This is a genomic window from Actinoplanes sp. NPDC051388, from assembly GCF_055586225.1.
Genome location: NZ_JBVJIP010000017.1, coordinates 113085 through 169340 on the forward strand (window position 1 = coordinate 113085; position 56256 = coordinate 169340).

Sequence of the window (56256 nt, forward strand, 5' to 3'; positions counted from 1 at the left end):
CGGCAGCTTTGCCGAAGGCGCCGGTCCGGCGCTCCGGTCGCGGTGCAGGTCGCCGACCGGCGGCATCTGTGGAAGAACCTGGCCGAGCATGCCGAGAAGACTGTGGCCCGGCACCTGCGCTGCCTGCTGGCGGCACCCGCCGAATCACCCATCGAAATCTCAGCTCCCGAACCGGCCGCCCTCCCGGCTACCGTCTACCGCTCTGCGCAGGGCCTGTTGGCTCGCCGCACCCGGCAGCGCTATCAGCAGGTCCAGGAACTGCTCGCGCAAGGAGACACCATCCGGGCGATCACCCGCGAACTCGGCCTGGCCCGCGGAACCGTGCGCCGCTTCGCCCGCGCAAACACCGTCCACGAACTCCTGGCGAGGACGACAGTGATATCACCTCGAGCACGTGCAATGCCCGAAATGCGGACCCGCGGTTCCGGCGATCGCCCGGCTCCGGCAGGACCTGCAAGCGACCGTCCACACAGGGGACTGCCCTCACAGGGGACTGCCCTCACCGCTGACGGCTGGCCGGCGTCGATGGGGACAACCGGCAGCGCGCCTCGGGCCACACCCATCACCGACGGAACCCCTGGCGGCAGGTCGCTGACCTGCGATTGTGATTCGGTGTGCGTCGGTGTGCTCACGTGTGCGCGCCCATTTTCTGCTCCCGACTCTTGCCAGGATCTAGCGTCGGTTCACCGCATCCGCCCGATCGCTGCGTCCGTGTCGCACAGCGGCAGTCGACGTTTCCGCGGCCGGGCAGACCCTCTCGCTGGAGGCCACACCATGATCCGTCTGCTGGCGGCGACCCGCACGATTCTTGTCGCAGCTGCTGGGCTCTTCGGTGTTCCGGCGATGCTTCTCGTCGTGGGTGGCCGGCCGTTGCCGCGGCGGCACCCCACCGGCGCTCAGGTGCACGCTTGGCTGGAAGATCCACTGAATCCGATCTACCAGGAAGAAACCGCTCGCACGGTGGCGTGGATCATCTGGGTCGTGGCCGCGGCCGCCTTCTGCACGATGCTCCTGCGCCGCTCCCGCCTGCACACCGTGCGGTGGGCCACGATAGTCGCCCGACTTCCGCCGCCCATGCAAACGTTCGCCGCTGCGATCCTCGGCAGCGTGGCCGTGACCGGGTCGGCCTCTCCCCTAGTGACGCCCGCTCTGGCGTCGGCTGCCACAACCCACCAGACGCATGATCGCCTGCACCTTTCGGCGTCGCCCGCACCCGCGAGCTCCCACAACGGCGCGGACGTCACCACGCCGGCCGTCGTCTCCGCGCAACCCATCAAAACCCACCACGGGCACCCCGATACGCCGAGCCATTCCCGCAACGCACCAGTTGGATCCTGCCGCGTTGTGGACGGGGACACCCTCTGGGATCTTGCCGACGAACATCTCGGTGACCCGCACCGCTGGCGCGAGATCTACCAGCTCAACCGCGGCCACCCCCAAGCCAACGGGAATTCCTTGACCGACCCGGACGAGATCGACGTCGGGTGGGTGCTTGCCCTGCCCGCACGTCGGCCCGGCGCCCGGCCAATCGATCCGGCACCCCGCCAGCCGACCCCACCGCCCAGCCACCCGCAAGCACCGCCCACCAGCGCGATCACCCCACCGGCCGCCCACCCGACGACCCCGTCGGCAGCAACCCCACCAGACTCACCCCGCGCAAGCGCGTCCTCGACGGCGCCCGCCCCGTCCAGCACCACCACCGGCGGCCCGTCGGATTCGGCGCCGCCGGGCGGACCGCACCACGACGATCAAGCTGCCTCAGCCAACCGGCTCGATGGCATCGACGTGCCCGGCGGATGGGTCACCGCCGGGCTCGGCGCCGGTCTGCTCGCCGCATCAACAACGGTGTGGCGGCGGCGGCGACACCGCTACAAGCCCACCCCCATCAGCAGGCCACACCTCGACGACCCGGACCTCGTGCCACCGCTGGCCGCGATGACCCGCATCCGGACCCGCCTGCGCCGGACCGCACCCGAAACCCTCGACGAGCAGCCCGTGGCGGCGCCCACCGTCCGCGAATACCAGAGCGCCACCGTCAAACCCGCACTGCCGCCGATCGGCCCCAGCGGCTCCGAGCTGGCCGGCACCGCCGAACTACCGCTGTCCACCGGGCTCGGCCTGACCGGCGACGGAGCGCTGGATGCCGCCCGAGGTCTGCTCGTCGCCATGCTGACGTCCGGCAGCGAGGACGACCCGGACGCAAAAGGTCACGCCATCATCTCGGCGTCCACCCTGGCCACCCTGCTCGGAGACTCCGCCGTCGAGCTCGGCCACCTCGAACGGCTGACCGTCACCTCGTCGCAAGCCGATGCCATCACCGCACTCGAGGAAGAAATCATCCACCGGTCCAGAATCATCGCCGACGCCCACGCCGCCGACGCGCGCACGTTGCGCGACACCGACGTCCACGCCGAGCCCATGCCCCAGCTGCTACTCATCGCCGAACTCCCCGACCCGGCCTGGAGCACCCGGCTCACCACCGCGGTCCGGCTCGGCCACAGCGTCGACATCGGCGCCGTCATCATCGGCGACTGGCCGACCGGCACCACCATCACCGTTGCCGCCGACGGCACCACCGGCACCGACACCCGGCTGAGTGTCCTGGACACCACCACCGCGATCGACGCGCTCGGCCTGCTACGCGAAGCCCACGGCGACAGCGACTGCCCCGTCCGTACGCAACAACCCCCACCGCACACTGCGCATACCGAACCCGGGCCGGTCCAGGACCCTAAGCATCCGTGCGAGCCGGCCGGGCACACCGCACCCCCCGATGCCACCCCGACACGCGCGCCCGACCCGGATGGCGGCCGCCGGCCAGTGGTGGTCCGCGTCCTGGGCCGGCCCGCCGTCCTCGACGCCGACGGGCAACCCTCACCCGGTATCCGGTCCAAGGCCGTCGAGCTGCTCGTATACCTCGCAGTCAACCGCAACGGCGCCGACCTGAGCGACATCATGGAAGCGCTGTTCCCGGACGCCAACCTCCGCCGGGCGAGCGAACGGCTCTCCACCGTTGCAGCCGACCTGCGTAAACACATCCGCCGAGCCGCCGCGACACCCACCGACACCACCGAAACCCTGCGCAAACGCCTCGAGCCGATACCCAACACCGGCGGCCGATACCACATCGACCCAACGATCGTGGCCGTCGACTGGTGGACCGTCTTCGACCACTACGAAGCCGTCACGGCCACCACTGACACCAGCCAACAGCTGACCCACCTCACCGCCGCCATCGACGCCGCGAGCGGCGGCCTGGCCCAAGGCGCCGAGTACGACTGGATCGACACCGATCGCGAAGTCGTCCGCCGGCACCGCATCAAGCTGCACGTGCACACGGCCGCGCTGCTGGCCGACACCGACCCGCACCGGTCGTGGCTGCTGCTCGAACAGGCTTGCGAGATCGACCCGCTGTCCGACGAACTCGCCCGGGCCACGATGCACGCCGCCGCCACGCTCGGCGACGCCGACGCGATCCGCCACCAGCTCAAGACGCTGCGCGATGCCCTCGACGCGCACGGCCTCGACATCACCGACGACACCGAGACCCTCGGCCGAGACTTACTGTGCCAGCTGCACCCACCCCAGGCCTCCGAGTAGACCGCACCCCGACCGAACGCGCCCGCTAACTGCCGTGACGAGCTAAGGCACCACCAGAGAAGAGAAGGGAACCACGTCATGTTGTCCGCATCGGCAGTCGAACCGTCGCCGGCCACCGCCGCGCCACCCCGACGCTCGATCGGCGTCGAACGGGCGGCCTGGACGTTCTACGCCGTCGCGGCGCTCGGCTCCTCGCTCGGACAGATCTGGGTTGGCGTCGAAACACCACCCTGGCCCGACGCCATCCCGCTGTGGGTCCGCGCGCTGCTCGTCGCTCCGTTCGCCATCGTCATCGACCTGGGAGGCGCGGTCGCCTCCGCGTTCGCCGACAGCCGCCGACGCATCGGCGAAGCCGCGTATGGCTGGCGCACCCTGTCTGCCGCCTCGGTCTCCCTCGCCGTCGGTATCAACGTCGTCGGCCACGCCGGCTCGCCGTATCTCGCGACAGTGTTCGGCGGTCTCGGTGTTTTCGCGTACGCGGTGTGGCTACTACACAGCGCTGCCCGCCGCCGCGACGCCTTGCGCGCCGCCGGCAAACTCCGCGCGACCGCACCCTCCTACGGCCTGCTGCAGTGGAAGCGTGAACCCAACGTCACCTGGCGCGCTCGCACCCTGGCCATCGACCACGGCTACGGACGTGTCCAGTCGCTGAACGTCGCCCGTACCCAGCTCGCGGTAGAAGCGAGACGCGCCGCCCTGGTCGAGCACATCGAAGCCAAGATCCGCGCCCGTCACGAGAACGACCCGATCCTCGCCTCGATCGCCGCCACCACGACCCCGATCGACGAGGTGGCCCAGGAACTCATCGACATGATCGACGCCCACGGCTGGGCCGTCGTCATCAACGCCCAGATCCAGCCACCCGCCGCACCCGCACCGGCCCCGGCGCCCCACCCGTCCGAACCCGGTGACGACATTGACGACCGAGACGACCTGCGCGACGACCGCCTCGACCGCGACGGGGACGACGGGCATGAGGATGATGACGACGACCGGCGCGATGACGTCGACCAGCTCACCGATCTCGTCGCGATCATGCCCACCAAAGCGGACGGTTACCAGCGGTGGCGCATGTGGTGGAACGAGATCAGCGTGCGGCCCGACGCCACCAACCAACAACTCGCCGATGACCTCGACACCAGCAAACGCACCGTGCAACGCATCCGCGCCGTCGGCGCCGCCGGGCTGCTCGACTCGCCACGACCACCCAACGGAAGGCGCCTGCGCCTGGCGACCGCCAACGGAGTTCCCCACCCCGAACTCACCTCATGATCATCCACTCGACCAGCATCCGAACGTGAAGAACCAAGCATCCGCTTCCGAGTCGGGAGGGTCGGGTCGCTGACAGTGTCGATCGGCTCTTCGTCGTTAGATTCCTCGGATCCAGCCGATGGCGGTACCCGGGGCGCTCCCAGACAGACCCGCAACGCGGCACGGGCAAAGAGCGTGAATGATCGGCGTCGAGCACAACGAAGGAGCAGTCCGAGGTGGGTATCGTCGTGCAGGGTCTTGCCCCGCTGGCAGCGCTCGTGCTTGTCCTCGGGGCCGTGATCGTGTGGGACCGCCTGCGCGAGCCTCGCCGCGACCCGACCCGACCAATGGCCGTCGTCGACGCCCGCACATACCGTGACGCCGAGCGCCGGGTCCGTCGGCTGCTCGATGCAGGTGACACGATGCACGCCCGGACGCTCATGCACGCGATGTGTCTTTGGCTGCGCAGCGAAGTCAGCACGGGCCGTAAGTCCCGCCGCGTACGACGAGCCGCTGACCTTGAACAGTGGCAGCTACGTCTGGAACAGCTCGCGATCGACTGACCCTGCCCTTCACCCAGGCCCGGCGCTGAACTCGCCAGTACCAACGGCGTCTGCCAGCCCTGACCCAGGTCGACGGGAAACGACCCGAGCGGCCACGCCCGGCCAGGAGGCAGAAGGTCACCGCCCTCGATGAGCTGGGTGGCGTCGCGAAGCGGCTACGCCCGAGCGCACAGACCACACCGAAGTCCATCCCGCCTGCCAGCGTCCAGAACATCTCGTAACAAAACAGCTACTCTGTGTAGTTGGAGTGGGTACAGAAAGAGCACTGCTCGCGCCCTGGAGGGCACGAGGAACACGCGAAAGAGGGCGTGGCGCGCCGCCCCCTGCCCAGGCCATCGGGTGGGAGCAGCACGCTCCTCGGTGGAAAGGGTCAGAACTCAGCTTCTAGGCCGTTGATGAATTGCAGGACCAGGCGGGTGATCTTGACCGTGATGGTGCTCAGCACGTAGGCCTGGTCTTCGGTCGGCGGCTGGTCCGGGTCGTCGTCGAGCGTCTCGGTGAACCGGTCGAGGCGCTTGTAGGCCGGGCTGATGCGGGCGACGGCGCGGATGGTGTGCGGTGTGAGCACGATGGTCCGGGACGGGATTCCAAGCAGGTCCTCGTACGGGAAGGGGTAGTCCGCGGTGGTCGCTCCAGGTTCGACCGAACGCACGACGGTGTCAGGGTCCTCCTGGCTGATGTGGTGGTGGCGTTCGGCGAGAACGGCGGCGGTATTGGCGTCGGGTGCATTGACCACCCAGTAGCACGGGTATTCGCCCTCGTGGCGCCCCGTGCCGGCGATGGTGACCGTCCACATGTCGGGTGCGTATCGCAAGCCGCCGGCAACCGGCGAGCCGCCGGCGCCGCGGGGAGCTCCGCCAGCGGCAACCAGCGACCCCGCGACGCGGGCGCTGGCGGTGTAGTCGACACGTCGATGACCAGGAATTCGGGCTCGATCAGTGCGTGCAGGGCACCGGTGTTCGTCGAGACCGCGATCGGCCACGCTTGCATGAGGAAACCAACGACCTGTTCGGCTGGGACGTGCAGAACGTCATCGTCGTGAATGTCGTCGTGGGCCTGGGTCTGGTCGTATGCCTGGCGGCTGTCGTCGAAGGTGAATACGCGGACGCCGTCGAGCAGCCGGGGCCGCGGCCAGAGGTCGGCCTCGGCGGGCAGTTGGTCGGCGTGCACGACGATCGACGCAGCGTCGGCGGTGACGAGGTCGCCGGCCTGGCGATTGTTCGGGCGACGTTCAAGATGCCGACGTCGCGGGCGGTTTGGGGCGCCGACAATTCCCGTGCGGCCTCGTTCCGGCGGCGTTTGATTTGGGGCGGCACCGTGCCGATGGCTCGTCGCCCATCTGATGGCACGGGATTGGTCGGCTTGGGCGCGCTACCGCCAGATCGGTTCCGCATGATCGTCAGTCCTGGCCCCGGCCCCGCTTCACGGACAGTGACGGCTTGCAGGCGAGCCGCGCGTTGTTCGCGGCATGAGCGGATGGCGGGTGGCTGCGCGCGGGTTCAGGACGCGTTGTTGGCCCGGGGACGCCACAGCCGCAGCTTGACCGCGAGGCCGACGCGGACCAGGCAGACCAAGACACCCATCCGTCGCGGATACGAGACCACCGCGGGCCGGCGGCGCAGGGTCCGCAGGACCACATCCGCCGCCCTGTCGGCGGTGATGAGCATGGGACGCACCGGCGATTGGCCCATCTTGGTGTCCACGAGCCCGAACCGGACGTTGGTCACCCGCACGCCCTGGCGGCGTACCGCCAGGGACAGCCCGGACAGGTACGCGGACATGCCGGCCTTGGACGCCGGATAGCCGAACGCCGCCGCGTCGAACATCACGTCGGCGTAGCTGGACAGCCCAACGATGTGCCCACCCCGAGCGGCGACCATGCGGGGCACCACCGCCTCCACCGTGCGTGCCATGCCAAGCAGGTTGACCTCAATGGTCCGGGTCTGCATTGGCAGGTCCGCGAGCCCGGTCCGCGCCCCGGTGCCGACCGAGTAGACGCAAAGGTCGACTCGGCCCAGCCTGTCCTGCGACCGGGCAAGCGCCGCCGGGTAGTCGCTGGCGGTAACGTCTACCACCTCATGTGTGTACGCCAGATCCTCGATCGGGCTTGGGCTTCGTGACAAGCCCGCCACCCGCCAGCCGCGGTCGAGCAGCTTGCGGGTGACCGCCAGGCCAATGCCGTCGCTGCCGCCGACAACGATCGCGTGGAGGGGGCGGGTCGCCATCAAGTCATCGCCTCGCGATCTTGCCCTCGTCGATCTCCGCGCGGCGCACGCTACCACGAGTGGGTACTCGTGTGATCACGCCGCCGGGGGTACCACGGGACCACCGCTGGCCTGCCCCTTGACACCCCACACATAGCCATCGAGGTCACGGAAGCGCAGCCGGCGGGATCACGTGCACTGTCATCGGCTCCGTGAACCTTCCCGGACGCATTCGGCTTCTACGGAGAGTGACTCGGCGCTGTTACTGATGGCGACACCGGGACTTGACCGTGATCCACAAGGCCGCCGGTTTCACGAACATCCACGCTGGGCGCGCGAGGCCCGTTGCGGAACGCAAGGACCGGGCGTTCCCGGCGCCTTGCCGATGATGAGCGACACCTCACCGATCTGGCAGTCCGGTTCGCGGGGATCTTCGTCGGCATCGTGCACGCCGCGCCCATAGTGATTCTCAATGTCGCGTAACAGGCGATGGCCTCGGCGTCGGCTGCGGACGAGCCGTCGACCCAGAAGATCGAGGCTTCGCCCCCAGGGCTTTGGAAGGTCACTCTCCACATCAGAAGGGGCTCTCCTCTTTCGGGTAGGTGGAAGCGGCCCTGAACCCGGGATGGGTTCAGGGCCGCTCGTGGATGGGGTGGAGAGGCTCAGACGAGTCCGGACGCTGCGGCGGGCTGGCCGAGGAGGGTGGCCGCCTCAGCCAACTCGGTGTCGGTGAATCCGTGCGCGTGGGCGGTCGCCGTCACGGTGCGGCTGCCGGCCGGCGCGGTGCGCAGCCGGTGCCGGCGAAGACATCGCCGAGCACGGTGCTGCCGCCTGCGACCCGCCCCGGGCGGGTCGGCGCCAGGTCCGGTGAGCCGGCCGGGCTCGGTCGCGGTGCGGGCACCGCCGAATGTGTTCCCGTCGACGTAGTCCAGGTCGCCGAGGCGATCGGTGACCTGCTCGGCCAGCCACTGGGCCGGGTTCAGAGGGCAGTCGTCGGGGTAAATGTCCGGGTCGACGTCGTCGCGGGACGGGTGGACCGTCCAGTAGTCGCTGGCGGGGTCCCAGAACCCGTCCTGCTCGGTGTAGCCGTGCCCGGGCTCGCATTCGTCGCCGTAGGCGGTGGTGTTCCCGCCGGTCAGTTTGTTATCTCGACAAACGGGTCAGCTCCGTATTGCTGGTGCGCCTCGTTGGACTCGTCTGGGCAGTCGCTCGAGGAGTCCAGGAGGACAGTTGCAGGCGGTAAAGGTGCTTGACGAGCACGGAATCCTGCGGTGGCTACTCGCCGACGAGGACGGAACGCCGGTGGAGATCGCGGGTCGGTTCCTGCGGTTCTTGCAGAATCGGCAGCTGTCTCCGAACACGGTGGCCGCCTACGCGCGGGATCTGACGTTGTTCTTCCGTTTCCTTGTTCATCGCGGACTCGACTTTGACGCGGTCGGCCCGGCGCTGGTGGTGGACTTCCTAGACTTCTTGACGCATCTGCCCGTGCGCCGGCCAGGCAAGCAGCAGGCACTCGCTGTGGTCACGAGCAACGCGGGCGGCTCGGGTCGGCGGCGCGCGGGCAGCTCGATCAACCGGACGATGGCGGCCGTGTCGAGCTTCTACGAGTTCGTGATCACCGTTGAGGTGTACGAGGGTGACAACCCGGTACGCAAGGTCGACGACGTCGCCTCCGGCCGGGTCGCCGAGCGGCATCGGCCGTTCATGGGCCGCGCCAGCCGTCAGCGTCCGGTGCGCCGCGCGGTCCGGGTCAGGACCGTGCGAGGCTTGCCCCGCCCGATGGCGCCGGAGGACGTGACGGAGCTGTTCGCCACGTTCACGACGCTGCGCGACCGGGCGATCTTCCTGCTGATGCTCGACGGCGGGCTGCGACCGGGTGAAGTGCTTGGGCTGCGGATCCCGGATGACCTCGAGTACGGCCGCCGCCGGGTCCACGTGCGCCACCGCGATGATCACCCGCGCGGGGTGCGGCAGAAGTCCCGCACCGACCGGGTGGTTGACCTGCACGATCCGCGCACCCTCACGGCGGTGTCGCAGTACGTGATGACCGAGCGTCCCCGCGAGTCCGGTTCACCGTTCCTGTTCTTGGTCGGCGGTCGGGGCCGTCGCCGGTGTGAGCCGTTGGGCTATCAGGCGTTGTGGGCGAGCTTCGCGCGCCGCTGCACCCGGCTCGGTATTCGCACGCCGTGGACGACGCCGCACGCGTTGCGGCACACGCACGCCACGGCGATGTGGGAGTCGGGCATGCGGGAGTTGGCGTTGCAGAAGCGACTCGGACACGCGTCACCGGAGTCGACCCAGATCTACACCCGGGTCTCCGACCGGGAGGTATTGGCCGACTACGAGGCCGCGACCGCGGCCATAGCCGCTCGCAGCAACGAAGGGCGGCCCGAGTGAGCCGAGCATTCGCCGTGGCCACCCAAGGCTCGACCTGGCTGCGGCACTTCACCGACGACGAGTACACGGCGCTGGTCATCCCCGCCGACAAAGGCCGCTACGAGTCAAGCCGGACCCGACGACAAGGCCGCCGCGAGTTCATCGAGCAGTGGCCCGACCTCGGCGCGTGGATGACGGCGCCGGTAGCGGACCGGCTGATGCACGCCGCGCCGTATGCGGAGTCTCGGCATCGGCACGTGGTGGTCCGCGGGCACCGGCTCTACGTGAGTCTGCTGGCGATGCACGACCGGGTCACCCTCGACTACCCGTGGCTGTTCGCGAACTCGTTCAAGGACCTGCTGACCGAGAGCGGGAAGCTGCTGGGCATGGGGCCCGACTGGCTGACACCCCTGGACGTCGAGGCGCAACGGATCGGCTACCGGCAGCCTGCCGCGCACCGCACCTTGGCCGGGGCGAGCATGCGGATCGCGCTGCATCGCGGCAACCCGGACTGGCGGACAATCACCGTCGAGGACCTCGACCGGTTCCGCGCCGAACTGGACGCATTCGCCGCCCGCGACGACGTGCGCACCCTGCGGCCCGAGTTCGTAGCCGGCGGGAGGGTACGAGAGTGGTACCGCAACCTTCGGACCAGCATTTACACCACCCAGGTCGTCCTGCACAGCCTCGGCGTGGTCGCCACACAGGTCCGCTACATCTCCACCGGAGGACGGCCGCACCAACGCCCGTCCGGGCCGCCAGCGATCGAGAAGGTCATCGACCGATACATCGAACGCACCGCTCCGGCCCGCACTCACCAGAACCTCCGAACCCGGTTTCGGGTCTTCACCTCCTGGCTGTCGGAGCACCATCCCGAGGTGACCAACCTCGCCGAGCTCACCCGGACCCAGCTGGAAGAGTTCCTGACCTGGGTCGCCACCGGCTACCGCAACTACCGCACCGGGCAGCCGGTCAGCGTCTCCACACAGGTGCACACCATCTCGGGGCTCAACGTGTTCCTCCGCAAGACCCTCGCCTGGGGCTGGGACGACGTGCCGGACCGGCCATTGCTGAGCCACCTCGACATGCCCAAGCAGGTCAAGACGGTGCCCCGCTACCTCCCGGCCCCGGAACTCGACGCCGTCGTCGAGGGCATCCGCGCGCTGACCGACTCCTACCAGCGAGCCGCCTGCCTGATCGCCCGTTGGGTCGGGCCACGCCGCAGCGAGATCCGGCGCCTGGATTTGGACTGCCTCGACGCCTACCCCGACGGACATCCACGACTGCGGATCCCGGCGGGCAAGACCTATACCGAACGCATAGTTCCCCTCCATCCCGAAGCCGCAGACGCGCTGCGAGTATGCATTGAGCAGACCCGCGCTCGTGGCCAGCGCCCGCTCATCGACGAGGTCACCGGCAAGCCGACCCATTACGTGTTCCAGCTCCGCGGCCGGCTGCTCAGCGACTACTTCCTGTTCGACTCCGCACTACAGAAAGCCTGCGAACACGCCGGACTCGTCGACGGCGACGGCGCGAAAACCGTGACCAGCCACCGATTCCGACACACCGTCGGCACGCAACTCGCCGAAGAAGGCGCCCGCATCCAAACGATCATGGCCATCCTCGGACACACCAGCCCCGCGATGAGCCTCTTCTACGCCCGCATCAGCGACACCGCCGTGCTCCGCGACTACCAGACCGCGCTGCAACCCGGAGCCCTCCTCGCCGGCCCCGCCGCCGAGGCGATCCGCAACAACGAACTGTCCGAACAGGCGGTGAACTGGCTGTCCAGCAACTACTACAAGACCGCCCTCGAACTCGGCCATTGTCTGCGGCTACCCGAGGAAGGCCCGTGCGAGTGCGACCTGTTCCTCACCTGCTCCAAGTTCTTCACCACCGCAGAGTATGAACCCCGCCTACACGACCGGCTCTGCCTGGAGCAACGCCTCGCCAAGGACGCCGCACAGCGTGGCTGGCCCCGCGAGGTCGAACGGCACAACGCCATCGCAAAACGCATAGCAGGGCTGCTGGACGAGCTTGCTCCTTGAACCAAATCAGCAACGCCGGTGCGGAGTCGGGTACGTCAAATGTGCAGAGGTCCGGGGGCGCGAAGCGCGGAACGCTGCGACGCGGGCGGCGGCCCGGCGACCCGCTTGAGCTACTCACGACGAGCAATCGCTGGACGTGGACTCTCGCCGGATTGCGGCAGATCCATACGCTCCGCCGGGATTGAGATCCGGGCTGCGGGGTCAACGTTGGCGCGCTTGTCGTGGCAGTGTTCAGCTTGCAGATCGCGTTCGCGCCAACACGCGGCGAGACTCCGGAACTCAGGAGTCGCCGCTCACCGACCGATGCTGACGTGGCCGATGGGCCTGCGTTCCGAAGCGACCCACGGTCGCGACCTGATCAGTCGACGGGCTACTGGTTGAAGAACGTCTTCAGTACACGGGCCATGAGTTCGGGGGCGACGACGTGTCCCTGCCCGTCGAGCGTGTGTCGTTCGGTCTGGGGGGTGGCAGCGGCTATCGCTTTCGCGGCGCGGTCGAATAAGTCGGTCGGGAGGCCCGCCATCTGGGGCTCGGTGATCGGACCCTCGGTGGTCACCAGGACCGACTGAGTGATGCGGGCAAGTCGGTTCGTGGGGATCTTGTAGTCATTGAGGACCACGGCGTCTTTGACGAGCGTGTGGGCGAGCGCGACGGACGAGGCCCAGATCGGGTGCTGTTTGCCAGCCGCGATGTCCGCGTCGGGTCCGCCGGTGAGCCTCATGAACAGTTCCAGGAGCTCCTCGTCCCGGCCGGCTTTGTATGCCTCGTGGGTGTCCGCGAGGTACTGGTTGAACCTCGGCCACAGGTCGTCCCCGATCACGTACGGCACATCCCACACCGCGATCTTGTCGATCGCCGAACCTGCCGCTGCTGCCTCCAGCACGAGGGCGCCGCCAGATGAGGCGCCGTACACGTGAGCTGAGCCGCCGGCTGTCGCAATCAGCGCGTCGAGGTCTTCCACCTCCCGCGCCAAGGCGTACGGCGGTGTATTGCCGCTGGCGCCCCGGCCGCGTCGTGCGTAATTGTAGACCGTGAAATGGTTGGCAAGGAGCCGGGCCAGCGGCGCGTTCTCAGCGCCGTCGTCTAGGGTGCCGCCGACGAGGATCACCGCCGGGCCAGTGCCTTTCCGGTCGTAGGCGATCCTCGTACCGTCGGCGGACGTCACACGAAGTGTCATCTCGTTCACTGCTTCTCTCCATTTCTCGAGTAGCCGAGCAGCCTGGCGAGCAGCAACAGGTTCTCCACCCCAGTGAGGTCCTCGTCGACCGACGCGAACTGCCCGGTGAGGCTCACCCTGCTCCGCACCGCCTGGGCGTCACGCACGACGTCGTAGCCGAGCACTTGCGCCTCTCCCGCGTCGGGGGGCAGGAGCGTGGCCAGCATGCGGATCGCGGTGGTCTTGCCCGCCCCGTTCGGACCGAGCACGCCGTACACGCCCCCGGCGCTCACGGCCAGGTCGACACCGGCGACCGCGTGGGTCTTGCCGAAGCTCTTCTTCAACCCTCTCGTCTCGATCGCGAGCTTTCCCATGGGTTCGATTCCTTCTCTCGGTGTTGCGAACGGATTAGTTGAGCACGGTGCGCGGCCAGCGCCTCGGCGAGTGGGGCGTTCTCCGTTCCGTCGTCGAGACCGCCGCCGACCCGGATCACCCGGGGGCCGTCGCCGTGCCGTGTGTAGCCGATGACGGTGCCGTCGACGGAGGTCACAGTGTTCATACTCCTAATTTAGGAGCATTCGCTCCTGTTGTCAAGTACACTCGGGTGCATGAGCAAGAAGCGGCTGTTCGACGACCCCTGCGGCATCGCGCGAGCGCTGAACGCGGTCGGCGAGCGGTGGGCGTTGCTCGTCGTGCGGGAGCTGGTCTTCGGCCCGAAGCGCTACTCCGACCTGCACCGCGGGCTGCCGCAGATGAGCCAGAACGTCCTCGCGCAGCGGTTGCGCGAGCTCGAAGCCGACGGCCTGGTGCGGCGAAGGCGCCTGGGACCGCCTGCGTCCGCCGCCGTGTACGAACTCACCGAGCGCGGGCAGGAACTGGAGCCCGTGCTCCGCGCGCTCGCCCACTGGGGCAGCCGCGCACCGCTGCCCGAGGACGGCGCGGCTGAACTGAGCGTCGACGCGCTGCTGTTCGCCCTGCGCGCCACCTTCGATCCGGCACTGGCAGGTGAGCTGTCGCTGCGCTGCCAGCTGGACGTCGCGGGCGACCGGTTCCGCATCACCGTTGCAGGCGGGCGCCTCGAGTTGGACCGCGGTGAGCACGCCGAACCCGATGCGTGGCTGACCGTGCCGGAGGCGGCGACATTGCGCGATCTGGTGTTCGCCGGTGCGGCGCTGCACGACGCCGTCGAGCGGGCAGACACCGAGGTGGCGGGCGATACCGCGCGGCTCGCCGCACTGCTGCGCTGCTTTCCCGCAGCCGTGCGGTATCCGGCGCCACAGGACCCCGGGCCGCCGGATCCCGTGTAGCCGGGCCCCGTGTCACCTGGCCCGGGTGACCGAACGCCGAACTCCCGGATCCCGCCGTCGTCGGCCAGAAGCCAGCAGCGTGTCAACGCCGCCGTCGAGACGATCTCGGCTACGGTCAACTCGCATTCACGCCCAGACGGATCCACGCGTGATCACCAGTCGGACTCTGCGGCCAAGTTGTCGAGATAAAGCGTGATCACCGAGGCGCTGTAGTACAGCGCTCGCATGGGCTTTCTCCTCTCGCAGATCCCCCGTATCCGGAGTCGTGGTGTCATTCGGGATCCAGGACGTCGATCAACGCTCGGCCGACCGGCACGGGCCGGGGTGGTCGCCGTCGCGGTCGCGGTGGTGGGAATGCCTGCGCGGCGAGGGTTCGGCACCGCTCCAGCCGCAGCTGGTGCTCGCGGACCTCGTCCGGGCTGAATGTGCGCAGGTGCCGGTGGTAGCGGCGCAGGCAGCCGTGCACGCCGTCACCGGCGAGCAGGGCGTTGACCTCGGCTCGTACTTGCGCCAGGCGCGGCGTGGCCGGCAGGTCGGCCAGAGTGAGGACCTTGGCCAGTGCGGCCAGGTCGGTCTCGACGCGCACGCGGATCATCACGCTCATCGCCGTTGCCACTTGGCTGCGTAGATCTGCTCGGTGACGTAGGCGAGCAGCGCCCGGACCTGCGCGTGGTGCGCAGGCCCGCGGCGACCTCCAGCAGCGGACGGATCGCCGTGGCCAGGGCCGGGTCTTTGGCCGCCCGCCGTTCCAGCACGGTGCGGGCGATCTGGTCGCGGGCGGTGCGGTCGAGGACTTCGAGCCGGGCGACGGCGTCCCGGTCGTCGAAGCGTTGCAGCCACGGCCCGGGCGAGCCGTAGAGTTCCACGTGCCGTCCGGTCCTGGCCACGGTGGCCGTATAGATGCCGCCGATCGTCCAGTGGCCGCTGGCTTTGAACCGGTACCAGAGCTCGTCCGGCAGTCTCTGCCCGGCCGGTGGTTCCGGGATCCAGGCGTGGACGGTCCCGGCTTTCAGGACCCGCAGACCGCCGTAGATCCACCGTTCGCTCGTGCGGGACGGCTCGCCGTCGGGTGCGGTTTCGCTGGTGGGATCGGTCATGCCGGGCCGTCCCCACTGTGCTGGTCGCGGTTGTTGGCGTCGGCGCCCTGCTGGGTGATCGCCTTCAGCCGGGCGAGCTGCTCGCCGATGCCGCGGGCGTCGTCGAGCGGCCGGGCCGCGTCCGCCCACACGGAGCTGATGAGGTCGGCGTACCGGAGGCCAGCGAGCACGGTCACCGCCGCGGTGGTGATACCCAAAGCTGCGGCCTGCTCGGCGATCCGGGCCGCGGTGACAGCGCCGGGGTCGCCGATGCTCAGGTCGTAGTCGTCGACCTCGGTGTCGAGCGTGACCAGCCCATGACGGGCGGACAGCACCAGCACCTGCCCACCGGTTCGCACCGCGATCACCGCAGCGGCCCGGCGGGCCGCGTGATGGAAGCTGCCGAGGTACTTGCGTCCGGCCGGAAGCCGGCCGGATTCCTTCGCCTTGCTACAGCCCACGACGATGACCGGCATCGGCGTCGGGGCAACCGAAGCGGGCGGCGCTGCGATCCACATGGGGACCGGACTGGCGTAGTGGGCGATCAGCTGCCCGGTGCGCAGGTCGTGAATCCGGTACCCGTCAACGGTGGTGGCCAGGATCGGCCGACCGGGCCGGACGTCCCGCTCGAAGTACAGGAAGGCTTCCGGGTACCCGGCGGCAGCCCAGGTCTGCCGTTTCGAGGTGGGGGTGGCTCCGGCTGCGGTGATGGCCTCGGCGGTGAGGCGATTCGACAGGGCCAGCTCGGCCGTGCGCGCGGCGAACTGCTCCTCAGCCGCGGCCACCGCGCCGATCAGCCCGGTCGCCGCCGTGGCCGCTCGCTCGGCGGGGACCGGCGCCGCGTCCGCCGGGCGGCTGCCTGCCGCCGGTACGGACGGCGAGGGAGCAGCCTCGCCGGCCGCTCCGGCTAGCGTGGAGGGTTCCGTGGGCGCGGGGGCCAGCCAGAATCGGCTGGTGTCGCCGAAGGCTTCGACGGTGTTGCCGGGGGTGTCGCGCAGCCGGACGGCGCGGGCTTCCCGGGCGATGAGCACCAGCACGCCCTCGCCGGTCGGCCGTTTCCGATCGCGGCCGAAGTAGATGCCGCGTTCGAGTTCGCCGTGTTCGCGCAGGTTGCCGCGCCGGGCGTCATCGCGCGTCACTGCCCATCGCCGTTCTGCGCGGTGCCCTCGGTGCCCAGCGGCTGATCGCCGCAGCCCGGTAGGGCATCGGGTGGGATGGCCGCGCCGGCCCGGGTCGGTGAGTCGCTGATGGTGGGTGGCTGCTCGGCGCCCGCCGTCCCGTGTCCGGCCGCGGAGCCGGGGCGGGGTAGGTCGACGATGCCGAGCATCTGCCACCCGCGGCCAGTCCAGACTTGCCAGACGAACTGGTTCTGGTGGGGCCGGCGTGCCGCTTCGCGCCCGGTGAACAGCTCCGCCAACCTCTGCCGGTCTCCGGGAGCGAAACGGCGCCGCTCGAGGACGATGTCGGTACCGACGATGTGGTCGTCGCCGTCGCGCAGGATGACCGCCGCGAAGCCCCTGTTCTCGGCGGCGACGATGTGCAAGGCCGTCTCGTATTCGGCGATCAGCGCCTGCAGAACCGTCGGCGTATCGACCTCGCGGCCCCGCCACCGGCAGGCCCGGACGAACTCGTCCAGGTCCTCGTGGCCGAACCGGTCATCGGCGGGACGAAACACCGGCAGCCGGCCTGGGCCGTACTCGACGGTGCCGACCGGACGGACGTCAACCCACAAGGTCGCGGTAAGAGCGGCCTGGCCGGCGGTGACGTCGTCGAGCGTGGTGACGGCGAGCCGGGGCATCCGCAGCGGCTGGTGGGTGGCCATCACGAACTCGCGGTGCCCGCCGAAGGCGGGCAGGCTACCGGCGATGCGGTCGCAGTCGGCCGGGTCGACCGCTTGCCAGGTCCAGTTGAAACCCATCGGGCAGTACCGCCCGTCCGGTCCCGGGCTCTGCCGCTCGATGGCGGGCTCCCCGTACTGGGCGGTCTCGTCAAGGACCAGGTCATCGCCGTCGAACCACACCGGCGGGATGCTTTCGTCCACCGCACGGTCCACCGCGGCACGGGTCTTACCTCGCACGAGAAGCCGCAGGCGGGTCAGCTGCCAGGCGAACAGCCCGAATCGCTGCCTCATCTGCGCGATGAGCCTGACGCGTTCCTCGTGGCGTAGCCGCTGCTGGTCGGCGGCCACGGCCTCGGCGACCTCGCGGGTGCACCGCCACACCGCCCAGCCGTTCCAATGGTCGATCAAGACACCGACGAAACCGACGGGAATCCGGGGCGGATCGCCGGTCCAGGCCCAGTCGCCGGCGAACACGCCGACGCTGCCAACGTCCATGTTGTCGGGATGCAGGTAGCCCAGGTCCCGGGACGGGTGGCTCACCGGCTGATCGCGGTGGCCGTCGTTGTCGTTGCTCACGAAATCCTCCAGAAGACGCGAAAAGCCACCGCCCCGGGATCGGGGCGGTGGCTCAGGGTGCAAGGCAGGCCGCGTTCGCGGGCTGCGAAATGGGCTTAGCGGTCTCGCGGCTCGGTTTGCCCGGCTGTGCTGCCCGGGGTCAGCCCGGCGGCGGCCCGCTGGCGGGGCGTGAGGCTGGCCCAGGTGCGCGGCTCGCTGCCGCCGCGCAACGTGCCGTCGAAGCCGGCCGCCTCGGCCTCGTCGAAGCTGAGCAGGCGGTCGCGCTGGTGCAGCAGGGTGTCGACGCGGTCTTGCACCGCGATCACGAACTCGCCCCCGAGCCGAACCGCATCGTCGCCGCCATCGCGAGGCAGGTCCTCGACGTAGGCGCCCGGGTCGACGTGCCGGATCAGGTCGACCCAGCAGCGGATCGGCGCGTCGTACAGCGGTCCGCGCTCGGCTTCGTCGCTCTCGATCATCGCGAACGCCCGGTCGGCGTCGGCGTGGATCTCGCGCCGGTGCTCGACGATGAACCGGTGGCCGGCGTGAGCGATGTGCTCGAACATGTAGTGCCGTTTTTCGACGTCGTCGAGCAGCCGCTCCCGCGCCGCGCGGTCGTTCCACCGATGCGCGATGACGTGCCGGCCGTCGACGGTAACTTCCCGCGTGTAGAGACCTTCCGGCACCACCACGCCCCCGACGACGATGTCGGCAGGCACGTCATACGCGTACAGGGCGAGTTCCCAATCGAGGCTGTCGCCGACGACCCGCCACTGCGGCAGGCTCTGCAGGGCCTCGATGACGGAGGCGTCGGTCACCACCTCGTACGGCCACACCACCTTCCGCCGGCCCGGGTCGCTCCGGGCCGTCACTGCCGGCCTCCCCCCGGGCCGCCGGACCGGCGTTTCCCGCCCGCTCGACGCCGGCCCGCACCGCTGCGCGTTGCCGGCCGCAGGTAGGCGGCGGGATCCTTCGCGGCGTCAGGCAAAGCGGCCTCGGGAGTGAGGTCCTTGAGGATGGCCTTGGCGACCCGCAATACCGTCTCCGCGCAGTCCTTGATCAGGCCCATATCGCCGTTGGCCCAGCCCAGCACGTAGGCGTCGCTGTAGATCTGGGTGTCCAAGCCCAGGACCCGGCAGCACAGGTGAGCGACGCTTTCCGCCTCGGTCTCCTTCCGGCCGCGGTGCAGGTTCTCACCCAGCCGCATGCCGGTGGTGTGCTCGCAGCGGATGTGCGCGAGTTCGTGCATCGTCGTCTTGGTCCGCTGGGCCGCGGACACGTCGTCGCGGATCAGGACCTGCCGGACCGAGGGGCCGGTGACGGTGACCCCGTTCGCCCGGCCCAGATACTCGCCGCCCGGTGCGGCGAGATCGTACGAGTAGCCGGCATCCTTGATCAGCTTGACGAGTTCGTCATACACACCGGTCCGGTCCCCACCCTCCAGCAACTGCGGCGTCTGCCCGCCCGCGGCCTGCACGCGGCGGGCCCGCTGCACGGTCGGCACCTCGAACGGCTCCCCGTCGGTCTGGGACAGGTCGAACGTCGACACCAGATGGAACCCGACCACCTGCACGACCGGGCGGCCCCGGTCGTCGCGCAGAACCTTGCGGCCGGCGGCCTCGGACCGGGCGGCCTCCTCCTCCGTCGGACGGCGTTTGACCGGCGCCCAGACCTTGAACCCGGTCTCGCCCTCGCGGACGTGGCGGCCGTACTTCTTCCAGCCGCTTCTGGCGTCCTTGTTGCCGAACGGCAGGAAGAACGTCGGGGTCATCTGACGCTGTTCGGCCTGCATCAGCAGCAGGAACACGTTGTTCAGGCTGTACTGGGCGCCGAACTCGGCGACAGTCTCGAGGAACGTCACCCATTCGGCCGGATCCGCGGCCAGCCGGGCCAGCCGGGCATCGAAATCGGTCTTGATGGACTCGAGGAGCTCGGCGCGTTCCTCGTCGGACATCTTGCTACGGGCCATGATGTCGGTCCGTCCTTTCCCCGCCACGTGGCGGCGGGCAGGCTGGGACCGCGGCCCCAGCCTGCCCGTAGGCACGTGGATGGGGCCGAAACCCGAACAGATTCCGGGCCGGCTAGCAGAACGTGGTCACACGACGATCAGCAAAGGTGCGCGCCGTGCCGATGAATCCGCGGCAGCGGGCAATAGCGGAACGCCCTGTGGTGTGAGGGTTTCCGGGCACGGCGCGGCGGCCGTGCCTGGAAATCCGAGGTGCGTGGCCGGGCGACGGCCAAAAGGAATCGGTGCGGTCGGGTTCGGCGGCCGGTCAGGTCACGGCGCGCCGACGCCGGTCAGGAATGCAAGGACCAGGACCCGGGTCGTGGCGCGTCCAGCGGGAAGCTGGGCTGGTGGACGTGGTCGGCGAGCACGGCGGTGGACCACGGGGCGTGGGCGGTGCCGTCGTCGGCGATCGTGGCGGTGCAGCCGTCGCCGGCGGTGCAGCAGCGGGTGGCGCCGTGGAAGATCAGCCCGTAGGTGAACCCGCTCCCGGTGTTGACCATGAGGCTCAAGGTTCCGTCGCGGTGGACCCGGGTGTCGGCGCCCAAGCCCAGCGATAGCAGCCTCGACAGAGCGGTCACCCAACTGCTGATGGCCGTCAGGTGCTGTGGCGATGCCGGGCCGTAATGCCCGGCGAGCGCCTGGACGTGTCGGGTTGCGGTGGCGATAACGTCGACCGCGTCCCGGCTGACCGAAAGGTGCAGCCGGTCGGGGCGCCGATCGACGCGGGGCAGATCCGGCACCGGGGCGGCCGGGTCGTCGTAGGTGCTGGGCAGGACGTTGATGAGTTCCATCGCCAGTTCGGGGCCGGTGCCCCAGGCCGCTGCCCGGTCGGTGACCGCGCCACAGAGGGCCTCCCATTGGCTGGTGGGAATCTGGAACTGGCGCGGGTCGATCCGGCGGCCGTCAGGCAGCGTCTTGAGGGTCAGGCCGCTGTCGGCCAGCAGCGTGTCGTAGACCGCGTTGATGACGGTGGCGAGCAGGTTGCCGGTGGAGTCGGTGGCGTCGATGCGGCCGAGGATGGCGGTCAGCTCGGTCTCGGTGAACGCACGGCGCACCGGGTCGATGGTGTGCAGGCTCATCGGGTGGCCTCCTGGCTGTCGGTGAGGAAAATCTGCATCGAGATCGGGCCGAGATTGATGACCAACAGGTCCAGGCCGGCGGCGACGCCGTCGCTCAGCTGGGCATGCAGGCTGGCCCCATCGGCCTGCGGGGCGAGAAGCGGCAGCGGTTCGCAGAAGTCGTCACCGCCGATCTCGTCGGCGACGTCGTGCTTGGACATCGCCGTGTCGTAGCCGTCGGCGCAGACGACCAGCAGCCGGTCACCGCCGCCCGGATGCGACTGGCCCGGCAGGCCGTTGGACATCAGGTAGAAACCGTCGTCGCCGACGAACCACAGCGCCGGCGCAGGCGTCGTGCCGTTCTCGGAGTCCAGCAACGACAGCTTGTGGTCGGGGGCGGCAATGGCATGGTCGGCCACCGCGAGGACGTCGCGCAGCGGGAATCGCAGCTCGATCATTAGTTCTCCTCCAAGGTGGGGATCTCGGGCCGCGCTCGGCGAGCGTGCGTGAGGCGTTGCGGAGCTTGCCGAGGAACGTCTCCGAGTCGTCGACGGCCTGCCCGAGGGTCTGCTGGGCGGCACGGCGGTCGAGCGCCTCCTCGATCTGGTCCAGGCCGGTGATGAACGTCAGCCTGGGCTGTTCGCCGCGGTCGGCTGTCTGCTTGCAGGTGCTGCCATTCGGTGGCCTGCCGGGCCGCGATGGCCTCCAGCTCCGGCTGGTCCGAGCGGATCCCGGCGGGGATGAGGGTCAGCGCCGCGGCGAGCTGCCGGTCGCCGTCGATGCGTTCGTGGTCGGCGCGGACGCGCTCGCGGACGGCGATGTCGCGGTAGTGCTCGATGATGTCGGCGCTGGTCGGCCCCTGCACGGGCGGCACGCCGTCCCGGCCCTCGGCGAGCCACCGGCTGAGCCAGTCGTGCAGGTCCTCGACCTCGGCGCGGGACAGCAGCACCGATCCGCCGTAGATGTCGTACACGGCGCCGCCGATCCCGAGGTGCAGTTCGTCAGTGCCGATGGCGACGCCGCGCGGCGCGACCGCCAGCATGATGCGGGTGCCGATTTGATGAAGTTCGAGGTGATGACTATTTCTCATTCAACGATTCCTTTCTCCGCCTGGGACGGCTTCTGATTGCGGCGCGATGCCACACAAACAGCAGGCGGCATCCGGCCACGAGCCGATGCCGCGGCGCGGTCGCGCCGAATGGCTCAGGCGTGGTTGGTGGACGGGATCCCGAGCAGGCCGGGAACGTTGTCGCCGTAGTCGTCGTATTCCGCGGCAGCGACCTTCAGATCGATGCCGAGCGCGGCGCTGCCACCTCGGGCGCCGTAGAGGTCGGTCAGCAGGTCGTCGACGCTGGTGCCGCCAAAGTCGACGGTGACCGGCTCGCCGTCGGCGAAGTGGACCGTCGCGTCGCTGCCGGTGAGGAAGTGCCCGTCGTCGAATTCTCGGGTGTGGAAGATGACCCAGCGCGGTTCGCGGTGTGACAGCTCTTCCCGGCGCGCCGCGAGGTGGGCACGGACGTCGGTGAGCAGCACCGCGTGATGGTCGGCGTGGTGGTCGTCCCGCAGCTGGTCCAGGAGTTCGTCGCGGACGGCAGGGTCGAGTTGGTCGAGGGTGTGCGCGGTGAGATGGCCGCGCATCATCGGCCAGGCCGCGTCGAGGGCCTCGCGCAGACCGCCGTCGTTGACGGCGCGGCGCACAGTGGCGCCGAAGTCGTCGGCGGCTTCGGCCTCCGTCAGGTGGTACTCGGCCGCCCATTCGATGGCGGTGCAATCGAACACGAGAACGACCACGTGTCTCATGGCGGTAATCCTTTCCGGGAATGCGATAGCGTTTCGTGAGTCGGCACCGGGTTGCATTGGATGCAACAGATGGCTCATTCGGCAAATCGGTATGGCGTCATCGTGTAGGTCCCGAAATAGGGGTACGGGATGCGGCGGTAGTGGGTTCCGCCGTCGCCGGATTGTTCGTATCCCCAGTACGACGACATCGAGTTGTCGGTCCAGCCGGCGAACAGCACGACATGTCCCGCACCGCCCGGCGCGGGTTTGATCATCAGGTCGCCCGGCTGCATTTCCGCCTTGCCGAGGATGGTGGAGTGCGCGGCGAGGATGACGGTGGTGAGGCCGGGCCCGGGCAGCCCGAGCGCCATGCTGACGTAGCCGGAGCAGTCGCGGCGGTAGCCGCCGAACAGGTCGCCGGCTGCGTTGCTGGACAGGTACGGCACGGGGTCGCCGCCGGGCCAGGCCGTGAGCCACGTGCGGGCGCGGGCGAACACCGCGTCAAGGCCGGCGCACCCGCCGGAGCGGTCCGGCGAGGCGGTGATGGCGGGGCAGTCGTTGCCGCACGGCCCGACTGGCGGGGCGCCTGACGCAGGATCGCCCATTGTTTGGGCGACGATCGCGGTCGCGTCGGCCTCGTGCTTGGCGTAGGCGTCGGGATAGGCGCTGCGCTGCATGGCCTGGGCGGCCACGGTCAGCGGCAGGCTCTCCCAGTGGGCGATCGTGACGAGCTTGTCGTAGAACTTTCCCGCCGCGTACACGGGATCCAGCAGTTGTGCTGGGGTTCCCCATCCCTGACTCGGGCGCTGCTGGAACAGTCCAAGCGAGTCGTGGTCGGTGGGCAGATCGGCGTTGTACAGATTGGATTCCTGCATCGCGGTGGCCACCGCGATGACCGCGGCCCGGATCGGGAGACCGCGCTGGTTGCCGACCTCGACGATGATGCCGGCGTTGTGCAGTTGCTCGGTGTCGTAGCCGCTGACGGACCCAGACGAGGGCGGAATGCAGGCGGACGCGGCGCCGCCGACCGCGGCGATGCCGGCGACGGTGAGGAACACGGCCACTGCGGCGAGGGTGATCAGGGCGAGCAGACGGCCGGTCATGACCGGCTCCGAAACATTTCGGCGGACATGGCGTGCCCTTTCTGGGGTGGGGTCGCCGGATGGCTGCCGGCCACCGTCCCCGGGGGCCACGCCACGCGGGCGGGCGCCGGCGATCAGTGCCGGGCGCCCGCCGTTGCGGCGTGGACGTCAGGAGGTGGCCGACGGGAGCGGCGTGTGGCCGTTGCCGGGGGCGAGGGCGGCGAGGCGGGCGACCGGGGTCTCGGGCGAGTCGAGAAGCCCGGCGTGGCCGGCGTCGCGGATGCGCTGCACGGTGCGGGTGGACACGTCGAACGCTTCGGCGATGTCCTGGTTCGACGATTCGGTGTCGTCGTCGATGGCGTGCCAGATCTCCCGCCAGCGGTCGTAGGCCGGCTGCTGGGTGGGGATCTGTCGCAGCACCGCCGTACTCGGCCAGTGCGGCTGGCCGTTGGCGGCCGTCCGTAGCTCCGAGACCGGCGGGCCCGTGTCGGGTGGCTGGATCTCCGCGGCGATCGCCCTCGCCCATCCCTCGATATCGATCATGGCCATGAGGGCGTCGGCGACGTCGTCGACCGGGGTCGTGGTCGCCGCGATCGCGGCGAGCAGCGGGTTGTCCTCGTGCCGGGCCTGGATCATCTTGTCGATGTGGTTGGCCAGCGCGGCGCGGCGTTTCTCGGCGCGTAGCTGGTCACGGGCTTCGGTCAGGGAGGCGTGCACGTCGAGGCCGCCGGTGATCGCGAGCAGTTTCGCGCGGACGGTGACGTCGGGTTCGCGGATCCATTGCCGCAGCCCGTAGGCCGGTGGGGTTTCGGAGAGTTTCCCGGTGGCGCGCAGGGCGTCGCGGCGGCGGGCGGAGGTGTGCAGCAGCCACACCATGTACGCGAAGACGCCGAGGCTGGCGAACACGACGGCGAGGTACGGGGTGGCGGCGTGGCCGATGAGGTTGATGCCAACGGCCAGGCTGACTGAGGTGGCCGACAGGATCCGCCAGCTGTACGCGTTTTCGCCGAGGCGCTGGCGGGAGTCGGCGAATCCGGAGGTGACGACGCCGCCGAGGTCGATGACGATCGCGAACGGCGTCACGAGCAGGGCGCGGACCCACAGCGGCACGCTGTCGGGCCACGGCGGTGTGTCGATGCCGACCCAGATCTGGCCAATCGAGGAGCCGAGCGCGGCGATCGCGTAGAACGCCCAGGCGGCGCGTTCCGCGGCGCGGCCGGGGGCGTGGTCACCGGCGGCGGTCAGCGAAGCCATGGGGCACCCCCGGTCGGGGTGCCGCAGCTGATCGCGTGGTGGGGCATGGGTGCCTCCTGCACAAGGGCAGGGCCCAGCGCCCCGGAGCTCGGGACGCTGGGCCGAAAATGTTCGGCTGATGCGTCCCGCGCGAACGGCGGGATCAGTGGCGGTGTCGGAAGCGGACCGGCTGTTCGTGCGTCTGGTCGACCGCGCCGGCCGCGGCTAGGCGCACCAGGATGCGCCGGATGGTGCCGTGCGAGTGGCCGAGCACCCGGCCCAGTTCCCAGGGCGTGAACGACGTCCGCGGATAGGCGGCGAGGTGTGCCAGGACCATCGGCTGCAGATGCCCGTACGGCAGACGTTGTCGTCTGCCGGACCTGGTTGGCGCCACGTCAAAGCCTCCCTGTCGCGCGACCGGACCTGGCGGGAATCGGTGTGTCGCCGCGTCAAGGTCCGACCGGCCCGCCCGGTCGGCACGATATGGATCGCGGTCCGGCTCGGTCACGCGCGGGCGAACATGCAGGTGACCGGCTTGCCGTGGTGCAGGCCGGCGCAGGTGATGTCGCCGAGTTGCCGGTCCGGGTCGCGCAGTCTGTGGCGCAGGTCCACCTCCAGCTCATCGATCCGCGAGCCGTGCAGCTGCTCGTAGGAGCCCTGGTGGTTCGCGAACTCGGCGGCCAGCTCGCTGTCGGGGAACGCCTGCTGCCACATGCGGAAGTACAAACCTGCGGCGGGGCCGTGCATCGGCGCTTGGAGGCTGGTCTCCACCAGGGCCAGGCAAATCTCGGCGGCGGTCGCCCGGCGCAGGTCCGCCCCGGCGGCAACCCGCGCCAGCAGCTCGCGGACGTGGCCGCGGTACACGAATTCGGTCCCCATGCCTGGGCCGATCTCGCGCGGCGCAAGAACACCGAAGGCGTGGTGAATGATGTCGGCCTGGCGGCGATGCTGGCGGCAGGCCCTCGTGATCTCCTCTTCGGCCCACTCCATCGCCTTGAACACGGACGCGGTCTGCGCGGCGAGGTCGGCGATCAGCGCGCCGAGGTCCAGCGCAGGCGGGTCGGCGGCCGGTACGACGACCTGCTTGGCCGGTCCAGGCTCCGGGATGGTCATGATCTGGGTCATGCGATTGCTCTCCGTCCATAAGGGACGGGCATCGCCGATTGGTCACCCCGTCGCTGGGGCACCGAAGATGTCGGCGATGCCCGGCCAAGGGGGTGTGACGATGGGTGGTGGGAGTCGCGGCTGACGCCGCAGGCGTCTACTCGGCGCTGTCTCCCGCGTCGTCGGCGTCGTCATCGGTGAAGCGTTCGATGCCGGCGTCGGAGAAGATCTGGTCGAGGAACAGGCTGTTCAGGTCGACCGTGTCCGACACGTGCTCGTCGTACTGGTACAGCTCGTCGCGGACCAGGTCCCATTCGTCGTCGGTCAGGTCACGGCTGTCGGCCTCGATGACGCGGCGGTCGAGCCAGGCGACGGCGATACCGGCCCGGTGGGCGAACTCCAGCAGGGCGGCGGTCGGATCGGTGAAGCACCCGACGTACGCCTCGTACGCCTGCACGACCGGCGACGGGCCGGTGGTGTCATCGCGGACGGTGCCGCACAGCTGCCGGTCGACTTGTTGCCAGCCGAGGTCGAGACCGATGGTGTACCGGCCGTCCGGGTCGGGGTCGGTGACGCGCAACGCGTCGCTGTCGCCCGTGACGTGCCGCCAGTCCGCGACCAGGTGCTCGCCGTCCATCTCGATCCGCGGGAGACGGGCGTCGACCTCACCGATGGCATCCTCGTAGAACTGCGCGGTCTGCGCCGTGGCGGCACGGGCTTGCGCGCGCAGGGCCTGCATGTCGCCGGCGATCTGGTGGGCGATCGGGCGGCTGACCCGGATCTGACCCGGCTCGCTCGCCGGTTCGGCGAGGTAGCCGATGCGCCACCGTGATCCCTGCTCGGGCCCCACGTGCAGCAGGGCGTGGCTGTAGACCCGCTGACGGGTCGGCGATGGCGTCATCGATCGTCTCCTTGCTCGTCGGTGTCGTGCGGGTGGGGTGTGCCGGTGCTGCCGGCCGGGGCGCAGCGGTGCCCGGCGACCGCCGTGTGCAGTTCGCCGAGGGTGCGGCTGTCGTAGACCTCGGTGATCGGTTGCTGGCAGGTCGGGCAGTTCCACGTGTCGGTGTGGTCGTCGAAGACCAGGTAGACGCCGGGGTCGGCGGCCGGTTGTGGCTGCGGGAGATTCAGGCGGTGTGCCAGGGACTGTTGGGCTTGCCGCCAGGTCAGGCCGTGATGCGGGCCGTGGTCGCCGTTCTCGCCGGTCCAGTGGTGCCCGTCCCACCAGGTTCGCCAGGTCACGTACCAGGCGGTGGCGGCGGCCCAGTCGGGCATGCGTTCGGTGCGCCGGCAGATCACGATCCAGCTGCTCGTGTCCTCGTCGGCGGCGACCGCGGCCACAACGGGGTAGCCGTTGACCGCCGCGGGCGGCCCGGCGGGCGCAGGCGAGGCGACGCCGGGTGGCGATGGATTCATGCGTTGTCCTCCCGGTCGGGGTGCAGGGCGCGGTGCACGATGTCGGCCATCGCGGTGCAGTCGGCGGCGTTGCTGTCGTGCATCGCGGCCAGCTGCTGCGCGCCGCTACGGGTGATCAGCGCGTTCGCTTCGTCGCAGGCGTCGCCGTCGAGCAGGTCACGCAGGTGCTGGGCGAGCGAGGTGTGGTGGTCGGCGACGATGCGGAGTTCTTGCTCGAGCCGCTCGACGCGCTCGGTGGTGCCGAACACGGCGCGCAGATGCTCGTGAAGGGTGAGTTTGGTGATGGACATCGGTTCCTTCCCCATGGGTAGAGATCGCTTCCGCGGGGCGGGCGCCCAGCGGAGGATTGGCGGTCGGGCGGTGGCGTCAGCCGGAGTTCGCGGTGGCGTCGCTGTCGGCTGGCCCCGGGTGCGTAGTGACGGCCTGGGTGGCGGTGCGGAACGTGGCGTAGGTGTGGTTCACGACGTCCGCGATGTGGCCGAGTGCTTCGACGGCGGCGTCGATGCCGTAGGTCGCCGCATCGGTGATGAAGTCGTCGAAGCCCTGGTGCAGGCAGCCGAGGCGGATCCGGCCGAGCGGGTAGTCGAGGTCGACGGTGAGCAGGCCGCCGCCGTCGATGCCGTCGCCGTCGCCGGTGCGCCAGATCAGCACCTGGTGCACCTGGGCTGCGGGCCGCCACGCGCGCTGGGTGGCGTCGTGGTTCAGCAGGGCCAGCAGGTCTTCCAGGCCCGCGGCGACGGTCAGGTTCTCGGTGCGGAACCCGTCATCGATGCCGGCCTCGCTGGCGGCGCCGGCCTCAAGCCAGGCGCGGCAGGCCACCGGGTCGAACACGATCAGCAGTCGGTCACCCATCCCGGTCTCTGGCAGATCGGCCACGCCAGCACGTTGGGCGACGGGGCCGTGGAGACCGGCGATGGTGGTGAGGGGCTGTCCGTTGCCGTCCCACGAGTTGCTGACCAGACCCGTGTCCGGGGTGTATCGGAGAATCTGTCTCGGCCGTTCATAGGCGGGTTCTTCCCCGACGGTGAACGCGAACCGGTGCGCGGGCGTGGGGCCGGTATCCATCAGCTCGGCCAGCGCTGCGGCGACGCGGTGTGCGGCGCCGACGGTCACGTTGGTGAGGACCATCATGGTCACGTCGCTGTCGGGAAGGGTCTTGCCGGTCGTGGCGGTGATGGCTTGGCGGATCGCCTCGTCGTATCCGTCAGGCATTGCCGTGGTGTCGATGTGCACGGTCAGGGTGGTGTGGTCGTCCATGTCACCTCTCTCTTTCTGCTGTGGTCAGCCAGATCTGCGTCGCCGGTTCTCGGGGGCTGGCGTTGCGCGTGCCGCGGTAGGAGGGGGTCTATGCGGTGATCGGGTCGCGGGCGCCGATGAGTTCGGCGACCATCGCGCGGGCCAGCGGTGGCGGTACGGCGTTGCCGACGCAGGACACCTGCTGGGAGGTGGTGCCCTGCCATCGGTAGTCGGGCCGGAAACCCTGCAGCACGCCCGCTTCGGACGGGGTCATCCGCCCGTACACGCTGACGCCGGTTTCCCCGCGGGCGGCTTTCGCGTCTGCCGGGTCGATGCTGCCGTCGGGGTTGTGCCGGACTGTCCACCGGCCGGCGGCCTGGGCGGCCCGGATTGACGCCCTTGCCCCGGATCCGCCTTCGTAGCGGGGGCCGCCGCCGGCGTTGCGGGCGCACAAGGTCGGGGCCGGCCGGTCGGTGAGCCCGAACCCGACCACGTCGGCCATCGACCGCCACCGGCGCGTCGTACCGGAGCCGTCTTTGGAGTGCGTCGGGTCCGGGATGCGGGGCTGCCGGCGGCGGTGGGCGAGCAGGATGACCCGCTTGCGGGTCTGCCCGAGGCCGTAGTCGGCGGCGTTGACGACGAAGGTCACCGTCCGGTAGCCGAGCGCCTGCAACGCCCCGGCGATCGCGGTGAACACTGGCTTCGCGCCGGGGGTTTCCTCGCAGGCGATGAAGTCGGGCCGTAGGTCGCGGGCCCAGCGGACGATTTCCAGGACGAGTCCGGCGCGGATGTCGGCCCACCGGTCGGTCATGTCGGCCGGGTCGGCGCCGTCGAGGACCTCGGTGATCGCGGCGATGAGGATCTGCAGGTCGCCCAGGCCCAGCCGCAGCCCGGCCGCCGAGTACGGCTGGCACGGCGGCGACGCGATCAGCCCCCAGGGTTGGGCGTGCGCGAAGTCGGCGGTCGGATACTTCGACACGTCGGTGCGCACCGTCGCGTGACCGTTTTTCACCCGGGTCTTGCAGGCGATCGGGTCCCATTCGAGGCCGATGTCGTGGATGCCGAGCGACAGCAGCCCTTCGGCCCAGCCGCCGGCTCCGCCGAACAGTTCGACGACCATTCCGCCGGCCCGGTCCGGGTCGCGCCGGACTGTCGCGGTGCCGTCGGCGAGGGTGACGTGGATGGCCAGGCCGAGCGGGCTGTCGGCGGCCTCGTCGAGCGCGTCGGCGAGTTCGGACCGGCCACCGGTGAGCAGGTCGCTCAGGACGTCGACGGGAACCTCGCGGCCGGGCCGCAGCCCGTGCAGGGTCTGGTCGAGGTCGTTGATCGCGCCGGCCAGGCTGGCCCGGTCGCCGCGGGCTTCGGCCACGTCGGCGCGGACCACGTCGGCGAGCGTGCCGACCACGTCCGCGAGCACCGGGCCGGGCAACTGCGCCAGGTGTGGCGCCCGGGCCAGCAAGGTGCGGGCCAGGTCACGGCCCCACTGGCGGGGGTTGGCCCGGTCCGGGTCGGCCAGCAGCGCCTTGATCCGGCCACCGAACACGTCGGTGACATCAGGGCCGCCGCCGTCGAGGCGGCACGCGGCGGCGGACACGAACGCCGGGGCGGCGTCGGCGAGGGCGTCGCCGAGTGCGGTCGCCGCGACCACGCCGGTGGTATTCGAACTCAGCTCGGTGCTCACAGCAGGGTCACCGCCGCCCGGGCGATGAAGTCGGCGATCAGGCTGGGCGAGTTCGCGTGCCCGATCTGCCGGACCTTGTCACGGATGCTGGTGCCGGTGATCTGGTAGCCGGTGGGCAGCCCGGCCGCGGCGGCGAGCTCGTCGACGTCGAGGTACCGGAACGTCGAGGCGGTGAAGTCGCCGTCCGCCTCGGGGATCCACACGCCGAGTTCCTGCTGCGTGGTCAACGTCGGCAGCGGAGTGCTGATCGGCCGGGCGGGCCTGAACGTGCGGGTGGTCTGCACCCACAGGGGTACGAGGCCGTGCTGCTCGATGCCCGCCGTGATGCGGGCGATCGTCTCGTCGCTGATCTGCTTGGCCTCACCGTTGCTCCGTTGCCGCATCGTCGGGGCGTCGCGGGTCACGTCGATCGCGTCGCCGGCACGGCCGAGCTCCGGTTGGCACACGGTGTCGCAGACCGGGCAGGCCCAGTGGTAATCGCGGCCGTAGGAGCCGATCCAGTAGCGGCGGCTGCCGGTCCACTGCTGTACCGCGCGCACGGTGCCGTGTTTGCGGCAGAACGCGTCGACCCGCAGGGCCGGATCCGGTAGTGGCCGGTCCGCGCGGGTGAACAGGATGATCACCCGCTCCCGGCGGGCAGCGGCTCCGGTGTGCGCGGCGTCCAGGCAGTAGAAGGTGGGTGCATATCCGGAGACCGCGAAGTCGTTGAGGTACGAGCCGAGGTACGGCCAGGTCCCGAACTCGAGGATCTGCTCGAGCAGGATCGCCTGATAGCCGTCGTCGCCGCGGACGCGGTAGCCGTGCGCTTCGGCGTACTCGGCGACCCGGCGGCTGGTCGCCCGCGACCGGGCCGCGTACCAGGCGGCCCGGCGCGAGGGTTCCCGAAGTTGCTTGGAGCGTTGCTTGGACCCGGCGGCGCGTTGATGACCGGAGAAGTCCGGCGACGCGATCAGCAGCCGGGTGGCTGGATGGGCCCAGGCTGAGCAGTCCTGCAGATCGACCAGCGTCCCGCAGCCGTGGTTGGCGGTGTACGTGTCGACGGCCGGCTGCCAGTGGTTGTATCCGGCGACCGGCACGGCGCCGGCCCACACGGCGCCGAGACTTCCCGAGCCGAGGCCGGAGAACAGGTCGGTCGTCGACAGGCCCAGTGCACGCACCTGAGCGAACGAGGGCAGCCGATCGCCGTGGGCGGTGAACGGATTGCCCAGCGCCGCGATCCGGTCGGCGTTGACGATCGCCTGTGGGGTCACCGCGAGGGTCGCGGGGTACTCGATGACGCCCGGCGCAGAACTGTGGTGGACGTCGGATGGTGCACGGTTCATCTGCCTCTCCTGTCATTGGTGGTAATGGGGGTGGTGGTGCCGTACGCGGTCGCGGGCAATGCCGGCGTGCCAGTTCTTGGCGGGAAGACACGGCTGTCCGGCCGCGGAGCTGCCGGCGCCAAGGGCCGGCTGTCGGCGGCTGCGAGCGCGTCGGCTCGCCCCGGTTCATGCCTGGGGTGCAGGCTCAGCCGTGGTTCGCAGGGCGAGCTGATGGCCGCGTCGGCCGGACCAGGCGGACGGCGACGCGGAACGCGAAGGATGTGCGGGTGTCGAGGTCGACAACGGCGACGGGCAGTCCGAGGTACTCCTGACCGATGGCCTCAGCGAGCGCGTCGCAGGATGCGGTGGCGGAGCGCGTGTTGACGATCCGGAAGTACGTTTCGTCGCCGAGCACGGCCACCCATCGCCCGAGCGGCTCGGTGCTGTACAGGGCGTCGTACGTGTCCTCGTATTGGTAGTCGCCGTTGGCCCGGATGGCGTACTGGCCCATCAGGGCGGCGAAGGCTTGTTTACGGGGACGCAGGAACGCCCGGACCTGCCGTGCCGTGGGCGGGCTGTCGGCGGGCCACGGATCGATGCCGGGGTGCAGGATGGTGCCGTCTTCGGTGAGCCGATACCGGCGGTCACCGACCTCGAGGACCTGCAGGGTCCGTCCGCTGACCGTTCGGGTGGCGACGATCTGGTTCGGGTCGACAGCCGACGGCGGTCGGTGGTAGTCGCTGGCGCGCACGCCGTGTCATTTCTAGTGAATGGTCATCGGCGGCCAGCAGCGTCACCGCGTGGTGGCGCTGCTGGGCCGCGCGCGATGACGTGAAGGGGGTCTCCTGCGGACCGGAGGATCGGCGCCGGTGAGGGCACTCCAAGGGGTCGCTCCGGTCGAGGCCGATCAGGGGGTGGGGGTCACCATCCGCGTGTCGGCGGACCGCACGGCGACCTCGAGCAGGAACGTCCATTGGCGTCGGCCGCGGTGCACGAGCAGATGCAGTTCGTCGCGGTGCAGGCCCGTGCCCGCCAGCCGATCCTGGGCGCTGTCCGCGCGAAACCGCAGCCGCGGCACGTCACCGGTGCGCAGGAACGCGGTGAGCGTTTGCCACACCTCGTGCAGCGCCGCGTGCTCGATGACCAGGGTGGCGGCGGCGCTCAGGTCGCGCTCGTGCCAGCGGCCGGTGGTGTCGAAGCCGGCGATGTCGACGTCGAGGGTGATGAGGCGGTGCCGCCGATAGCCGACGGCGTCGGGGAACGCGCGTTGCTGGGACGCGGTGTAGATGCGCAGCCCGTCGGGGGCGCTCAAGGTGGCGCGGACGCTGCCGATCCCGTCCTGGGCGTGGATCGTGACGGTGTCGGCACGGCGCAACGCCTGAACGTCGCAGGCGTAGAGCAGCCCGTGCGGGTCGGGCTCGAGATCGGCGTCTGGTGGGTCGGCGTCTGGTGGGTCGCCGTACGGGTGGAACTGCACGATGGTCACTCCCCTGTCGCTCGCGCAAAGACGTGTCCAGCCGGATGTGCGGCCCCGCCCTGCGCGGCGCCGGCTGGAAAAGGGCAGGCGGGCGCTGGCTGCGTCGCGAGCCGGCGGCATGCGCAGTGCACGTGGCACGGCCGGCGGACAACCGCCGGGCGGCCGGAGCACTGCGTCGACGAGGACGTCAGCCTTCGGCGGTCTCCGGCAGAGTCGCCGCTAGTGCTGCGGTCTTGGCCGCGATCCGGAACATGGAGACCTTGTTGGCGGGGATGTCGGCGATCCCGTCGGCGTACTCGCGGTCGGTGAAGGGCAACTGCGCGTGCGGACCGATCCGGTACGCCGGCATGCTGACGTGTTGACGAGCGACCGGGACACCGTCGGGTGTGCTGTAGAGGGAGAACGCGGACTCGGCGAGTCCGTCGATCTCGACTTCCCGGCTGCCGGTGCACAGGATCACCAGGTCGTAGGTCCGGCCCTCGATCAGGACGCCGTCGGGCAACGCGACGGGCACAGCGGGCCGGTCGAGCACGGCCAGCCGCTGGACCCCGAACCGGTCCGGCCGCAGGTAGTGCCCGATGGCCTGGTAGCGGCCCCTTACCTGGTCGCGCCAGCCATCGCAGGTGTCCGGGATGGTCTGGCTGTACCAGTCGATACGGTCGACGTGATCCAGGGCGGCGGCGGCCATCACCGGTGGCGGGGCGACGCCGAGCAGGGACTCCACGGCGCATTTGCCGGAGTCGCCGCCGCCGACGACGGCGACGCGCCGCAGCCCGCGCAGCGGCCACGTACCGGCCATGCGCTGCATGAACTGCGCGAACGTGAGCAGGCAGGTGCCGTTGGCGAGTTTCTGGGCGATCGGGTCACCCACGCCCCGCGCGTCGATCAGCCGCCCGTATTCGCACACCCCGCGGTCACGGATCTCGACCTGCACGTACCCCTCGCCGCCGGACACGCCGGTCACGTTCGCGCCGGCGACGACGTCGGCGAACTGGGCCAGCGCGAGACGGATCACGAACGCCATGTCGGCGTTCGTCTGGTACTGCGCCATGGACACGTTCGCGGCCTGGACCAGGGCGCCCGGCAGCCGGTTCAGGCTCGCGCCCTGATCACCAGCCAGACCGGCGCCGCCCGGGCGGTTGCGGGAGTTCAGGTAGAACGTCGGTTGCGCGGTCATCGCGAAGGTCCCACCGACGCGGTCGCTGCGTTCCAGCACCAGTGGCCTGCCGAAGCCGGACAGCACGCGGATCGCCGCGTACGCGGCGGCGTGGAATCCGCTTCCGACGATGACTTCGCGCGTGTCGCCGGTGTTGTCCAGCAGCTCGTCCTGGCGGGCCTTGTCGGCCCAGAAGGTGTTGAGGATCTGATCGGCGGCGGCCCGGCCGGCCGCATCGAGGGCGATCCCGGCGAGCTGGGCGTGCAGCGGGCTGGGGAATTCGGTGGCCCGTTGCATGGTGGCCTGCATGCCTCCGGCGGCGGACGGCCGGGACGACACGGCGCTCAGGATGAGGTTGATCAGGTTCGAAGGCTCGGACAAGGTCCGGTTCCTTTCTTCAAGGATCCGATTTCCTCGCGGCCCGGCACGCCAGCCGCCCGGGGATCCCGGGAGGGTGGCGGCCGACGGCCGGCGCGAGGTCCCGGGATCACACAACAGATGGCTACAAAGAGCCCGGGCGGCTTGAAAGGCCCGAGCAGTTCACGAACGTGGTGCAGGGGCGCCGTCATGGCGCCGGGCACGGCCCGTTGCGGCGCCGCGCCGGGTATCACCGTGGTGGGCGCACCGCCGGTGCAGGCGATGGCACGGCCGCTGTCACAGCCCGCACGGTGCCGCAGACCGGCAGGCCCATCGGGTCGAAGCCGATGACGCACCGGCCGCGGTCGATCAGCGGCTCGCCCCGGTCGTCCGTGTCGTCGTCCTCTTGGCCGGGGCATCGCCGCTCGCCGGTGCTGAAGTGCACCCAGCCGCGCTGGCGGGCGATCAGCTTGCAGCCGGGGAAGCCCACATAGTCGCAGCAGTTGGCGCACACCGGCGCCTCGATGAAGCCGGCGAGCGTGACCCTCATCGCGGCAGCTCCTCGGCAATGAGTTCGGTGCTGACGACGGTGATCTCGTCGACGTCGCCCCAGCGCAGCTGGACGGCGGTCATCCACGCACGCCGGTCGGCGGCGGCCGGGCCGAGCAGCGTCGGCACCTCAAGCTCGGCACGGCCCTGCGGGGTGTCGACGGTGACCAGGTACACCGCCAGGCTGCCCGGCCCGCCCGTCTCGTCGCCACCAGGCCCGGTCTCGGCAGGTGCGCAGGCCGGCGGATGCGGGACCTGCCCGCCGGTGACCGGCTCAGCCACGGCCGTACCCGGCCATGCCGGTGAGCATGGTGGACAGCGGCTGGCCGTTGACGGTCACCTGCGGGGTGTCGTCGACCAGCCGCAGGACCGCGCCGGGCATCACCAGAGCGTTCTGGTCGCCGTCGGTGAACGACAGCTCGAGCCAGCCGGTGCGGTCACCGGCGGGCGGGGCGGCCACGGTCCGGATACGGCTGCCGAAGATGATCTGGTCGCCGACCGTGATCGACGTGGCCGCTCGCAGCTGGGCGCCGTCGGCCGGGCGGACTGCCCAGGGCGCGACCGCGTCGGCGTGCCGGGCCAAGACGGCCGGGTTGTGGTAGCGGACGCCGACGGTGCGGGAACCGACGCGGGTGACGGTCGCCGATAGCCAGCTGGCGCGGCGGTTGACGTGAACCGGCTGGCCGGGCCGCAGCAGCTGATGCGGCAGGAGGTGCTGCAGTACGGCAGGCTGCGCCTGGAACGTGCCAGTCATAGCGGAAACTCCCTGGTGGGAAGGGGTTCCCGGGCACGGCGCAGCGGCCGGGCCCGGAAACCAGGTGGTGTGGCCGGGCGACGGCCGGGAAAGCGGTTCAGCTGTAGAGCTGTGGGGCAGGGCCGCCGGGTCAGGGCACGGCGCGCCGCGGCCGGGTCAGGAGCGCACGCCCCACGACCCGGGTCGGGGTCCGTCCAGCGGGAAGCTGGGCTCGTGGTCGTGCTCGGCCACCGTCGTCGTCGGGTGCAGGGCGTGGACGGTGCCGTCGTCGGCGATCAGCGCGATGCAGCCGTCGCCCGGGTAGATTCGGACACGACTTGTCCTCGCTGCGATGGGTGGGATGGGTTGGGAAGGCGTAGGGCCGGAAGGTTGGTAGCCGGTACCGGCCCTACGCGTAACTGCGAGTTCAGGGAACTTCGCCGGGGAAGAAAACAACGCCGGTGCGCATGGAGTATTCGTAACGCATTCCAGCAGCTTCCTCGCGAACCCTGTACCACTCGTCGACAGTGCGATTCCATCTATCCCGGATCTCGCTGTCGTTGGGGTGACGCTCAACTTGCTCGGTCTCGTGCCGCATCCGCTCGGTAATCCGGATAACGGCGGCGTATGCCTCTCGCACGTTTTCGATTGTCACGTCCGTGTTGACAACCTTGGGATTGTTCGTCATCGTGACCACTTCCATTCAGGGGCGGTTACTCCGGGACGGTCTGCTGGTGGTGTTCCCGATCGACGGCGCCGAAGAGGTGGCGACCCGCAGACCTGGCAGCGGTGCTCCAGGATGGCCCGCTGTTCGCGTTGCCGGTCGACAGCGCCGAAGAGATAGCGGCCGTCGATTCCGCGGGCGGTGATCCAGGGAACCACCAGGCCCGCGACGACCGGGCGATGCGACAGCCATACCGGTATCGCCGCAGGCGCAGCGTCGCCGCCCGGGGCGGGAGGTACGGTGAACATGGCTGGAGTCCCTTCGATGCGGCCGGCTCGCCGCGCGGGGTCGCCGTCCGGCAACCTGGACGGTGCGCCGGCAGACGGGCAGAAGGAGCACCCGTTGAGGGGTGCTGATCGCGATATGGGGTCGCGCCACGGCGGCCCGGTGGAACACGGCGGCGGCTTGGTGGTACCGCTGCGGCGGAAAGCAGGTCAGGGCAGCGCGGGTTCGCAGTCACCAATGCCGTGCCACCCCGTTGACACCGAGGCTGGATCAGATCCGTTACGACGGGAGCGGACGTGGGGCGGCGCCTCAGGGGGTTCCCCTTCCCGATCGGGTGGGCACGGCCTGGTGGCCGTGCCCGGGATGCGCGAGCGCGTGGCTGGCCGGGCAACGGCCGAAAATGGAGCGGGTGGGTTGTCCGCCTGGCTGGACTCAGGCAGAGCCAGCAACCATGGTCAGGACGCCACTGCTTCGGTGGCGCGCAGGGCCACCGACACGGGTTCTGGCGATGGGCTATCGCCGGATCGGGGTGCGGGCGCGGGCTGGTAGATAGCACTGGCAGGCTTCCAGTTCCTCGCCGCAGTCGAAACAGCCGCCGCAGAGACGGCACCGCTGGTTGCGGTCGTCGCGGCCATTCCCGCAGAACGGGCAGTTCGGGGATTCCCAGATGTTCCAGTCGTACTCCCAGCCCTCCCGGATGGGGTCGCGCAGCCGGTCGTCGGGGCGATATCCGCTGTTGGAGTACCAGATCCCGCCGTCCCAGATGCCGGCGTCCTCGTTGAGGATGTAGGCCTGCTTGGTGAAGGAACGGTCGACGGTCAGGATCACGATCTTGTTCGCCGCCGTCATCCACTTCTGCAGCCGGATCCGGTTGCGCCGCACTCGCATCGATCCGAACAAGGACAAGAGGTCGTCGGCGAGGATCCGGGTGTCGGACCTCGGTTCCTTCTTGCCCGGTTGCACAGCCGCCGGTAGTACACCATTGTGGGCCAGCACGGTCCGTGGGTCACCGCCGACCGGGAACGGGTGGCAGTTCTCTACGTCCAGACTGCCGTGCGTGGCGAACCGGGAGTGGAACAGAGCGGGTCCGTCCGGGTTGCTGCGGCGGTCGGTGTCGAACTGGGCGATCATCGTCTCGGCATGCAGGCCGTGGCGGACCTGGATGCCGTCGCCGGTCACGATGGCGTAGCCGTGGCCGTCGTTGTTGAGGAACGTGCCGTTGAGCAGCGCGTCGGTGTCCGGCAAGGCCCCGGTCGGGAAGAACGTCAGAAGGCACATGCCAGTGCCTCCATCTGCTCGCGTAGCGGCGCGTATGCCGGTTGCTCGGCGACCCAGTCGCAGAACACCGACCAGGACCAGCCGCCGTGCCGGCAGATGGCGTGGGCGCTCAGGTGACGTGTGTATTCCACCGAGGCCACGGCGAAGGCGAGCGCCGCCTGAACCTGCGCAGGCTCCAGTGAACTCGCGAAGATCCGCAGCTCGAACGTGTCGGCGTTGTTGGTGTTGATCGCCCGGTACCGGGCGCCGCCGCCACCTTTGGCGTAGTCCTTGATGTACTCCCGGTCGATCTTGGTGAACGCCGCCCATTCGTTGGACTGGCGGCGAGCCAGCACGGTGACCGGGGCTTCGTTGCGGTAGATGAACTTCATCCACCGGTAGATGTGGCACGCGGAGCTGAAGCCCGCCCGTGACAGGTGCACGTGCATGCCGGTGCGGTCGTTCGCCTCGCAGCCCCGGTCGCCGAGGAGGCTAAGCATGTCCCACGGGAAGTGGTCGATGGCCCAGTCGTAGGACATCGGGTGGGTGACGATCTCGAAGCCGCCGCCGATGGAGCTGTCCTCCTTCAGGTAGCCCAGACGCCCGAGGTGCTGATGAGCGAACTCGGCGTTCTCCTCGTTGCGGTATCCGGATCCGGTTGCGGCGACTTCGATCTCGGCGCCGAGATACAGCGGACCCGCTCCGCGGAACACCGGCTCAGGCTTGTAGTCGTAGCCGTTGATCCAGCCGCCGAAATAGTCGTCCAGGTCGTCGTCGAAGTCGTCGTCCTCGCAACCGTTGCCGCAGGAGAGGTCGTCGCGGTTCCACGCATCACAGGCACCACAGCGGGTGTAGTCGGTGATGCGGCACCGGTCGCAGATCCGGTAACCGCGGGCGGTGGTGATCGTGTCCAGCGCGTTGTCGGGCGTCGACGCGTCGCACCGGTCGCACCGCACGCAGTTGTCGCAGGTGCCGTCGGCGAGGACCTCGCCGCCGCAGCCGGGGCAGGCCGCGCCGGTCCCCGAATTGGGGTCAGCTCCGGCGAGCGCAACGCTGCCGGTGATCATGCGGGATATCGGGTCGAGGGCGGTCGTGGTGGTGCTGTCTGTGCATGGCATGTGCCACACCTCCGAGTTGTGTCGTGACGGAGGCGCGGCCCATCCCTGGTCCGCGCCTCGCAGATGCCCGGATCGGGCGAGGAAACAGGGGTGGATCACGCTGGGCGAGCAGCAACTGCCGGCCCGTGGCGGTCGATCAGCCAGCCAACACCGGCCGAGGGGCACCGGGCGTGTCCCGCGGTGGATGCGCTGGTGGTAGGGGCGACTGGTGGCGGTAGGCGCGAGTGGTTATTCGCCGGATCGGCGGCGGGTGGCCGGGCGGATGCCGGGCGGCAGAGGCAGGCCGTCACGGGCCGCGTGGTAGATCTCGATGCGGGTGCGTAGCCTCTTGGCGGTGAGCATCGCCAGGTCGGCGCAGCCGAGCAGCTGGTGCGGGTCTGCGCCGGGCAACCGGCAGATGCCGACGCTGACCTCGAGCGGCCGGATCTCGGCGGCCACGGTGATCGGCTCGGCGAACGCCGCGGTCAGGCTGTCGGCCAGCTGCGCCGGGGTGCGGCCGGTGATCAGGACGAACTCGTCGCCGCCCAGGCGGGCGACCAGATCGTCTCCGGTGGCGGCCTGCCGCAGCCGGCGGCCGGCTTCGGTGAGGTAGTGGTCGCCGGCGGCGTGGCCGCCGGGCCCGTGGTTGATGTCGTGGAGGCGGTCGATGTCGGCCAGCGCGACGGTGAGGACCGCGTCGTAGCCGGCGGCGACGATCGCGTCCTCGGCGACCCGGCGTACCGGCAGGCCGGTCACCGGATCGGTCAAGGCCCGGTCCAGCCGGTGCTGAAGATCGTGGACCTGGCTGTGCATCCGGGCCGCGCCCAAGGAGCCGAGGACGACCGCTGAGGTGAGCATCCAGCTGGCGGCCTCGATGAACAGGGCTGCGGCGGCGGGGACGTCGGCCAGCACGGTGATGGCCAGCAGTTGCAGCCAGAAGACCAGGCCGGCGGGCAGCAGGCTGATCAGGACGGCGGCGTAGCCGGGAACAGGCTGCCGGGAATGGGACATGAGGAGGTACCCCCTTGCAGGTTGGTGGAGGGCATGCCGGTAGGCCGGCCGTCCGAGGGACGACCGGCTGCAACCCGGGGCGAGAAGGGCCTATTTGGTGGTGACGGCGACCAGGACAGCGGTGTCGGCCAGGGTGTTGAGGTGGTCGTTGGCCGCGCGCAGGTAGTCCAGTTGGTCGGGGTAGCGAACGCTGATCGGTGCCAGGATCCGCCCGTCGGTGGTCAGCATCGTGTCGGCGGGCACGGCCTGAAGCAGGCCGTATGTCGAGTAGGCGTGCGGGCCTGCGTAGAACGCGTCGAGGTGGTCGGTGGGAAGTTCGGTCAGGCGCCCGGGATGGGCGTTGTAGGTGAGCATCCGCGCCACCTGCGGCTGGCTGGCGAAGCCGTGCCGGGCGTGTTCCCACGTGTACTTGTCCGGGTCGGCGGCGTGCCGGTCGTAGAAGTGCCACCACGGCCGGGCTTCGTCGGATCCGGCGACGATCTGCTGCCAGAGCTGCCAGCGGTTCCAGTACCGCTCGGCCAGGTCCTCACGCATGGCGTCGAGGTCCAGCAGCCTGACCGGGCCGCCGGCGGCGGTACCGTTCTCCGGTAGCAGGAGGCTGGTGGTGTCCGAGCGCAGCAGCAGCCGGGCGGGCAGCGGCCGGGTCTTGGTCCGGAAGTGGCCGGCGAGGCCGGCGTCGGTGATGCCGTGGACGGCGAGCAGGGCCGAGACCGCGGCGGGGATGTGACCGGTGACGGCCGTCTTGGGCAGGCAGACGGTCACGGTGCGAGCATCAGACACAGCAAAACCTCCAATGTGGATAGATGTGGGGCGCAGAACGCGCCCTGCCCGATGGCTCGCCGATGGCGAGCGGGCGTGGGGTGGTGCGCGAGGGTCGCAGGTCGCAGAGCAGCGACGGCGATGGAGCGCGGGGGACGCGCGGGAGGTACGACGCCACGGGGGCGCCCGGGTGGTGCACGGTTTGCGGGTGGTGCGGTGGGTTGGCGGCGCACGAGCGGTGCAGGCCGACCGGCCAAGTGGCGGGTGGGCGGTTGCGACCGTTGGTCGTGGGCGGCGAGCCCGGGTTGGTGCTATTGGGGGTTCTCGATGAGAAGGCTTCACCGTACCGGCGGCGCCCAACAGCCGGCTCCTGCGCCGACCGGCCCTGCATGCGGGCTGAGCTGCGGTGTTGGGTCACGCCGGCGCCGAGGTGGTGCTGCTGTCGAGTGGAGGTTTCCCACTGTTGGGTGGCCTGGCCTGTTGTTGGGCGGCCTGGGCACCCGGTCGACGGGCCGGGCGCCCGGCGGGGGCCGCCTATCGCAGGTGGCGCAGCGGGTGGTCGGCGGGTCCGGGCGGGCCGGGGTTGAGCGGGCCGGGCTGGCCGTGTCCGCCGGGAAGGTCGGCCAGGCCGAGCCGGTGGCGGCCGTTGCCGACCAGCCGCCACACCGGGTCGGCCGGGTCGGAGCCTGCTTCGGGTGAGGTGGTCGCGATGACCAGGCTCGGCTCGGGCCGGTCGGCCAGCCGGCGGTGCAGGTTCTGCTCCCGGGCCCGGCTGGGCAGGGCGAACAGCACCACGTACGGGGGGCCGCCCTCGGCGCGCAGCCGCCGGTAGGAGCTGAGTTTGTCGGCCAGCCGCCCGAGCGGTTCGGTGCCGCGGTCGAGCTCGAGGAAAAACCCGGCCTCGCGGTCATGCTCGGCCCAGACACCGTGCCCGTCGGGGTGGATCCGCTGGCCGAACGCCCCGGCGGTGGCCCGTTCCGACCACCACCGCCGTAGTGCGGTCTCCTCGCGCGACCGGCTGTGCGCCAGCAGCCGGATGAAGAACTCGTTGGACTCCAGGAGGTGATCCAGCGCCGGGTTGGCGTAGACGCGGTCCTGGCGCTCCCGCAGCGCCCGGGCGGTGGGCGGGGTCTGCTCGGCGGCCAGCGCGGTCAACCGCGCGGACAGCGGGCCGGGTACCCAGCAGACGATGTTCGCCATACCGGGTTCGTTGCGGCGGATGAACCGATCGACGAAGCCGAACGAGCGCAGCACGCTCAGTCGGTGCCGGCAGGTGATGGAGCTGATGAACAGGACAGCGGTGAGCTGGTCGGTGGTCAGCGTGGTGTGTTCGTCCAGGAGAGAGGCAACCGCGTAGTCGCGAGGACGAAGGCGATGAGAGACGTCAATAAGAGCGGAAGAGGAAGAGAAGGAAGCAGAAGACGACGGAGAGGGAGCGGGGTTGGAGGAACGACGGGAGGACGCGGACGTAGGCGTGATCCCCGGTCGGGAGACTTCCCCTACAGGGAAGAGTCGGGTTGGCCGGTCGGCGGACATGGGGTCTCCTAGCTGCGGTGTTGGCCGACGTGGGTTGGCCTGGGGTCGGCCGGACGGGGCGGGGTCCCGGCCGGGATGACGGCCGACCCGCAGCCGCAGGTCCGGCCGAGTGTGGGGTTCGAGGCCAGACGTCGCCGGACGAGGACGAGGCGAGCAGATGGCGCCCTCGCCACGGCGAAGGCGACCGTCTGTTGCGGATGAGAGATACCGGCGTACAGCTGGGCTACCGGCACCGCCGACGCGGCGTGGCCGGTGAGTCGCCGAGGCTGCCGTAGCAGAACAGATCGGCGCACGGCTGGCCGACGCGCGCCCCGCACACGTCGCAGCGGTATCGGGTGCCCTGGTCGGGCCGCAGGATCAGGCGCCGTAGGGCATCGATCAGATGGTTCAGTCTGGCATGGCTCAGGTCCACCATGATGACCTCCGTGAACAGTCGGTCAACGGCCGTGAGCAGATGCCGCGGCGGCGGGGCTGGCACCGGTGTTCGCGGATGGCAGCGAGCCAGCGGGCGGCCTGCTGGCAGTGCTGGGCGTCGGCCTCGATGAGGATGGCGCGTCGTCCGGCCGCGCGGGCGGCGATGCCGGTGGATCCGGAGCCGGCGAACGGGTCGACGACGACGCCGCCGGGTGGGCAGGCGTAGCGGATGAGCAAGTCGAGGAGCTCGACCGGTTTTTGGGTGGGGTGGATCGCGGTGCCGTGCAGGGAGCGGACGTGGATGACGCTGCGGGCCAGCCGGGTCGGCCCGTAGGTGTAGCTGGCCGAGCCGATCGCTCTGGTGTGCGTCGGGGCGCTGCGGTGCCCGATGGTCGCGGTCGGCCGGGCTAGCCCGGCGATGGTGGGCGGCCGGTGGGTGGTGGTCGCCCACCGGCCGCGGTACCAGTGAGTGATGGTTTCGTGGACCCGGCGGAACCGGTCGGCCGCGAACGAGGACCCGTTGTGCTTCTCCCAGGTCAGATGATCTGCCGCGACCTCGTGAGCCGGTTCGAGGTCTTGAGACAGGCGCCAGCCCGCGGCGGCGAATTCGCGTCCCCGATAGGGCGCCATGGCGAACTGCCGCAGCGGCAGGAAACACCACAAGGCGCTCGTGCACTCGGCGGCGGCGTCGAGCCAGCCGCCGGCCAGCCGTCCCAGCGCAGGGAGGTCTGTTCGTAGGGCGGGTCGGTCACGATCAGGTCGCCGCGAAGCTGTGGCAGCAGGTCGCGGCAGTCGGCGTGATAGAGCTCGACGGTGTCGTCGGCGAAGTACGGGGCGAGTTGCGCCAGGACGCTCTCCTTGGTGAGACATCGGCTGAACCGGGGCCACGGGCGGGGCGTGTCGTCACGCCACCACTGCCGGTGCGGTCCCGCCCACGCTCGGGCGGGACCGTGCTGGTCAGGCGGCGCTGGAATGCCGATCGCTGTCGTGGGGTTCGCGGCGGCGCCGGCGTGCCGCCCGCAGCTCGTCCTCTTCGGACTGCCAGTCACTGAAGCGACGCCCGGCCATGGACTTGAGGAAGGTGCGGATCTTGTTGGCTGGGATGCCGACCAGCCGTGGGCCGAGGACGGCGAGCAGGTCGGAGGCGTCTTGCGACGAGAACCCGGCTTCGGTGATGGCCTGCTCGTCGGGGAAGACGTCGGCGACCCGGTCGACGGCCGGGTCGAGCTGCCGGTCCTGGGTGCCGCCGTAGTTCTATAGCCGCGTTTCTGTTGTTGTTCGCTGCTGGGCGAGCAACAGGGTGACAACGGAGGGGCGGGGTCTTGAGCGTTTTGGAGTGGCGCGTCCATCGCTATGACCTGGAGCGGTCATGGCCTGATCTGCCGCGTGCGGTGGCGGGGTATGCGGATGATCTCGCGTCGTGGGTGCGCAGGGCTGGCGGGCGGCACGGGCAGCGGTTCCTGCTGGGCCCGGAGGGATTCCCGGATGTGCGGGTGAACGCGTTCTTGGCGTCGCCCCGGATGCGGAGTTTGGCGGGGAACACGCAGCGGGACTACGCGTACTCGTTGGCGCTGTGGCTGAACTTCCTGGTGGCGTTGGGTTGCCCGTGGTGGGAGGCGGGCGAGGACGAGGCCGAGGAGTTCCAGTTCTGGCGGCTGATCGATCCGGAGAACGACCAGAGGGTGGGGACGTCGGCCTACTCGAAGGATCTGGCGGCCTGCAAGAAGTTCTACAAGTGGGCGGCCGGCCGGTATCCGACGGTGGCCGATCCGTTCGCGGGGTCGACTTCCCGGTGGCCAGGAAGACGGCGGACGTGAAGTGGCTGGACCCTGCGGCGATCGTGCGCTGGCGCGATCTGGGGGTGCGGGGCCGGGGGCTGGACGGGCGACGGGATCGGTCGTGGCGGGGGCGCAACGAGCAGCGGGACGCGGCGTTTGTCGATGGCTTGTATGGAACCGGGCTGCGGCTGGTTATGTGAGCAACTTCAGCGTGTCTCACATGAGCGTCGACCGAGTGCCGGTGCTGTGATCTACGTGTTGCAGGCGATGGTGTCTCGTGTCTAGCTTCTCGGCCTATGCACTTGATCTTTTTCTCCTCGGCGGGCTGGGAGGACTGGGACGTCGAGCACGGCCCGTTGACCCGCCATGCCATGCCAGTTTTGATTGACGACGATCTCCGTTTCGAAGACGAGCGCGGTCCGCGGGCAACCGTCGCCGCGAACCGGTGGCTGGGAGAGCTTCCTGTGAGCGGGGCGCCGTCAGCGAACACCTGGGAGGTCTACGCCCGTGTCCTGAGGGACTGGTTGGCGTTCCTCGGCGTGCACGGGGTGCCAGCGTTCGGAGCCCGTGAGCGGTTGCGAGCCGGTCTGAGCTTGTACGCCGAGTACCGGCTGGCGGGGCCGCTGCAGATACGGCTGGCGGAGTCGAGTTGGAACCTGCATGTCGGGACGTTGGCCCAGTTCTATGAGTGGGCTGAAGACGAGGGCTACGCCTCGGCGGTGCCGTTCAGCTACGCCGCGGCCAAGCGGCTCGTTGAGGATCGATTGGTGACGGTTCGGCGCAACCTGGCCACGGTGCGGCAACCGAGGGCACACACGACGATCAAGTACCTGGCTCCGGAGTTCGCCGGGTTGTTTGTCCACGCTCTGGAGGGTCTGCTCCCGGATGGCAGTCCGGATCCCCGGTTCCGGGGTCTGAATCCGGGGCGGAACGCGGCGATGGCCCGGCTGGTGCTCTCCAGTGGATTGCGCCGGCAGGAGTTCACGCACCTGCTGGTACCTGAAGTTCCGCCGCTGCCGTCCGAACCGACGGCGCTGCCGATTCTGCTGCCGGTCGCCGCTGGCATCACCAAGGGCCGCAAGCAGCGCACGACCTGGATCAGCTATGACGCGCTGGACCTGGTACACCGCTACGTCGATCTGGAACGGCCGCTGGCCGCCGAGGGATCGACGTGGCGCCCGGACCCGGCTGCGGGTGAGCCGTTGGTGGCGTCCGCGGCGGACTGGCACGGCGGCAAGGTCAACGGCCGGCGCGTGTCCTGGTCCAGGCTGACGCCCGCCGACCGGCTGCGCCTGGTTGACGCGGACGGCCGGTCACTGCTGCTCGCGTTGCGGCGTGACGGCGCGCCGTTTCTGGACTGGGCCACGGTGTTCCGCCGAGTCTCGGACGACATCCGGGAGCGGTTCGAGCCACGGTTCCCTCACGTGCATCCTCACCGGCTGCGGCACTCGATGGCCATGGCGACCCTGGAGCAGTTGGTCGCTGGCTACTATCGGCAGGCCGCGCAACTCGTGGTCGACACCGACGACAACCCCGCGTTGGCCCTGTACCTGACCAGAGCAGACCCGATGGAGGTCTTGCGCGACCTCCTTGGACACTCCTCGGTCACCAGTACCCAGGTCTACTTGTCCCGCTTGGACACCACACGAGTGTTCCGCGACGCCTACGAGCACGCCGGCCGCGCAGCCGGGTTGAGTGAGGACGTCCTGGCCGAAGTCGACGCGGAATTCGCCGAGGACGACGACTGGACGGTGCAGGTCTGATGCCCGCGACCGTCGTCGCGCAGCCGTTGACGGTGGAGTTCGTGTTCAGCGACGCCACCCGCCGCACTCTTCGCCTGGACTACCTGCCCTGCCCGAGGCTGGCCGCCTACCTCGCCGCCGGCTTGGCCAGCCTGACCCACCCACACGGCGAGGTCGATTCCGAGGCGACCGTTCTGCACTATCGCATGGCGATGCTGCAACTGAGCCGTTTCCTGCACGGAGTGGGGTTCACCGGCGGTGCCGGCGAGCTGACCAGGGCGCGGCTGGTGGAGTTCTGGCTCGGACATCAGCCCGCCGTCGAGGGGAGGACGCGTGCACTACTGCGTGCCGTGGACGCGGACACTGGCGTGTTACGGCCGCAGGTACGGGAATACTTGGCCGGGCCGCCGTTGCGTCGGCAGCCGCGCGGCGAGCCATCCAGCCATACACCGGCGACGAGTGGGGTCGGCTGAAGCGTTCCTGCGAAGACATCATCGGGCACGCCTTCGCCGCACAGCAGGCGGCGATCACGGCCGGACGTGCTGGTCAGGATCCGCGGATCGGTGGCTGGTCACCGATGAACAATCGGCTGTGGTTGCTGCTGCACCGTGGGCCGCTCACCCTGGCGGAGGTCGTCGACTATCTGGGCCGCTCTCGTTCGTGTGTGTGGTCCGATGGTTCTCATGTCGAGGCGGCCCGGCAGCTGTTCCCGACGATGCGGGTGGCGTTGGCCTACCGGCTATTGCTGGGCGTGACCAGCGGGATTGTTCCCGATGGCCTGGACGACCTCGGAATGGACGACATCGACTGGGCTGGTGACACGACGATCCTGCTCGACTACGTGAAGGGACGCACTCGGCGGGAAAGCCTGAACCTGCCCGCTGCGGCTGTTCGGGTACTGCGCCGGTGGCTGGAGCACTCGGCCCTGCTGCGCCAGTTCACCGCTGAGCCGCAGCTGTCGAACCTTTGGCTGGCCTACCAGCCGACGGCTCGCACGGCCGCGAAGCTGGGCGTGCGGTTCACCCAGAAGACCGTTCTCACCTGGGTCGAAGCCCAGCAACTGCGGGGCGACGACGGTCACCTGTTGCGGGTCCACAAGCATCGAATTCGCACGACGTTCGAGTACCGCCGGGACAAGAGCGCCTGGACGGGGCGCACGACGATCGACCCGAACCACAGCGCCCGGGTCGAGGGCGACCACTATCTGTCCCAGCCCACCCCGGCGCAGCAGGACGCCCTGGAGGCGGTCATCGAGCAGGCCCAGGGCGATCTCGTCCGCAAAGCTCGGACCCCGCTCGTGCTGTCCACCGAGGATGTCGAACAGGCCGTCACCGAACTGCCCCAGCGGTTGGCCGGTCTGGCACTGACCGACGCGGTGGTCGTCGAGCTGGTCGGCGGCGACCGGGATGTGTTCACCGCGGCCTGCGGTGACCAGCTCGCCGGGCTCCACGGCCCCGCCGGCAAGCCGTGTCCGGCCCGGCCGTGGGTGTGTTTGTTGTGTCCGCTGGCGGTGTTCGCTCCGCGGCACGCGCCGAACCTGTTGCGGCTGAGGGCGTTTTTCGCCCGCCAGTTCCGGCAGATGCCGGTCGCCCAGTTCATGGCCGTGTTCGGGCCCTACGTCCAGCGTCTTGACGCCGACATCCTGCCCCGCTTCGCACCCGCCGTGCTCGCCGCCGCCACGCACGAGGTCAGCGACCGCGACGACGAACTACCCCTGCGCCTCGAGGAAAGCACGTCATGACCAACGCCGCGCCCCTACCCGAACGCATCGGCGCTTCACCGTTCGCGGGTCACCTCGTCCACGAGCTGATGGGGCTGGACCTGGACCCTGCGGCCAAGCATCCACGATTCGACGACGACATCTGGGATCTCACCGGGGTCCTCGGCGCCCCGATCCAACTCAGACCCCAACGGCTGGTCTGGGACTTCACCGCCATCCCGTACCTTCACTGGCAGGTGATGGTCCGCGAATTCCTGGTCGCCATCCGGGCACCACAGCATGACGCGGTGGCCACACTGCCCTGGGCACGCCGGGAGCGGCTGTCACTGCAGACGTGTATCGATCGGCGTTTCGACGTCTTCGCGTGGTTGCGGTGGCTGGCCGACCAGGGCGTCAAGCGCCTAACGCAGGTGACCCAGGAACATTGCGAGCGCTACCTGCGGCGCCGCCAAGACGGCGGTGTGGGAACGTCCAGCCTGAAGAGTGTCACCCTGGCGATCAAGGACCTCGCGCGCTACGGCGAGTTGTTCACCACCGACCGCTACCCACCGGCGTTCATGCCCTGGGCCGGAAAGTCCGCGACGATGGTGGCCGGCTATGTCAAGCCGGGCGAGAACGTGACGTCCCCCGTCCCGGACCTTGTGCTGCGCCCAGCGCTGACGGCCGGACTCTACCTGGTCGAGGAGCTGGGTCCGCACGTCGCGGATCTCGTCGACCAGTCCGTCCGGCGCCGAACCAAGCCAGCAAGTGGTCGACGTGCACGGCGGGACGAGTTCGAGGCGTTGATGGCCCACTACATCGAAGACCGCAGCGCACTGCCCGAACTCGACGACCACGACGTCCGGGAGCGTCTCAACAGCGGTTGGGATCAGTCGGATCCGTTGCTCCGGCTCAACTTCAGCGAACTAGCCCGCGACCTGGACGTTGCCCAGTTCCGCGCTGACGAGATCCACCAAGTTCGGGATCTTGCCGAAACAGCCGTCGCGCGGGTGGGAGTCGCCCCCTACTGGGCAAGGACGGCCGACCTGATCGAGCGGGCGGACAACCGTGGACGTGTCCCATGGACAACGGCGCTGACCGCGAACCGGGTCAACGACCTGGCAATGGCCGTGTTCAACGCCGCTCTCCTCACCGCTGTCGCCGTGAGCGGGATGCGTTCGGGCGAGGTGATGGAGCTGACGACCTCCTCCTGCCTCCCGCCTCGCGAGTTCAAACCCGGCCTGGTTCGCTACTCCCTGGCCAGCAAACGGATCAAAGGCGAGCAGTGGGGCGGCGTTGCCGACGAGTGGGTCGTCATCGAACCCGCCTACCGCGCTGTCGAGCTCGCGGCCCGACTTGTCACGGTGAAGTCGTCCCTGACCCCGACCAGCATGGGGCCGGACACCTCGGTCTTCGGCCGATACGACCTCGTCACCCGGTTCGACACGTTGCGGCGCTGGGTGAACAGTCCCGCCGGCGCGAGGCTCGGCCTCGAACCTATCCCGCAGGGCCGGGTCACCGGCAGGATGCTGCGTCGCACGTTAGCCCTGGAGTTGGCGCACCGCCCGAACGGGCTCTGGGCCGCGAAAGTCCACCTCAAGCAGGTGGCTATCGCGACTACGGAAGGTTACAGCGCTCGACCAGGCGGGGCGCAGGCCCGGTTCCACGCGGAGATGGTCGCTGAGGAACGCGCGCACAACATCGAGCTCACCGCGGCGGCCTACCGCGACTTTCGCGATGGCCGGTTACCGGCGGGTCCCGGCGCCAAGAGCCTCGTCGCAGCATTCCAGCACGTTGACACCGAACTCGCGGCGGAGAGGGCCACCCAGCCCACGGTTGTCGCCTCTGACCGGCACATCGAGCTGCTCCTGAAGAAGCGGGCCGCGACGTTGCATGTCCAGCCGGCGAACTTCTGTTGGTTCACAGACCCGGCCAAGGCGCTGTGCCTGAAACTCGCCGGCACACCAACCGCGACCAGGCCGTTGGCGGGTCTCTGCGACGCCGTCCGCTGTCCCCAGGCCACCTTCCACGCCGAGCACCGCAAGGTCTGGGCCGGCTGCGCGAAGACCACCGAAACCTTTCTCGGCAACCCGCGTATCCCGGTCGGGGAGAGGAAGCGCCTCACCGCCGAGCACGAACGCGCACAACGCGTCGTCGAAGCCATCGACGACGCCACAGCTTCGGCCGAACGTGAGGGACGGTGACGATCAGCGCCGCACGGCGGCGGCGGAACGAGGACAGCATCCGCGCGGCAATCGACCGGCTGCTGCGTGGCCAGATCCCGGCCGGCGGAGGCTGCGACGTCAAGACGTTGGCCAAGGAAGCGGGGGTTTCTCGTGCCGCCCTTTACCGCTCCTACGCTCACCTCAAGGAGGAGTTCGAACGTCGTCTGACGCACATGCGAGCCGACGGGCACCTGCCGGATCTGAAGTCCGTTCAGATCGTCCGGCTCAAAGACGAGAACACCGCGCTGCGGCGGCGGCTGGCCGACCGCGAACACGAGGTCACCGAGCTGACCGGGTTCAAGACCACCGCTATTTCACGACTCGCCGCTCAACACGCCGAGATCACCCGCCTGCGCGCAGCCCTCGCCGCCCACGGCAACGTCCGTGCTCTGCCATTGCCGGCGCTCGCCCCACCGGAGCACACACCCACCGCCGGAACTCTCTCCGGCGGCCGCGGCCACTGACCACCGCCGTCGGCGCTGAGCCGGGTACGCCACCCTCCGCAGCCGGCGTCGGCGAACGACACCGCCACAGGAAATCGTTACCGCCAAGAGGAAGCACACCACGATGTTCGTCTATCGACTGTCCGAGCCGATCGACTCGTTCGACGGGCTCACTCCACTCAACGACTGGCTTGCCGGCCAGCACCCCAGCCGCACCGCCTGGGCGCTACAAGCCGTGCTCGCTCTCGCCGACGCCACCGCCCTGCACTGGCGAGGCGACATGCGGCACCTGCCCATGGTCGGCGGCCTACCCACCACGGCCTACCTCGTGATCAAACAGGACAACAACGGCGACACGTTCCTGATCACCCCCGCTGACAACATGCGCTGGCTGGACGAGCAAGCCCTGGTCACGCAGGTGTCCACTCGCGACATCGGCGCCTGGGTACCCGACGAGACCGACGGCACCGATGACACCCCGTTCTAACCTGGTTGCCGGCGCACCGGTCAATGCGCCTCGCCGCGTACGGCCGAACGTGCCCAGCGTCCGATAGCGCGACGCGCCGTTGGAAGCGTCAAAGTGGCGAGATCGACCGCGCTGGACGTGCATCTTTGCCATCGATTCCTGCGTCACGCACCGCTACGGCAGCTGGTACGACGGACGCACGGATCTGTTTGATATGTAGGTGATCGTGAGGCTCCTCTGATCGGGCACGCAGTGCCTCGATCACGCTACATATCACGCATTATGCGGCCCGCCAGGGCGCAGGTGATCGAAGATCACCCGCATAATGCCGATGACAGCGCGTCCGATCTTGGTGTCATGTACACCAGGTTGAGCTGGCGCACCCGTGCTGGCGATGAGGGCGGGTCGCCTTCGGCTAGGACGAACGAGACCGTCGCCAGGCCATTGGCGGACGAGTCACACACGTGGCACGTGCTGGAACGTTTGGTGAGGACTGTTGAACCTCATGTGTTCGAGCGCCGTCGGGGCCCGTCCGGTGGTATGACGCGACGCATCGGGATAGTGCTCGCCAGTGCCAGGGAGATCAGCAGCGCTGACAGGAGTGTCATGACCCACGCGCCGTATGCCGTGGACGTATCGAGTTCGGGCCGGATGGGTGGAGCGAGGAACACCGCGGGGATCAGCGCGAAGCCAGCAATGCCGCAGAGCGTTCGTGTCCAGCGTGGCCCGCGGCCGGAAAGGGCCACCCCGCCTAGCATGCCGAGCAGGGTGAAGATGAGCGAGCTGGTGCCCTGTCCGGTCCGCAGCATGTGCATGAACGCCCCGGGTATCGACAGCGTCGCGGCCGGCAGCAGCATCGGTGCCAGGACCAGCCAGCGCCAGCCGCGGCGCCCGCCAGTCCGCCGAATGTGTTCGGCCCAGCCGAGCATCGCCCCGGCCACGGTTCCGGGCAGGATGAGCACGACGAACGTGCCGGTCCAGGTGAACGTCGACTCCGCGCCGGCGAGTTGCATCATGAAGCTGCGCAGGCTCGCTGTCCACGCCAGCCCCAGCACCGCCCCGATTGCGATCAGCCGGGCCACGCCAGGCACTGATGCGTTGCCGTGCGGGCCCACGGAGTTCGGGGCGGTTCCGGTGCTTGTCGTCCCGCTCATGTCGGTGACCGCCGGGTTCGTTCCTGGCCGACCAGCGCCATGCCGATCGCGGCCCACATCAGCATCCAGCCGACGAGTGCGATGCGGCCAAGTGGCTGCGGGCCAGCTACGGCGGGCAGCACGATCACGAACACCGCCAGACCGGCGGCGAACACCACGTGCCGCGCCCATCCGGTCCATCGGCGGACCCGCCGGACCATGATGCCGGTGACGGTCAGACCGACGCCGACGAGTATCGTCGCGAGCCCGTAGGCGGCTTCGAGCAGCCCAGTGCGGGCAGTGGGATATGCGGAATCGGCGAGCAGGGCTGCCCCGACCTCGCATCCGGCGAGGAGGGCCAGACCGGCGACGGTGGTCCCGAGACCGACACGGGCGGCATGACCGTCGCCGGCGGCCCCTGCACGCTCGACGCCGAGCACCCCGGCGATCAGCAGGAGGCGGGCGACCGTGAGCGACATCTCGAGAAGCCGGTAGGCATCGGGCGACAACGGATGACTAAGCCGGTCGCTGCCGGCAGCCTCCGGTGCGAGCGCTAGGACTAGCTCGGCACCGATCGCGATGGCCGCGCCAGCCATGCACGCACGGCCGGCCAGCCGGATGATCGACGATGATGCGGTCGGCGAGAGCGTCACGGCTGCCGCCGTTCCGCCCGACGGCCGGTCTGACCGGTGCCGGTATCCACTTCGATTGGGCGATCGGCGAGCTCGAACGCGTCGTCGACCGCGACCGCCAAGTCAGCCCTGGACCTCGCAGCTGACCGCGCGCGGCCGATGAGCTCCGCGTAGAGGGCCAGCACCTCGTCGAGGCTCTGCTCCCGGTCGCCGCCGTCGCGCCCGGACGTGGAGAACAGGACGTGGTCGACGCCGGTGCCCTCCAGCGCGGTTAGGTCCTCGGCGATCTCGCGGGGCGAGCCGCCGAGGTACGGCCGGCCATCGCCCAGCGGCTCGGCGGTGATCGGCACGTTGGCCCGGGCGACCACGGTGAGCGACGCCGCGTCACGGCCCTGCTCGGTGGCGGCGGCGCGGAACGCGGCGGTCAGCCCGAGCAGCACGTCGCGGTTCACGGCGATCGGGTTGAGCCCGTCGGCGATCCGGGCGGCCCGGCGCACGCCGCCGGGCGTCATGGCGCCGACCAGGACCGGCAGCCGCGCCTGGACCGGCTTGGGGTTGACCTCCGAATCGGCGATCCGGGTGAACTTGCCTTCGTAGGCGACCGGGTCCGGCCCCCAGCAGGCCCGCATCGCGGCGACGACCTCGTCGAGGCCGGCCCCGATCCGGCTCATCGGCACCGCGGCGGCGGCGAACTCCTGCGGCATCCAGCCCTGCCCGACGCCCGCGATCACGCGGCCGCCGCTGAGCTGATCGAGCGTGGCGAACCGCTTGGCCAGCACGACGGCCGGGTGCAGCAGCGCATCGACGATGCTGGTGCCGAGCTTGACCCGCTCGGTCAACGCGGCGACGTAGGCCAGCGTCTCCAGGGGATCGTAGGTCAGCCGATACACCTCGGGCAGCGGCCGCGGCTCGCCGCCGCCGTAGACGACGGGCGCGGTCGGCCGCAGCAATCGCTCGTAGGTCCAGACCGAGTCGTAGCCGAGCTGTTCCACCTCCCGAGCGACGCGTGCGATGTTGGCGGGACCGGCGAGCGGCCCGGACGTGGGCAGGGCGATACCGAGTTCCATGCCTGGTACTCCGTCTTCATAGTCAACTAAGGATTGAGGAGCATGTGTCGGCGCGAGGCGGTCGTCGCGGTGACCGTCGCCGGCACCGTGGGCGGCGTCGGCGCCCTCGCCGCGCTGGTCTCGACCCTGCGGCGCGATGACTGAGGGCGCCGCCGGCCAGGGCACTCCCGAGGCTGCGGCTGCACCGCCCCGGTCCGCGCGGTCGTGGCGGCCGGGGACCGCGGGTTGACCGCCTCGCTTCGCAGCGCCTGCTTCTCCGCCTCGTCGCCGACCTACAGCACGGCGACGTCGGTGCGGGGGCGCCGCGGCTTGCCGGGCTCGCGCTCGGGGTACGACCAGATGACTCCCTTGTTGCCGACCCGGGAGTCGAAGCCCTCGCTGTCGATCTCGACCACGTGCGGCAGCGAGGGCGCCAGAAGGTGGACGCCGTCGTCAGCCATCGCGTCCCTCATGTATGGGCGCAGGTTGGCGCCTACGAGTGGGTCGCATCCGCCTCAGCCTGCGGGCCGATGCGCTCCAGCTCGGCGAGCAGTTTGCCGCTGTCGGCGTCGCGCCGCAGCGCGGTGCCCAGGCGGGCGGCGGCCTGGCGGTACGACGGATCGGCCAGTACCTGCCGGATTGCGGTGGCCATGGCCGCCGGGGTCGCCGTGCGGGACACGGTCCGCCCGGCGCCGTGCCAGGTGACCCGGGCCGCGTTGTCGCCCTGGTCGCGGCCGTGCGGCAGGACGACGACCGGGACGCCGGCGGCGAACGCCTTCACGAGCGTGCCGTGGCCGCCGTGGGTGATGACGAGCGCCGCGTGGCGCAGGACGTCGCCGTGCGGGGCGGCCCGCACGACTGTCACGCCGTTCGGCGCGCGAAGGGTGGCCGGGTCGAGCACCGGGCCGGTGGTGATGAGCCCCCGCACCGGCAGGGTGCCGAGCGCGTCGGCGACCCGTTGCAGGCTGTCGCCCTGGTTCTGGAACGTCGACGACATCGACACGAGCACGAGCGGCGCGTCGCCGGGCGGCGGGGTCCACGAGCCTTCCGCCCACGCCGGATCGTCGAGGACCGGGCCGACGTACCGTACGGTCGGCGGTACCGTCGCCGGGAAGTCGAATGCGGCGCTGGTCATGACCAGTTCACGACGGGCCCGGTGGACCTGGTCCTGGTAGTGCCGCAGCGGCGCCAGCCCGTGGCCCGCGCGGACCGCGTTCAGGCCCGGCACGGCGGCGCGGTCCCACATCCGCTGCGACATCGCGCCGAGCACCCGGTCCCGCACCCGGCCCAGCGCGCCGCGGGCCGGCCGCAGGCCCATGCCGAACGGCGGCATCCCGGCCGCCGGGAGCGGATAGATGTTGGGCATCAGCACGTCGAACGGCACACCCTCGGCCTCGGCGGCGATCATCGCGCCGAAGGCGAAGAACGACACCAGCACCAGGTCGGGCCGGGAGCCGTGGATCGCGTCGGTGACGTCGCGGGCGTACCCGGCCGCCGGGCCCGTGATCAGGTTGTCGATCATCGCCCGCACGAGGGTGCCGGGGTTCTTGAGCTCCCACTCGGGGTACGGCGCGTGCTCCGGGCTGTGGTCCGGCCGGTTGAGCGCGTGCCGCCATCGGTGGAACGCCGCGCCGGTGGCGGCGACCGCGTCGGCCATCGAGTCCTCGCCGAGCACGTCGACGCGGTGGCCCCGGGCGATGAGCCGGCGGACCACGCCGAGTTCGGGCGGGACGCTGCCGCCGCCGTCGGTGAGGGCGAACAGGTAGGTGTGGCGCATCGTCATCGGTCCTGCCTTTCGTCGAGCACGCCGCGCACGAGCGCGGTCATGGTGCGGGTTGTTTCCGGACGGCTCAGGCGCAGGTCGCGCCGAAGGAGCTTCCAGGTGTACACATCGGTGGCCGCGTGCAGGGCGTTGACGGCCCTGCG

General features: G+C 69.9%; 57 protein-coding genes and 2 pseudogenes (2 of these 59 running past the window's edge). 15 read left to right on the forward strand and 44 right to left on the reverse strand.

Annotation, left to right across the window (positions count from 1 at the left end; all coding sequences use genetic code 11):
• The 4 genes from ACZ6TI_RS35445 to ACZ6TI_RS35460 all read left to right on the forward strand — a co-directional run.
• On the forward strand, positions 1-379 hold the 3' portion of the coding sequence (locus ACZ6TI_RS35445) for a hypothetical protein (protein WP_465349739.1). 119 nt of this gene lie to the left of the window's left edge; the window shows 379 of its 498 coding nt (coding positions 120-498); its start codon lies off the left edge, out of view; the stop codon is at positions 377-379.
• Between the two features lie 965 nt (positions 380-1344).
• Complete coding sequence (locus ACZ6TI_RS35450; RefSeq protein WP_465349586.1) at positions 1345-3600, forward strand: hypothetical protein; 2256 nt, start codon at positions 1345-1347, stop codon at positions 3598-3600.
• Positions 3601-3678: 78 nt separating this feature from the next.
• Positions 3679-4872, forward strand: coding sequence for a hypothetical protein (locus tag ACZ6TI_RS35455; protein WP_465349587.1), 1194 nt, complete (start codon positions 3679-3681; stop codon positions 4870-4872).
• 215 nt (positions 4873-5087) lie between these two features.
• Complete coding sequence (locus ACZ6TI_RS35460; protein WP_465349588.1) at positions 5088-5414, forward strand: hypothetical protein; 327 nt, start codon at positions 5088-5090, stop codon at positions 5412-5414.
• 370 nt (positions 5415-5784) lie between these two features.
• Here ACZ6TI_RS35460 and ACZ6TI_RS35465 read toward each other — a convergent pair whose 3' ends face one another.
• Positions 5785-6210, reverse strand: coding sequence for a hypothetical protein (locus ACZ6TI_RS35465; RefSeq protein WP_465349589.1), 426 nt, complete (start codon positions 6208-6210; stop codon positions 5785-5787).
• A gap of 703 nt (positions 6211-6913) precedes the next feature.
• Entirely contained in the window at positions 6914-7639 is a 726-nt protein-coding gene (locus ACZ6TI_RS35470; protein WP_465349590.1) for an SDR family NAD(P)-dependent oxidoreductase, read from the reverse strand.
• 1101 nt (positions 7640-8740) lie between these two features.
• Between ACZ6TI_RS35470 and ACZ6TI_RS35475 the strand changes: the two genes are divergently transcribed.
• Complete coding sequence (locus ACZ6TI_RS35475) at positions 8741-10015, forward strand: tyrosine-type recombinase/integrase (RefSeq protein ID WP_465349591.1); 1275 nt, start codon at positions 8741-8743, stop codon at positions 10013-10015.
• The gene (locus tag ACZ6TI_RS35480; RefSeq protein WP_465349592.1) at positions 10012-12042 is read left to right on the forward strand and encodes a tyrosine-type recombinase/integrase; all 2031 of its coding nucleotides are present in this window, start codon (positions 10012-10014) and stop codon (positions 12040-12042) included. Before ACZ6TI_RS35475 ends, ACZ6TI_RS35480 begins: the two co-directional genes overlap by 4 nt.
• 370 nt (positions 12043-12412) lie before the next feature.
• On the opposite strand, the gene ACZ6TI_RS35485 is transcribed toward ACZ6TI_RS35480, so the two are convergent.
• The 3 genes and pseudogenes from ACZ6TI_RS35485 to ACZ6TI_RS35495 form a co-directional block, all read right to left on the reverse strand.
• Positions 12413-13219, reverse strand: coding sequence for an alpha/beta fold hydrolase (locus tag ACZ6TI_RS35485; protein ID WP_465349740.1), 807 nt, complete (start codon positions 13217-13219; stop codon positions 12413-12415).
• 23 nt (positions 13220-13242) lie between these two features.
• Positions 13243-13572: pseudogene (locus ACZ6TI_RS35490) on the reverse strand (ATP-binding cassette domain-containing protein); the annotation flags it as partial.
• Complete coding sequence (locus ACZ6TI_RS35495) at positions 13539-13757, reverse strand: hypothetical protein (RefSeq protein ID WP_465349593.1); 219 nt, start codon at positions 13755-13757, stop codon at positions 13539-13541. The gene ACZ6TI_RS35495 and the pseudogene ACZ6TI_RS35490, both read right to left, overlap by 34 nt.
• 49 nt (positions 13758-13806) lie before the next feature.
• On the opposite strand from ACZ6TI_RS35495, the gene ACZ6TI_RS35500 reads away from it, so the two are divergent.
• The gene (locus ACZ6TI_RS35500; protein ID WP_465349594.1) at positions 13807-14505 is read left to right on the forward strand and encodes a winged helix-turn-helix transcriptional regulator; all 699 of its coding nucleotides are present in this window, start codon (positions 13807-13809) and stop codon (positions 14503-14505) included.
• Between the two features lie 271 nt (positions 14506-14776).
• On the opposite strand, the gene ACZ6TI_RS35505 is transcribed toward ACZ6TI_RS35500, so the two are convergent.
• The 7 genes from ACZ6TI_RS35505 to ACZ6TI_RS35535 form a co-directional block, all read right to left on the reverse strand.
• The gene (locus ACZ6TI_RS35505) at positions 14777-15109 is read right to left on the reverse strand and encodes a hypothetical protein (RefSeq protein ID WP_465349595.1); all 333 of its coding nucleotides are present in this window, start codon (positions 15107-15109) and stop codon (positions 14777-14779) included.
• A gap of 489 nt (positions 15110-15598) precedes the next feature.
• Positions 15599-16720, reverse strand: a complete 1122-nt coding sequence (locus tag ACZ6TI_RS35510) for a DUF6884 domain-containing protein (protein WP_465349596.1) — start codon at positions 16718-16720, stop codon at positions 15599-15601.
• A complete protein-coding gene (locus ACZ6TI_RS35515) occupies positions 16717-17997 on the reverse strand; it encodes a hypothetical protein (RefSeq protein WP_465349597.1) in 1281 nt (426 codons plus the stop codon). Before ACZ6TI_RS35515 ends, ACZ6TI_RS35510 begins: the two co-directional genes overlap by 4 nt.
• Before the next feature lie 95 nt (positions 17998-18092).
• The gene (locus tag ACZ6TI_RS35520) at positions 18093-18848 is read right to left on the reverse strand and encodes a hypothetical protein (protein WP_465349598.1); all 756 of its coding nucleotides are present in this window, start codon (positions 18846-18848) and stop codon (positions 18093-18095) included.
• Positions 18845-19945, reverse strand: coding sequence for an ArdC family protein (locus tag ACZ6TI_RS35525; protein ID WP_465349599.1), 1101 nt, complete (start codon positions 19943-19945; stop codon positions 18845-18847). The genes ACZ6TI_RS35520 and ACZ6TI_RS35525 overlap by 4 nt, the downstream gene beginning before the upstream one ends.
• A 329-nt stretch (positions 19946-20274) precedes the next feature.
• A complete protein-coding gene (locus ACZ6TI_RS35530) occupies positions 20275-21063 on the reverse strand; it encodes a hypothetical protein (protein ID WP_465349600.1) in 789 nt (262 codons plus the stop codon).
• The gene (locus ACZ6TI_RS35535) at positions 21060-21500 is read right to left on the reverse strand and encodes a DUF3085 domain-containing protein (RefSeq protein WP_465349601.1); all 441 of its coding nucleotides are present in this window, start codon (positions 21498-21500) and stop codon (positions 21060-21062) included. The genes ACZ6TI_RS35530 and ACZ6TI_RS35535 overlap by 4 nt, the downstream gene beginning before the upstream one ends.
• 161 nt (positions 21501-21661) lie before the next feature.
• Between ACZ6TI_RS35535 and ACZ6TI_RS35540 the strand changes: the two genes are divergently transcribed.
• The gene (locus ACZ6TI_RS35540) at positions 21662-22168 is read left to right on the forward strand and encodes a hypothetical protein (RefSeq protein ID WP_465349602.1); all 507 of its coding nucleotides are present in this window, start codon (positions 21662-21664) and stop codon (positions 22166-22168) included.
• 77 nt (positions 22169-22245) lie between these two features.
• Here ACZ6TI_RS35540 and ACZ6TI_RS35545 read toward each other — a convergent pair whose 3' ends face one another.
• The 26 genes and pseudogenes from ACZ6TI_RS35545 to ACZ6TI_RS35670 all read right to left on the reverse strand — a co-directional run.
• Positions 22246-22842 carry a hypothetical protein gene (locus tag ACZ6TI_RS35545; RefSeq protein ID WP_465349603.1) on the reverse strand — a complete coding sequence of 199 codons (597 nt, stop codon included), beginning with the start codon at positions 22840-22842 and terminating at the stop codon, positions 22246-22248.
• A gap of 74 nt (positions 22843-22916) precedes the next feature.
• Entirely contained in the window at positions 22917-23924 is a 1008-nt protein-coding gene (locus tag ACZ6TI_RS35550; protein ID WP_465349604.1) for an NlpC/P60 family protein, read from the reverse strand.
• Positions 23925-24071: 147 nt separating this feature from the next.
• Entirely contained in the window at positions 24072-25157 is a 1086-nt protein-coding gene (locus ACZ6TI_RS35555) for a hypothetical protein (protein ID WP_465349605.1), read from the reverse strand.
• 142 nt (positions 25158-25299) lie between these two features.
• Positions 25300-25530 (reverse strand): MarR family transcriptional regulator, encoded by a 231-nt coding sequence (locus tag ACZ6TI_RS35560; RefSeq protein ID WP_465349606.1) that lies wholly within the window; start codon positions 25528-25530, stop codon positions 25300-25302.
• 110 nt (positions 25531-25640) lie between these two features.
• Positions 25641-26261 carry a hypothetical protein gene (locus ACZ6TI_RS35565; protein ID WP_465349607.1) on the reverse strand — a complete coding sequence of 207 codons (621 nt, stop codon included), beginning with the start codon at positions 26259-26261 and terminating at the stop codon, positions 25641-25643.
• Between the two features lie 136 nt (positions 26262-26397).
• Positions 26398-27141, reverse strand: a complete 744-nt coding sequence (locus ACZ6TI_RS35570) for a hypothetical protein (RefSeq protein ID WP_465349608.1) — start codon at positions 27139-27141, stop codon at positions 26398-26400.
• Entirely contained in the window at positions 27138-27653 is a 516-nt protein-coding gene (locus ACZ6TI_RS35575; protein WP_465349609.1) for a hypothetical protein, read from the reverse strand. The genes ACZ6TI_RS35570 and ACZ6TI_RS35575 overlap by 4 nt, the downstream gene beginning before the upstream one ends.
• Positions 27650-27943, reverse strand: coding sequence for a hypothetical protein (locus ACZ6TI_RS35580; RefSeq protein WP_465349610.1), 294 nt, complete (start codon positions 27941-27943; stop codon positions 27650-27652). Before ACZ6TI_RS35580 ends, ACZ6TI_RS35575 begins: the two co-directional genes overlap by 4 nt.
• Positions 27944-28019: 76 nt before the next feature.
• Positions 28020-28910, reverse strand: coding sequence for a hypothetical protein (locus ACZ6TI_RS35585; protein WP_465349611.1), 891 nt, complete (start codon positions 28908-28910; stop codon positions 28020-28022).
• A gap of 88 nt (positions 28911-28998) precedes the next feature.
• Complete coding sequence (locus tag ACZ6TI_RS35590; protein WP_465349612.1) at positions 28999-30570, reverse strand: DNA cytosine methyltransferase; 1572 nt, start codon at positions 30568-30570, stop codon at positions 28999-29001.
• The gene (locus ACZ6TI_RS35595) at positions 30567-31892 is read right to left on the reverse strand and encodes a DNA cytosine methyltransferase (protein WP_465349613.1); all 1326 of its coding nucleotides are present in this window, start codon (positions 31890-31892) and stop codon (positions 30567-30569) included. Before ACZ6TI_RS35595 ends, ACZ6TI_RS35590 begins: the two co-directional genes overlap by 4 nt.
• A gap of 184 nt (positions 31893-32076) precedes the next feature.
• A complete protein-coding gene (locus ACZ6TI_RS35600) occupies positions 32077-32622 on the reverse strand; it encodes a hypothetical protein (RefSeq protein WP_465349614.1) in 546 nt (181 codons plus the stop codon).
• A 156-nt stretch (positions 32623-32778) separates the two neighbouring features.
• Positions 32779-33357 carry a hypothetical protein gene (locus ACZ6TI_RS35605; RefSeq protein WP_465349615.1) on the reverse strand — a complete coding sequence of 193 codons (579 nt, stop codon included), beginning with the start codon at positions 33355-33357 and terminating at the stop codon, positions 32779-32781.
• A 178-nt stretch (positions 33358-33535) separates the two neighbouring features.
• Positions 33536-34885 (reverse strand): hypothetical protein, encoded by a 1350-nt coding sequence (locus ACZ6TI_RS35610; protein ID WP_465349616.1) that lies wholly within the window; start codon positions 34883-34885, stop codon positions 33536-33538.
• 226 nt (positions 34886-35111) lie between these two features.
• Positions 35112-35411 (reverse strand): hypothetical protein, encoded by a 300-nt coding sequence (locus ACZ6TI_RS35615; RefSeq protein ID WP_465349617.1) that lies wholly within the window; start codon positions 35409-35411, stop codon positions 35112-35114.
• Positions 35408-35692, reverse strand: a complete 285-nt coding sequence (locus ACZ6TI_RS35620; RefSeq protein ID WP_465349618.1) for a hypothetical protein — start codon at positions 35690-35692, stop codon at positions 35408-35410. The genes ACZ6TI_RS35615 and ACZ6TI_RS35620 overlap by 4 nt, the downstream gene beginning before the upstream one ends.
• Entirely contained in the window at positions 35685-36164 is a 480-nt protein-coding gene (locus tag ACZ6TI_RS35625) for a hypothetical protein (protein ID WP_465349619.1), read from the reverse strand. Before ACZ6TI_RS35625 ends, ACZ6TI_RS35620 begins: the two co-directional genes overlap by 8 nt.
• Before the next feature lie 406 nt (positions 36165-36570).
• Positions 36571-36846 (reverse strand): hypothetical protein, encoded by a 276-nt coding sequence (locus ACZ6TI_RS35630; protein WP_465349620.1) that lies wholly within the window; start codon positions 36844-36846, stop codon positions 36571-36573.
• 759 nt (positions 36847-37605) lie between these two features.
• Positions 37606-38370: a hypothetical protein gene (locus ACZ6TI_RS35635; protein ID WP_465349621.1), complete on the reverse strand. Its 765-nt coding sequence runs from the start codon at positions 38368-38370 to the stop codon at positions 37606-37608.
• Complete coding sequence (locus tag ACZ6TI_RS35640) at positions 38358-39467, reverse strand: hypothetical protein (RefSeq protein WP_465349622.1); 1110 nt, start codon at positions 39465-39467, stop codon at positions 38358-38360. Before ACZ6TI_RS35640 ends, ACZ6TI_RS35635 begins: the two co-directional genes overlap by 13 nt.
• Positions 39468-39695: 228 nt before the next feature.
• A complete protein-coding gene (locus ACZ6TI_RS35645) occupies positions 39696-40457 on the reverse strand; it encodes a GGDEF domain-containing protein (protein WP_465349623.1) in 762 nt (253 codons plus the stop codon).
• Positions 40458-40547: 90 nt separating this feature from the next.
• Complete coding sequence (locus tag ACZ6TI_RS35650) at positions 40548-41237, reverse strand: hypothetical protein (RefSeq protein ID WP_465349624.1); 690 nt, start codon at positions 41235-41237, stop codon at positions 40548-40550.
• Positions 41238-41750: 513 nt separating this feature from the next.
• Positions 41751-42752 carry a replication-relaxation family protein gene (locus tag ACZ6TI_RS35655; protein WP_465349625.1) on the reverse strand — a complete coding sequence of 334 codons (1002 nt, stop codon included), beginning with the start codon at positions 42750-42752 and terminating at the stop codon, positions 41751-41753.
• 223 nt (positions 42753-42975) lie between these two features.
• Positions 42976-43167, reverse strand: coding sequence for a hypothetical protein (locus ACZ6TI_RS35660; protein ID WP_465349626.1), 192 nt, complete (start codon positions 43165-43167; stop codon positions 42976-42978).
• The gene (locus ACZ6TI_RS35665) at positions 43155-43829 is read right to left on the reverse strand and encodes a DNA methyltransferase (RefSeq protein ID WP_465349627.1); all 675 of its coding nucleotides are present in this window, start codon (positions 43827-43829) and stop codon (positions 43155-43157) included. The genes ACZ6TI_RS35660 and ACZ6TI_RS35665 overlap by 13 nt, the downstream gene beginning before the upstream one ends.
• Before the next feature lie 294 nt (positions 43830-44123).
• Positions 44124-44420: pseudogene (locus ACZ6TI_RS35670) on the reverse strand (GP88 family protein); the annotation flags it as partial.
• Between the two features lie 266 nt (positions 44421-44686).
• Between ACZ6TI_RS35670 and ACZ6TI_RS35675 the strand changes: the two are divergent.
• The 7 genes from ACZ6TI_RS35675 (at position 44687) to ACZ6TI_RS35705 (ending at position 51540) form a co-directional block, all read left to right on the forward strand.
• Positions 44687-44983 carry a site-specific integrase gene (locus ACZ6TI_RS35675; protein ID WP_465349628.1) on the forward strand — a complete coding sequence of 99 codons (297 nt, stop codon included), beginning with the start codon at positions 44687-44689 and terminating at the stop codon, positions 44981-44983.
• A 257-nt stretch (positions 44984-45240) separates the two neighbouring features.
• Positions 45241-46707, forward strand: a complete 1467-nt coding sequence (locus ACZ6TI_RS35680; protein WP_465349629.1) for a tyrosine-type recombinase/integrase — start codon at positions 45241-45243, stop codon at positions 46705-46707.
• Positions 46707-47159 (forward strand): hypothetical protein, encoded by a 453-nt coding sequence (locus tag ACZ6TI_RS35685; RefSeq protein WP_465349630.1) that lies wholly within the window; start codon positions 46707-46709, stop codon positions 47157-47159. Before ACZ6TI_RS35680 ends, ACZ6TI_RS35685 begins: the two co-directional genes overlap by 1 nt.
• A gap of 122 nt (positions 47160-47281) precedes the next feature.
• Positions 47282-48427, forward strand: coding sequence for a hypothetical protein (locus ACZ6TI_RS35690; protein WP_465349631.1), 1146 nt, complete (start codon positions 47282-47284; stop codon positions 48425-48427).
• Positions 48424-50589, forward strand: coding sequence for a site-specific integrase (locus ACZ6TI_RS35695; protein ID WP_465349632.1), 2166 nt, complete (start codon positions 48424-48426; stop codon positions 50587-50589). Before ACZ6TI_RS35690 ends, ACZ6TI_RS35695 begins: the two co-directional genes overlap by 4 nt.
• Entirely contained in the window at positions 50586-51074 is a 489-nt protein-coding gene (locus ACZ6TI_RS35700; RefSeq protein ID WP_465349633.1) for a hypothetical protein, read from the forward strand. Before ACZ6TI_RS35695 ends, ACZ6TI_RS35700 begins: the two co-directional genes overlap by 4 nt.
• A 103-nt stretch (positions 51075-51177) precedes the next feature.
• Positions 51178-51540 carry a hypothetical protein gene (locus ACZ6TI_RS35705; protein ID WP_465349634.1) on the forward strand — a complete coding sequence of 121 codons (363 nt, stop codon included), beginning with the start codon at positions 51178-51180 and terminating at the stop codon, positions 51538-51540.
• A 482-nt stretch (positions 51541-52022) separates the two neighbouring features.
• Here the strand turns inward: ACZ6TI_RS35705 and ACZ6TI_RS35710 are convergent, their stop codons facing one another.
• The 6 genes from ACZ6TI_RS35710 to ACZ6TI_RS35735 form a co-directional block, all read right to left on the reverse strand.
• Entirely contained in the window at positions 52023-52601 is a 579-nt protein-coding gene (locus tag ACZ6TI_RS35710) for a hypothetical protein (protein WP_465349635.1), read from the reverse strand.
• Positions 52602-52669: 68 nt separating this feature from the next.
• A complete protein-coding gene (locus ACZ6TI_RS35715; protein ID WP_465349636.1) occupies positions 52670-53305 on the reverse strand; it encodes a hypothetical protein in 636 nt (211 codons plus the stop codon).
• Complete coding sequence (locus ACZ6TI_RS35720; protein WP_465349637.1) at positions 53302-54351, reverse strand: TIGR03619 family F420-dependent LLM class oxidoreductase; 1050 nt, start codon at positions 54349-54351, stop codon at positions 53302-53304. Before ACZ6TI_RS35720 ends, ACZ6TI_RS35715 begins: the two co-directional genes overlap by 4 nt.
• Positions 54352-54623: 272 nt before the next feature.
• Positions 54624-54791, reverse strand: a complete 168-nt coding sequence (locus ACZ6TI_RS35725; RefSeq protein WP_465349638.1) for a hypothetical protein — start codon at positions 54789-54791, stop codon at positions 54624-54626.
• 32 nt (positions 54792-54823) lie between these two features.
• Positions 54824-56113, reverse strand: coding sequence for a nucleotide disphospho-sugar-binding domain-containing protein (locus tag ACZ6TI_RS35730; protein WP_465349639.1), 1290 nt, complete (start codon positions 56111-56113; stop codon positions 54824-54826).
• Positions 56110-56256 carry the end of a TetR/AcrR family transcriptional regulator gene (locus tag ACZ6TI_RS35735; RefSeq protein WP_465349640.1) on the reverse strand. Its footprint extends 426 nt past the window's final position, so 147 of the gene's 573 nt are visible here — the last part of the coding sequence; its start codon lies off the right edge, out of view; its stop codon occupies positions 56110-56112. Before ACZ6TI_RS35735 ends, ACZ6TI_RS35730 begins: the two co-directional genes overlap by 4 nt.

Bases quoted from the DNA above. Each gene is read 5' to 3' on its own strand.
- ACZ6TI_RS35525 (WP_465349599.1), bottom strand. From the start codon at position 19,945: ATGGCCCGTAGCAAGATGTCCGACGAGGAACGCGCCGAGCTCCTCGAG.
- ACZ6TI_RS35555 (WP_465349605.1), bottom strand. From the start codon at position 25,157: ATGGCTTCGCTGACCGCCGCCGGTGACCACGCCCCCGGCCGCGCCGCG.
- ACZ6TI_RS35455 (WP_465349587.1), top strand. From the start codon at position 3,679: ATGTTGTCCGCATCGGCAGTCGAACCGTCGCCGGCCACCGCCGCGCCA.
- ACZ6TI_RS35660 (WP_465349626.1), bottom strand. From the start codon at position 43,167: ATGGTGGACCTGAGCCATGCCAGACTGAACCATCTGATCGATGCCCTA.
- ACZ6TI_RS35545 (WP_465349603.1), bottom strand. From the start codon at position 22,842: ATGAGACACGTGGTCGTTCTCGTGTTCGATTGCACCGCCATCGAATGG.
- ACZ6TI_RS35495 (WP_465349593.1), bottom strand. From the start codon at position 13,757: ATGAACACTGTGACCTCCGTCGACGGCACCGTCATCGGCTACACACGG.
- ACZ6TI_RS35470 (WP_465349590.1), bottom strand. From the start codon at position 7,639: ATGGCGACCCGCCCCCTCCACGCGATCGTTGTCGGCGGCAGCGACGGC.
- ACZ6TI_RS35640 (WP_465349622.1), bottom strand. From the start codon at position 39,467: ATGCCATGCACAGACAGCACCACCACGACCGCCCTCGACCCGATATCC.
- ACZ6TI_RS35570 (WP_465349608.1), bottom strand. From the start codon at position 27,141: ATGACGCCATCGCCGACCCGTCAGCGGGTCTACAGCCACGCCCTGCTG.
- ACZ6TI_RS35685 (WP_465349630.1), top strand. From the start codon at position 46,707: ATGCCCGCGACCGTCGTCGCGCAGCCGTTGACGGTGGAGTTCGTGTTC.
- ACZ6TI_RS35485 (WP_465349740.1), bottom strand. From the start codon at position 13,219: ATGACACTTCGTGTGACGTCCGCCGACGGTACGAGGATCGCCTACGAC.
- ACZ6TI_RS35580 (WP_465349610.1), bottom strand. From the start codon at position 27,943: ATGTCCATCACCAAACTCACCCTTCACGAGCATCTGCGCGCCGTGTTC.
- ACZ6TI_RS35505 (WP_465349595.1), bottom strand. From the start codon at position 15,109: ATGAGCGTGATGATCCGCGTGCGCGTCGAGACCGACCTGGCCGCACTG.
- ACZ6TI_RS35635 (WP_465349621.1), bottom strand. From the start codon at position 38,370: ATGTGCCTTCTGACGTTCTTCCCGACCGGGGCCTTGCCGGACACCGAC.
- ACZ6TI_RS35720 (WP_465349637.1), bottom strand. From the start codon at position 54,351: ATGGAACTCGGTATCGCCCTGCCCACGTCCGGGCCGCTCGCCGGTCCC.
- ACZ6TI_RS35535 (WP_465349601.1), bottom strand. From the start codon at position 21,500: ATGATCGAGCTGCGATTCCCGCTGCGCGACGTCCTCGCGGTGGCCGAC.
- ACZ6TI_RS35630 (WP_465349620.1), bottom strand. From the start codon at position 36,846: ATGGAAGTGGTCACGATGACGAACAATCCCAAGGTTGTCAACACGGAC.
- ACZ6TI_RS35585 (WP_465349611.1), bottom strand. From the start codon at position 28,910: ATGGACGACCACACCACCCTGACCGTGCACATCGACACCACGGCAATG.
- ACZ6TI_RS35655 (WP_465349625.1), bottom strand. From the start codon at position 42,752: ATGTCCGCCGACCGGCCAACCCGACTCTTCCCTGTAGGGGAAGTCTCC.
- ACZ6TI_RS35500 (WP_465349594.1), top strand. From the start codon at position 13,807: ATGAGCAAGAAGCGGCTGTTCGACGACCCCTGCGGCATCGCGCGAGCG.
- ACZ6TI_RS35725 (WP_465349638.1), bottom strand. From the start codon at position 54,791: ATGGCTGACGACGGCGTCCACCTTCTGGCGCCCTCGCTGCCGCACGTG.
- ACZ6TI_RS35565 (WP_465349607.1), bottom strand. From the start codon at position 26,261: ATGACCCAGATCATGACCATCCCGGAGCCTGGACCGGCCAAGCAGGTC.
- ACZ6TI_RS35730 (WP_465349639.1), bottom strand. From the start codon at position 56,113: ATGACGATGCGCCACACCTACCTGTTCGCCCTCACCGACGGCGGCGGC.
- ACZ6TI_RS35695 (WP_465349632.1), top strand. From the start codon at position 48,424: ATGACCAACGCCGCGCCCCTACCCGAACGCATCGGCGCTTCACCGTTC.
- ACZ6TI_RS35645 (WP_465349623.1), bottom strand. From the start codon at position 40,457: ATGTCCCATTCCCGGCAGCCTGTTCCCGGCTACGCCGCCGTCCTGATC.
- ACZ6TI_RS35680 (WP_465349629.1), top strand. From the start codon at position 45,241: ATGCACTTGATCTTTTTCTCCTCGGCGGGCTGGGAGGACTGGGACGTC.
- ACZ6TI_RS35575 (WP_465349609.1), bottom strand. From the start codon at position 27,653: ATGAATCCATCGCCACCCGGCGTCGCCTCGCCTGCGCCCGCCGGGCCG.
- ACZ6TI_RS35595 (WP_465349613.1), bottom strand. From the start codon at position 31,892: ATGAACCGTGCACCATCCGACGTCCACCACAGTTCTGCGCCGGGCGTC.
- ACZ6TI_RS35530 (WP_465349600.1), bottom strand. From the start codon at position 21,063: ATGAGCCTGCACACCATCGACCCGGTGCGCCGTGCGTTCACCGAGACC.
- ACZ6TI_RS35550 (WP_465349604.1), bottom strand. From the start codon at position 23,924: ATGACCGGCCGTCTGCTCGCCCTGATCACCCTCGCCGCAGTGGCCGTG.
- ACZ6TI_RS35465 (WP_465349589.1), bottom strand. From the start codon at position 6,210: ATGTGGACGGTCACCATCGCCGGCACGGGGCGCCACGAGGGCGAATAC.
- ACZ6TI_RS35705 (WP_465349634.1), top strand. From the start codon at position 51,178: ATGTTCGTCTATCGACTGTCCGAGCCGATCGACTCGTTCGACGGGCTC.
- ACZ6TI_RS35615 (WP_465349617.1), bottom strand. From the start codon at position 35,411: ATGAGGGTCACGCTCGCCGGCTTCATCGAGGCGCCGGTGTGCGCCAAC.
- ACZ6TI_RS35540 (WP_465349602.1), top strand. From the start codon at position 21,662: ATGAACGTCAGCCTGGGCTGTTCGCCGCGGTCGGCTGTCTGCTTGCAG.
- ACZ6TI_RS35675 (WP_465349628.1), top strand. From the start codon at position 44,687: ATGCGGAGTTTGGCGGGGAACACGCAGCGGGACTACGCGTACTCGTTG.
- ACZ6TI_RS35625 (WP_465349619.1), bottom strand. From the start codon at position 36,164: ATGACTGGCACGTTCCAGGCGCAGCCTGCCGTACTGCAGCACCTCCTG.